The sequence below is a fragment of the Burkholderia sp. E168m22 genome (assembly GCF_001319805.1).
In the GTDB taxonomy this organism is placed as follows: Bacteria; Pseudomonadota; Gammaproteobacteria; order Burkholderiales; family Burkholderiaceae; genus Burkholderia; species Burkholderia orbicola.
The window spans coordinates 1-57,671 of sequence record NZ_BBSK01000101.1; the positions used below are offsets into that span (position 1 = coordinate 1).

Annotated in this window: 44 protein-coding genes and 1 tRNA gene (1 of these 45 running past the window's edge); 20 read left to right on the forward strand and 25 right to left on the reverse strand. The window is 66.8% G+C overall.

From position 1 onward, the window contains the following. Positions 1–100: 100 nt before the first annotated feature. The 4 genes from AP428_RS22605 to AP428_RS22620 all read right to left on the reverse strand — a co-directional run bounded on the left by AP428_RS22605 (position 101) and on the right by AP428_RS22620 (position 4,692). Positions 101–1,195, reverse strand: a complete 1,095-nt coding sequence (locus AP428_RS22605) for a triacylglycerol lipase (RefSeq protein WP_012338488.1) — start codon at positions 1,193–1,195, stop codon at positions 101–103. Positions 1,196–1,414: 219 nt separating this feature from the next. Then, positions 1,415–3,547, reverse strand: a complete 2,133-nt coding sequence (locus AP428_RS22610; RefSeq protein WP_011548120.1) for a TonB-dependent copper receptor — start codon at positions 3,545–3,547, stop codon at positions 1,415–1,417. Between the two features lie 84 nt (positions 3,548–3,631). Next, entirely contained in the window at positions 3,632–4,000 is a 369-nt protein-coding gene (locus AP428_RS22615) for a DUF2946 domain-containing protein (RefSeq protein WP_011548121.1), read from the reverse strand. A 155-nt stretch (positions 4,001–4,155) separates the two neighbouring features. Further along, the gene (locus AP428_RS22620) at positions 4,156–4,692 is read right to left on the reverse strand and encodes a cytochrome b (RefSeq protein WP_006479377.1); all 537 of its coding nucleotides are present in this window, start codon (positions 4,690–4,692) and stop codon (positions 4,156–4,158) included. 226 nt (positions 4,693–4,918) lie between these two features. Here AP428_RS22620 and AP428_RS22625 point away from each other — a divergent pair, with 226 nt between their 5' ends. Beyond that, positions 4,919–5,557, forward strand: a complete 639-nt coding sequence (locus tag AP428_RS22625) for a Pr6Pr family membrane protein (protein WP_041489490.1) — start codon at positions 4,919–4,921, stop codon at positions 5,555–5,557. Positions 5,558–5,622: 65 nt separating this feature from the next. Here the strand turns inward: AP428_RS22625 and AP428_RS22630 are convergent, their stop codons facing one another. Next, positions 5,623–6,357, reverse strand: a complete 735-nt coding sequence (locus AP428_RS22630; RefSeq protein ID WP_011548123.1) for a peptidoglycan DD-metalloendopeptidase family protein — start codon at positions 6,355–6,357, stop codon at positions 5,623–5,625. A gap of 410 nt (positions 6,358–6,767) precedes the next feature. Between AP428_RS22630 and AP428_RS22635 the strand changes: the two genes are divergently transcribed. Beyond that, the gene (locus tag AP428_RS22635; protein WP_011694691.1) at positions 6,768–7,088 is read left to right on the forward strand and encodes a hypothetical protein; all 321 of its coding nucleotides are present in this window, start codon (positions 6,768–6,770) and stop codon (positions 7,086–7,088) included. A gap of 109 nt (positions 7,089–7,197) precedes the next feature. On the opposite strand, the gene AP428_RS22640 is transcribed toward AP428_RS22635, so the two are convergent. From AP428_RS22640 to AP428_RS22655, 4 genes are all read right to left on the reverse strand, one after another. Further along, positions 7,198–7,542, reverse strand: a complete 345-nt coding sequence (locus tag AP428_RS22640) for a DUF4148 domain-containing protein (protein WP_011548125.1) — start codon at positions 7,540–7,542, stop codon at positions 7,198–7,200. Positions 7,543–7,742: 200 nt separating this feature from the next. Next, on the reverse strand, positions 7,743–9,155 hold the full coding sequence (gene gndA, locus AP428_RS22645; protein ID WP_006479382.1) for an NADP-dependent phosphogluconate dehydrogenase: 1,413 nt from the start codon (positions 9,153–9,155) through the stop codon (positions 7,743–7,745). 97 nt (positions 9,156–9,252) lie between these two features. Further along, on the reverse strand, positions 9,253–9,894 hold the full coding sequence (locus tag AP428_RS22650; RefSeq protein ID WP_006479383.1) for a DUF938 domain-containing protein: 642 nt from the start codon (positions 9,892–9,894) through the stop codon (positions 9,253–9,255). Further along, positions 9,891–10,805 carry an NAD-dependent protein deacetylase gene (locus AP428_RS22655; protein ID WP_012338489.1) on the reverse strand — a complete coding sequence of 305 codons (915 nt, stop codon included), beginning with the start codon at positions 10,803–10,805 and terminating at the stop codon, positions 9,891–9,893. Before AP428_RS22655 ends, AP428_RS22650 begins: the two co-directional genes overlap by 4 nt. Positions 10,806–12,023: 1,218 nt before the next feature. On the opposite strand from AP428_RS22655, the gene AP428_RS22660 reads away from it, so the two are divergent. Both AP428_RS22660 and AP428_RS22665 read left to right on the forward strand, forming a co-directional pair. Further along, positions 12,024–12,983: an LLM class oxidoreductase gene (locus AP428_RS22660; RefSeq protein WP_011548127.1), complete on the forward strand. Its 960-nt coding sequence runs from the start codon at positions 12,024–12,026 to the stop codon at positions 12,981–12,983. Positions 12,984–13,253: 270 nt separating this feature from the next. Further along, positions 13,254–15,722: a mechanosensitive ion channel family protein gene (locus AP428_RS22665; RefSeq protein WP_011548128.1), complete on the forward strand. Its 2,469-nt coding sequence runs from the start codon at positions 13,254–13,256 to the stop codon at positions 15,720–15,722. A gap of 27 nt (positions 15,723–15,749) precedes the next feature. Here AP428_RS22665 and AP428_RS22670 read toward each other — a convergent pair whose 3' ends face one another. Further along, entirely contained in the window at positions 15,750–16,586 is an 837-nt protein-coding gene (locus AP428_RS22670) for a CerR family C-terminal domain-containing protein (protein WP_011548129.1), read from the reverse strand. A gap of 91 nt (positions 16,587–16,677) precedes the next feature. Between AP428_RS22670 and AP428_RS22675 the strand changes: the two genes are divergently transcribed. The 12 genes from AP428_RS22675 to AP428_RS22730 all read left to right on the forward strand — a co-directional run bounded on the left by AP428_RS22675 (position 16,678) and on the right by AP428_RS22730 (position 35,523). Further along, positions 16,678–17,802: an HlyD family secretion protein gene (locus AP428_RS22675; RefSeq protein WP_011548130.1), complete on the forward strand. Its 1,125-nt coding sequence runs from the start codon at positions 16,678–16,680 to the stop codon at positions 17,800–17,802. Then, positions 17,795–19,381 (forward strand): MDR family MFS transporter, encoded by a 1,587-nt coding sequence (locus AP428_RS22680; RefSeq protein ID WP_011548131.1) that lies wholly within the window; start codon positions 17,795–17,797, stop codon positions 19,379–19,381. Before AP428_RS22675 ends, AP428_RS22680 begins: the two co-directional genes overlap by 8 nt. Positions 19,382–19,394: 13 nt before the next feature. Further along, positions 19,395–20,882 (forward strand): efflux transporter outer membrane subunit, encoded by a 1,488-nt coding sequence (locus AP428_RS22685; RefSeq protein WP_011548132.1) that lies wholly within the window; start codon positions 19,395–19,397, stop codon positions 20,880–20,882. Between the two features lie 235 nt (positions 20,883–21,117). Continuing rightward, positions 21,118–22,653 carry a catalase gene (locus tag AP428_RS22690; RefSeq protein WP_011548133.1) on the forward strand — a complete coding sequence of 512 codons (1,536 nt, stop codon included), beginning with the start codon at positions 21,118–21,120 and terminating at the stop codon, positions 22,651–22,653. Between the two features lie 79 nt (positions 22,654–22,732). Further along, entirely contained in the window at positions 22,733–23,344 is a 612-nt protein-coding gene (locus tag AP428_RS22695) for an ankyrin repeat domain-containing protein (protein WP_011548134.1), read from the forward strand. A gap of 404 nt (positions 23,345–23,748) precedes the next feature. Beyond that, entirely contained in the window at positions 23,749–24,909 is a 1,161-nt protein-coding gene (locus AP428_RS22700) for an efflux RND transporter periplasmic adaptor subunit (protein ID WP_011548135.1), read from the forward strand. 20 nt (positions 24,910–24,929) lie between these two features. Then, on the forward strand, positions 24,930–28,073 hold the full coding sequence (locus AP428_RS22705; RefSeq protein WP_011694690.1) for an efflux RND transporter permease subunit: 3,144 nt from the start codon (positions 24,930–24,932) through the stop codon (positions 28,071–28,073). Between the two features lie 4 nt (positions 28,074–28,077). After that, on the forward strand, positions 28,078–29,508 hold the full coding sequence (locus tag AP428_RS22710; protein WP_011548137.1) for an efflux transporter outer membrane subunit: 1,431 nt from the start codon (positions 28,078–28,080) through the stop codon (positions 29,506–29,508). 101 nt (positions 29,509–29,609) lie between these two features. Beyond that, a complete protein-coding gene (locus tag AP428_RS22715) occupies positions 29,610–30,302 on the forward strand; it encodes a response regulator (protein ID WP_011548138.1) in 693 nt (230 codons plus the stop codon). A 119-nt stretch (positions 30,303–30,421) separates the two neighbouring features. Continuing rightward, a complete protein-coding gene (locus tag AP428_RS22720; RefSeq protein ID WP_226292253.1) occupies positions 30,422–30,925 on the forward strand; it encodes a histidine kinase in 504 nt (167 codons plus the stop codon). Between the two features lie 630 nt (positions 30,926–31,555). Beyond that, positions 31,556–33,388, forward strand: coding sequence for a protease pro-enzyme activation domain-containing protein (locus AP428_RS22725; RefSeq protein ID WP_011548140.1), 1,833 nt, complete (start codon positions 31,556–31,558; stop codon positions 33,386–33,388). 452 nt (positions 33,389–33,840) lie between these two features. After that, the gene (locus AP428_RS22730) at positions 33,841–35,523 is read left to right on the forward strand and encodes a DUF3300 domain-containing protein (RefSeq protein WP_011548141.1); all 1,683 of its coding nucleotides are present in this window, start codon (positions 33,841–33,843) and stop codon (positions 35,521–35,523) included. Between the two features lie 69 nt (positions 35,524–35,592). On the opposite strand, the gene AP428_RS22735 is transcribed toward AP428_RS22730, so the two are convergent. Then, complete coding sequence (locus AP428_RS22735) at positions 35,593–36,243, reverse strand: pyridoxamine 5'-phosphate oxidase family protein (protein WP_011694689.1); 651 nt, start codon at positions 36,241–36,243, stop codon at positions 35,593–35,595. 234 nt (positions 36,244–36,477) lie between these two features. Between AP428_RS22735 and AP428_RS22740 the strand changes: the two genes are divergently transcribed. Continuing rightward, the gene (locus AP428_RS22740) at positions 36,478–37,944 is read left to right on the forward strand and encodes a PLP-dependent aminotransferase family protein (protein ID WP_011548143.1); all 1,467 of its coding nucleotides are present in this window, start codon (positions 36,478–36,480) and stop codon (positions 37,942–37,944) included. Between the two features lie 7 nt (positions 37,945–37,951). Here the strand turns inward: AP428_RS22740 and AP428_RS22745 are convergent, their stop codons facing one another. The 7 genes from AP428_RS22745 to AP428_RS22775 form a co-directional block, all read right to left on the reverse strand. After that, positions 37,952–39,502, reverse strand: a complete 1,551-nt coding sequence (locus AP428_RS22745; RefSeq protein ID WP_011548144.1) for a phospholipase D family protein — start codon at positions 39,500–39,502, stop codon at positions 37,952–37,954. Between the two features lie 257 nt (positions 39,503–39,759). Then, positions 39,760–39,838, reverse strand: a tRNA-Ile gene (locus AP428_RS22750). Between the two features lie 138 nt (positions 39,839–39,976). After that, positions 39,977–42,394 (reverse strand): RNA polymerase sigma factor RpoD, encoded by a 2,418-nt coding sequence (gene rpoD, locus AP428_RS22755; RefSeq protein WP_011694687.1) that lies wholly within the window; start codon positions 42,392–42,394, stop codon positions 39,977–39,979. An 88-nt stretch (positions 42,395–42,482) separates the two neighbouring features. Continuing rightward, positions 42,483–44,360 carry a DNA primase gene (dnaG, locus tag AP428_RS22760; RefSeq protein WP_011694686.1) on the reverse strand — a complete coding sequence of 626 codons (1,878 nt, stop codon included), beginning with the start codon at positions 44,358–44,360 and terminating at the stop codon, positions 42,483–42,485. Between the two features lie 71 nt (positions 44,361–44,431). Continuing rightward, positions 44,432–44,878, reverse strand: coding sequence for a GatB/YqeY domain-containing protein (locus tag AP428_RS22765; protein WP_006479409.1), 447 nt, complete (start codon positions 44,876–44,878; stop codon positions 44,432–44,434). Positions 44,879–45,072: 194 nt separating this feature from the next. Beyond that, positions 45,073–45,285: a 30S ribosomal protein S21 gene (gene rpsU, locus AP428_RS22770; RefSeq protein ID WP_006479415.1), complete on the reverse strand. Its 213-nt coding sequence runs from the start codon at positions 45,283–45,285 to the stop codon at positions 45,073–45,075. Between the two features lie 104 nt (positions 45,286–45,389). After that, on the reverse strand, positions 45,390–46,610 hold the full coding sequence (locus tag AP428_RS22775; RefSeq protein ID WP_006479417.1) for an NAD(P)/FAD-dependent oxidoreductase: 1,221 nt from the start codon (positions 46,608–46,610) through the stop codon (positions 45,390–45,392). A gap of 130 nt (positions 46,611–46,740) precedes the next feature. Here AP428_RS22775 and tsaD point away from each other — a divergent pair, with 130 nt between their 5' ends. Then, the gene (gene tsaD / locus AP428_RS22780) at positions 46,741–47,781 is read left to right on the forward strand and encodes a tRNA (adenosine(37)-N6)-threonylcarbamoyltransferase complex transferase subunit TsaD (protein WP_011548147.1); all 1,041 of its coding nucleotides are present in this window, start codon (positions 46,741–46,743) and stop codon (positions 47,779–47,781) included. A 94-nt stretch (positions 47,782–47,875) separates the two neighbouring features. On the opposite strand, the gene folE2 is transcribed toward tsaD, so the two are convergent. The 4 genes from folE2 to AP428_RS22800 form a co-directional block, all read right to left on the reverse strand. Further along, positions 47,876–48,685 (reverse strand): GTP cyclohydrolase FolE2, encoded by an 810-nt coding sequence (folE2, locus tag AP428_RS22785; protein WP_011548148.1) that lies wholly within the window; start codon positions 48,683–48,685, stop codon positions 47,876–47,878. A 154-nt stretch (positions 48,686–48,839) separates the two neighbouring features. Further along, positions 48,840–50,744 (reverse strand): 1-deoxy-D-xylulose-5-phosphate synthase, encoded by a 1,905-nt coding sequence (gene dxs / locus AP428_RS22790; protein WP_012338492.1) that lies wholly within the window; start codon positions 50,742–50,744, stop codon positions 48,840–48,842. Positions 50,745–50,825: 81 nt separating this feature from the next. After that, entirely contained in the window at positions 50,826–51,710 is an 885-nt protein-coding gene (locus AP428_RS22795; RefSeq protein WP_011548150.1) for a polyprenyl synthetase family protein, read from the reverse strand. After that, a complete protein-coding gene (locus AP428_RS22800) occupies positions 51,707–52,000 on the reverse strand; it encodes an exodeoxyribonuclease VII small subunit (RefSeq protein ID WP_006479428.1) in 294 nt (97 codons plus the stop codon). Before AP428_RS22800 ends, AP428_RS22795 begins: the two co-directional genes overlap by 4 nt. Positions 52,001–52,269: 269 nt before the next feature. Between AP428_RS22800 and AP428_RS22805 the strand changes: the two genes are divergently transcribed. Then, positions 52,270–53,376 (forward strand): aromatic ring-hydroxylating dioxygenase subunit alpha, encoded by a 1,107-nt coding sequence (locus AP428_RS22805; protein WP_011548151.1) that lies wholly within the window; start codon positions 52,270–52,272, stop codon positions 53,374–53,376. A 117-nt stretch (positions 53,377–53,493) separates the two neighbouring features. Next, the gene (locus tag AP428_RS22810; protein WP_011548152.1) at positions 53,494–54,363 is read left to right on the forward strand and encodes a sulfurtransferase; all 870 of its coding nucleotides are present in this window, start codon (positions 53,494–53,496) and stop codon (positions 54,361–54,363) included. 84 nt (positions 54,364–54,447) lie between these two features. Here AP428_RS22810 and AP428_RS22815 read toward each other — a convergent pair whose 3' ends face one another. The 3 genes from AP428_RS22815 to polA form a co-directional block, all read right to left on the reverse strand. Then, on the reverse strand, positions 54,448–55,323 hold the full coding sequence (locus AP428_RS22815) for a dienelactone hydrolase family protein (protein WP_011548153.1): 876 nt from the start codon (positions 55,321–55,323) through the stop codon (positions 54,448–54,450). A 371-nt stretch (positions 55,324–55,694) separates the two neighbouring features. Then, positions 55,695–57,029 carry an NAD(P)/FAD-dependent oxidoreductase gene (locus AP428_RS22820; protein WP_011548154.1) on the reverse strand — a complete coding sequence of 445 codons (1,335 nt, stop codon included), beginning with the start codon at positions 57,027–57,029 and terminating at the stop codon, positions 55,695–55,697. Between the two features lie 277 nt (positions 57,030–57,306). Continuing rightward, positions 57,307–57,671, reverse strand: partial view of a DNA polymerase I gene (polA, locus tag AP428_RS22825; RefSeq protein WP_011548155.1) — the 3' end only. 2,389 nt of this gene lie beyond the right edge of the window; the window shows 365 of its 2,754 coding nt (coding positions 2,390–2,754); the start codon falls outside the window, past its right edge — the gene reads right to left on this strand; its stop codon occupies positions 57,307–57,309.

The following is a 57,671-nucleotide window of genomic DNA, read 5'->3' on the forward strand; positions in this document are numbered from 1 at the left end:
CGCTCCACATCGCGACGCCGGCGATCGCCGCCAGCCCCACGACACCATAGATCGCAGCGCGCCGCGCCAGCGGCGCGCGTCCCTCACGTGCCGCCATCGATCACACGCCCGCGAGTTTCAACCGGTTCGCATGCGTGCGGATCACCGCGACCGGATCTTCCGCATAGGCGCCGCGCACACCGAGCAACTGGTTGATCTCGTCGATATGGTTCCACTTGTAGCTCGTGCTCAGCACCTTGCCGTACAGCGCGCTGCACTTCGACACGAGCCCGTCGTTCTGGCCCGAGGCGCGATTGATCATCACCGTGCCCGTGCCGAGCAGCGCGAGTGTCGACAGGTCGAGCACGTTCGCCGGATCGACGAGCGGAATCGTGCTCGTGTCCGTCGCGCCCGTCACGCCGAGCACGGAAAACGTCGGCTGGATCGCCGTGCCGGCCCATGAATACAGCAGATGCGTGTTGCCGCCGACGGTTTCCGTCGGCGCGCCGGTCTGGCAGCTTCCGGGGGCGCCGAGGCCCGCGCTCGGATAGTTCTGGTTGTAGGTGGCGGCCTGCCCGGTCGTCAACGTCTTCAGTGCGGCGAGGGCGTCCTGGTTCGTGTTGTGGCTGCTGCTCGTCAGGATACCGAACACATTGACGAAAGCGGCGATCACCGTCGACGACAATCCGGTCGGATCGTATGCGAGCACGCCCTGCACGAAGTCGGCAAACTCGGAGCCGCGATGCGGCGTGCCGATCGTCGTCACCGACGCGACGAGATCGGGCGCGACGGCCGCGACATAGCGCGACGTCAGCCCGCCCTGGCTGTGACCGACGAGATTGACCTTGGTCGCACCGGTCGCGGCGAGCACCGTCTTCACGTAGGCCAGCAGCTGTTCGCCGCGCCCGTTCGGGCCGTCGTCGCTCTGGAAGCCCGACAGATTCGCGACGTAGACGGTCGCGCCATGCTGCTGCAGGTTTTCCTGGATGCCGTACCAGTACTCGAGTACGCCCGCGTACTTGTCGGTGCCGGTCAGCCCGTGCACGAGAATGATCGGATAGCGCGTCGCCGCATAGTTGTCGGCGGGCGCGGTTGCCGCCATCGCCGTGTGCGTCGTCGCGAGCGTCATCAGCGCGGTCGTCCCCGCGAACGGCGCGACGCTCATCGCGCATGCCACTGCCCCTGCCATTACCCTGGAACGCATCGATCTGGCCATGCATGTCTCCTGATTATTGTGCAGCCGGCGCGAATGACACCGGATCGACACGCACGCCGCATCGTGCACACGGTGGGTGTCGAAGCGGGAGTGAAGCACGACTCTCGAACGTTTGCGCCCCGACTAGACACGGTTCTCTAATCGGTTGACGCGCGCCGCCCGTTCGGGCGGTGCGGCGTTCAGGCGTGCGCATGCTGCGATGCACACGCGCGCTGCGGGCTACAGCTTCGCGCTCACGCGCACCCACGCGGTACGCCCCGGCTCCATCACCGGCGCGTTCGCCGGATAGCCGAAACCCGCGTTGCCGGCGAGGTTCAGATGCTCGGTGTAGGCCTTGTTCAGTACGTTGTCGACGCCGACCGAGATTTGCACGGTCTTGCTGACGTTGTATTGCGTATGCAGCGACAGCACGCCGAATCCGGCGCTCGGGCCGAAGTCCTTGCCGACCACGTTGCCCTCGTTCAGCGCGTAGCGATGCTGCGGCGCAACGATGCGCCACAGGCCGCCCGCCGACCACGCGCCGCGCGTGTATTCGAGGCCGATGCGCGCCTCGAGCGGCGGCATCTGCGGCAGCGGATCGCCGCTCGCCACGTTGCGCCCCCACGCATACGCGAGCGACGTCTCGACGCGCAGCGGCGCGACCGGCCGCCACGACACGCCGGCTTCGCCGCCCATGATCTGCGCGTTGACGTTGGTTGCCTGCGTGATCGGGCCCATCATGCCGGCCGCATAGTTGAACAGGATGAAGTCCTGGACGTAGCCCGCGTACGCCGACACCCATGCATCGAACCGGTCGCTCTTGTATTGCGCGCCGATATCGAGCTGCGTGGTCTTCTCCGGCTGCACCGCCGAGAACGCGTTGATCGAACCGGCCGGCCCGCGCGTCGCGGAGAACAGTTCCCAGTAGTCCGGATAACGCTCCGCGTGGCCGATCCCCGCGTACCACGTGACGGGTAGCGACGCGAGATCGCGCTCGTAGCGCACGAAGCCGCTCGGCAGCACCTTCGTCCGATCGTCGTCGAAAGTCGGGTTCGGCTTGCTCATCATCATGCCGCTCTTCATCGCGCGCTTGTCGCGTGCGCTCGCATAGTCGACGCGCGCGCCGCCGATCACACGCGAGACGTCGCTCGCATACCACGTCAGCTCGCTGAACACGCCCGCGCTCCACATGGTCGCCTGGGCATCCCACGGCTGGTCGCGGTAGTTCTGCTGCCCCATCGACGCACGCGAATCGAGCCGGTTCGATTGCGCATCGACGCCCGTGACGAGCTTGAAATCGTCGCCGAAGCGGAACGTCGCGGCGGCACGCGCGCCGACCGTGCGGCGCCGCACGTCCGCGGCCATGCGCATCGGCATGCTGCTCGTCGGGTCGGGCTGCCGCAACGTGTAGTTGTCCATCACGTGATCGGCTTCGTTGTAGTACACGCGCGCCTCGATCCGGTCGAGCACGTCGCCGAGATGCCGCTTGTCGAACGACAGGCCGAACGTCTCGCGGCGGAAATGCGCGCCATCCATCCCGCGGCCCGCGTAGCGCGCATAGCCGTCGCCGGTGCCGGCGGTCAGCTCGAGTCGCGTATGGTCGTCGGGCGTCCAGCCGAGCGCTGCATCGGCGTTCCATTTGTCCCACTGCGACGGCACGGTGTTGCCGTTGCCGTCCTTGTAGTCCTGCGAATGCGCGTGGTTCGCGGTCACGCGGCCATAGATGTCCGGCGTGCCTGCGGTCAGGTCGATGTTCTGGTCGTTGCGGCCGAACGACCCGCCGACGAGACTGCCGTCGAAGCGCATGCCGGGGCGCTCGAAACGCGGCGTCACGCGCTCGAACAGCACGGTGCCGGCCGACGCACCCGGACCGTACAGCACGGTCTGCGGCCCCTTCACGACGGTGACCTTGTCATAGCTTTCCGGCGCGATGTACGAGGTCGGCGCATCCATCCGGTTCGGGCACGCGCCGAGCGTCGGCATTCCGTTCGCCAGGATGTTCAGCCGCGAACCGAACATCCCGCGCAGCACGGGGTCGCCGTTCGTACCGCCGCTACGGATCGACGTGAAGCCGGGAATCGTCTTCAGGTAATCGGCGCCGTCGCTGGCGGGCAGCGGCTGGCGCGGCGCCTTCGGATCGGTGACGACGACGAGCGGCGTCGACAGCGGCGACGCGACGACTTCGACGGGCGGCAACAGCATCGCCGCATCGCCCGACGGCGCACCGGCCGCCGGCGTGGTTTCGGCTGCGGCAGCGCTCGCGGCCAGCGCGCCGACAGCCAGCGCAGGAACGGTGAGTTTCAGTACGCGCGGCAGAGGCCGCGCACCGGCATTGCGTGGCGCCCGCGGCGCACGCAACAGGAAATTGGTCATGATCGAAAGCCCGAGTGACGCCCTCCACGCGGCCTCGACGGACCGCACGGATATCGGCGGAAAATAGGAACGGCGGGAAACGCGTCAGGCGCGCTCGGGCGGTGCGCGCGGATAGGCGCGCGGATAGCGGTCGCCGCGCGCCGCGACGGCAGGCGACGCGACGGCGGAAACGAAAACGACGGGAATGAAGGCGACCGACGTGGCGGCAGGCGCGCCGATGGCCGGGCTATGAGCGAAGAAGCCGCAGTAGCCGCACGCGTCGAGATGCAGCGCATGATCGTGCATGCCGCCCACATCCGACGAGCGATGCGCACCATGCTCGGTACTGCAGACGATCGCCTCGGGCACGGCCGCCTGCGCGATACGCCACTGCGACACCAGCGGCGCCGCGATCGCGATCCAGATCGCGAGCAGGCCAAGCCAGGCAGTCAGGTGACGATGTCGGTGCAGCATGTGCGGCGACGAGTAAGCGGAATGTAAAAACAGCCGAGATGTTACAGAATGTTCAACGCGATGGCCAGCTTGGACGAAGGTAAACGAAGCGAGGGCGCATGGTTGTCAACACAACCATGCGCCCTCGCCTTCCGTGCGCGTCCGGAGCCGGACGATCAGGGCGCCATGCGCCGCAGCACGTCGTCGCGCCGGATGAAGTGATGGTAAAGCGCGGCCAGCGCATGCAGGCCGATCACGAAATAGAACGCGTTGCCGATCAGCTCGTGCGCTTCCTTGATCGTCGGCCGCAGCGCCTTGTCGGGGCCGAACAGCGTGAACGACACGCCGAGCCAGTCGAGCGACACCGGCTTGCCGCCCATGTTGACCATCATGATGCCGAGCAGCGGCTGCGCGATGATGAACACGTAGAGCGCGACATGCGCGAGCTTCGACAGCCAGCGCAGCAGCGTGGCCTGCGGAATCGCTTCCGGCACGCGGCTGACGACCCGCCACAGCACGCGCAGCACCGACAGCACGAGGACGAACGTCCCGGCCATCAGATGCACGTTCATCCAGAACGCCCGGCTGTCGCTACCCTTCGGTCCGCGGATCTCGATGGCCAGGTAGGCCAGCGCAACCAGCAGGAAGATGGCCCAGTGGAAGAAGATCGCGGGCGAGCTGTAGCGCGTCTGTTTCGCGAGGATGTTTTTCATGCTTCGTCTCGTGTTGTATGCGGGGAGGGGCGCCAGCTGCAACCGGCCTGCGCCCGGAAAGGCTGTGACGATTGTAGCCGCAGGGGCGGCCGGTTTTGCACGGCGCGATCAAATATCCGACGAATCGTCGACACGCGCCGCACGCGGCCCGCCTATGGAAAATCCGCATCGCGCGCCCGAGCGGCTGTGGCACGATGAAGCTTTGGTGCGACGGCGCGCGGGCATCATGAGCAAAGCGTTCTTCGTTGCAGCCTACCGGCTGATCGCCGCATTGCTCGCGGTGTCCACCACGCTGCACAGCGTCGCCGACTACTGGCGCCTGCCGACCTTCCATCTCGGCAACTACCTCAGCTACTTCACGCAACTGAGCAGCCTCTACGCGGCCGCGATGCTGGCCGCTGGGCTGTGGCGCATCGCGCGCCCCGGCTCGGCCCGCTACGAATCGATGCGCGGCGCGGCGGTGCTGTACGTGCTGATCACCGCGATCGTCTACGAACTCCTGCTCGCGCGGCTCGATGCGCTGCGCCACGTCACGCCGGCGTTCAACAACTGGGTACTGCACCGGATCGTGCCGCTCGTGATGCTGTGCGACTGGCTGTACGTCGAACCGCGCTCGCCGATTCCGCGCCGCAGTGCGTTCGCGTGGCTCGGCTTTCCGGTCGTCTATCTCGGCTATACGCTGGTGCGCGGCGCGGTGGAGGACTGGTATCCCTACCCGTTCGTCGATCCGCGTCCGCACGGCTACCTGCCCGTCGCGATCCAGTGTTCGCTGATCGCGCTCGGCGCGGCGGCGCTCGCACTGGGCATTCGCTGGCTCGGCAATCATGCGAGACAGTCTGGCAGCGCGACGCTTAAGGAAGGATGAAGGTGGAAAAATGAAGTGGGCGGGAACGTGTGCGCCGCCCGGCGCACACGTGGCGCTGGCAACAATCAGCCGCCGTTGCGCGGCAGGAAGTTCATCGGATCGACGACCTTGCCGTTCTGGCGGACTTCGAACTCGAACGTCGAACGACCGCTCGCGTCGGTGCCCATTTCGGCGACCGGCTGGCCCTGGCGCACCGCGTCGCCTTCATTGACGAGCAGCTTGCCGTTGTGCCCGTAGGCCGTGATGAGCCCGTTGTCGTGCTTCAGGATCACGAGCGGACCGTACGCCTTGACGCCGGAGCCCGCGTACACCACCCGCCCGTTTGCCGCGGCCCGCACCGAATGGTCGGGCCCGGATGCGGCGATCACGAGGCCGCGCGTCTTGCCGGCCGAGAACGGTGTCGCCACGACGCCCGTGGCCGGCCATGCGAGCGAACCCGGCTGGGCGGCTGCCGCGGGCGGCTGCCCGTACGAGGTCGCTGCCGGCGGCGGCGCGACCCGCAGTACCTGGCCCGGCGACACGGCGTCCGTGGGCGCCATGTGGTTCCAGCTGGCCACGTCCTGCACGCGCTGCCCGTAGGCGTTCGCGATGCCCGCCAGCGTATCGCCCGGGTTCACGCGGTAATAGCCGGCAATCACGCCCGGCGTCGCGGCCGACGTGGGTGCCGATTGGCGCGCGGGTTGCCAGCTGTCGGTCCACGGCGTCATCGTGCAGCCCGTCAGCGCGATGGCCGCGGCAACGAGCGCCGCCTGCGGCAGCCAGCGCGTGAGCGTGTCGTGGATGGGAATAGTTTCTCTCAAGGGTCCTCCCGGATTTGCGTCGTCGCGCCGCCCACCGCCCCCCGGCGCGCGACGCACGATGTCCGGCCCGACGGCCGGATCAACCAGTATCCGACCGCTCGCGCGGCCGTCAGTTTCCACAGCGGAACGTGGGCGCGAATGAGCTCACCGGCCCCTTTTTCGCGTCGTTCCGATCGGCAAAGATACCATTTGTCGCGGTCAAGGCCCCGACAGTTGCCCGGGCCGGAAACAATCTTGCGGCGTCGCCTGGGCACGCCAATCGCCGGCGAGCCGTGCCAGGCGGGCGCTTTGGGGAGTTCGCGGGCGCGGCCGCCACGCCTGCCGTATCGGCCCCGTCATATTGTCCGCTTCGATCGCCGCCTATACTCGGTGATGCGCAGCGCGATCCAACGACAACGAGGAGCATGACAATGAATAACGCGACGTTTCTCTCCGTGCAGCTCGACGCCGACGATTTCGCCGGTTCCAGCGGTCTGGTCGAATTGCTCAACCGGCACCTGTTGTTCGCGACCGACGTCGCCGAAGCGGCCGACGCGCTCGTTCAGCTGGCGAGCGTCACGCACCTGACCGGCGCCACGCGCCACAGCGTCGAGCTGCCGGTCCTCGCGATCGAACGGCTGCGCGACGCGCTCGACACGCTGAGCGGTTACGACGAAACGTGGCTGCAGGTACTGGAGCCGGCCGAAGCGCTGTTCCGCGATATCGGGCGCGGCCGACGCCCGCTGCACTGAACGCCGGCGCTTGGCGCGCCGCCAATGAAAAAGCCCGTTGTTCCGCATAGCGGAACAACGGGCTTCGTACTACAGGGGGTCGGATGCGGTCGCCAGCGCGGCCGTACCATTAACGACCCTTGTAGACCGGTGCGCCGTCCGAGACGCGCTTGACTTGCCAGCCGGTCTTGGCCGCAGCCGGGGCGCCCGATTCCTGGCCGGCGGCCGGTTGCGCACCGTAGCCGGTCGTATCGGCAGCGGCGACGTTCTGTTGCGGGTTCACGCGAGCTTCAGCAGCCTGGATGCCTTCCGGGTAGTTGGTCCGGTCGCTGCCCAGCTTGTAGCCAGCCTGTTGCAGCTGGACCAGTTCGGCCTTCACCTGGGCACGGGTGACGGGCGCGTTCTGTTGGGCGAACGAGACGGCGGGGACAGCGAGGACAGCAGCAGCAGCGAACGTTGCGATCAGCGATTTCATGATTACCTCCGGGATTTTTTTGCTTCGCCGCACACACCATGTCTGCAGCGATGGAACAGAGTTTAGTCCCGGCAGCACCTAGGGAAAACCATGAAAGAACGAAAACACTGTTTCCCCGGAGCCAACAATGTCGGCATCCGGGATAGAAAAACCCTATTCAAAGAATAGATTTTCGCAACAATGCCGCCTCGCCCAGCCGGTTACGACCAGTTCGCGTGGAAGCTGCCCGGCTTGTCGGTGCGCTCGAACGTGTGCGCGCCGAAGAAGTCGCGCTGCGCCTGCACGAGGTTCGCCGGCAGCCGCTCGGAACGGTAGCTGTCGAAGTACGCGACCGCCGATGCGAACGCCGGGACCGGCACGCCGGCCTTCACCGCGGCCACCACCACATCGCGCAGCGCCGTCTGGTAGTTCGCGGCGATGTCCTTGAAGTACGGGTCGAGCAGCAGGTTCGCGAGCGCCGGATCCTTCGCATACGCGTCGGTGATCTTCTGCAGGAAGCGCGCGCGGATGATGCAGCCCGCGCGGAAGATCTTCGCGATCGTCCCGAGATCGAGGTTCCAGCCGTATTCTTCCGACGCCGTGCGCAGTTGCGCGAAGCCCTGCGCGTACGAGATCACCTTGCTCAGGTACAGCGCGCGGCGCACCGCTTCGACGAACGCGGCGCGATCGCCGTCGAACGGCGCGGCGGCCGGGCCCGACAGGATCTTGCTGGCCGCGACGCGCTCCGTCTTCAGCGACGACAGCACGCGGGCGAACACCGACTCCGTGATCAGCGGCAGCGGCACGCCGAGATCCAGCGCGTTCTGGCTCGTCCACTTGCCGGTGCCCTTCTGCGCGGCGCGATCGAGGATCACGTCGACGAGGTGCTTGCCGGTTTCTTCGTCCTTCTTGCCGAAGATCTTCGACGTGATCTCGATCAGGTAGCTGTCGAGCTCGCCCTGGTTCCATTCGGTGTACACCGCGCCGAGTTCGTCGTTGGTCAGGCCCGCGACGTCCTTCAGCACCGAATAGCTCTCGGCGATCAGCTGCATGTCGCCGTATTCGATGCCGTTGTGGACCATCTTCACGTAGTGGCCCGCACCGTCCGGACCCATGTACGCGACGCACGGCTCGCCGTCCGACGGCGCCTTCGCGGCGATCTGCTTGAGGATCGGCTCGACGAGATCGTACGCGTCGCGCTGGCCGCCAGGCATGATCGACGGGCCACGCAGTGCGCCCTCTTCGCCGCCCGACACGCCGGTGCCGATGAAATGCAGGCCCGACTGCGCGAGTTCCTGGTTGCGGCGGATCGTGTCGGTGAAATGCGTGTTGCCGCCGTCGATCAGCACGTCGCCCTTCTCGAGCAGCGGCTTGAGCGAGGCGATCGTCGCATCGGTCGCTTCCCCGGCCTTCACCATCATCAGGATCCGGCGCGGCGTTTCGAGCGACGCGACGAATTCCTCGAGCGTATAGGTCGGCACGAGATTGCGGCCGGGGAATTCGGCGATCAGTTCGTCGGTTTTCTCGCGACTGCGGTTGAACACCGACACCGCGTAACCGCGGCTCTCGATATTGAGTGCGAGATTGCGGCCCATCACCGCGAGCCCGATCACACCGATTGCTTGTTTGCCCATTAGTCAATTCTCCGGAAAAAACGGGGCGCGACCCGAGCCGGGCCGCGCGCACAGGCGAAAGGATAGAGGAAACCCGGCCGCGCTGCCCGCTTGCGTGTCATTGCTCCGCGTGCGGCAGGCGCCGGAACACGACGCTCAGGTTGTTCGCCGGCATCTCGACGACCTCGCTGCAGTCGAGGCCGAGGTCGAGCCCGAGCGCGACCACGGTCTCGAGATCGCGCACGCCCCACGACGGGTCGCGGCTGCGCAACTGCCGGTCGAACGCTTCGTTCGACGGCGCCGTATGCCGGCCTTCGCGACGGTACGGACCGTACAGGAACAGCACGCCGCCCGGACGCAGCACGCGCGACGCGCCCGCGAACAGCGCGTCGGTACAGGCCCACGGCGAGATATGGATCATGTTGATGCAGACGATCGCGTCGAGCGCCGCGACCGGCCACGGCGCGTCGCGCACGTCGAACGCCAGCGGCCCGGCGACGTTCGCGAGGCCCGCATGCGCGACCCACGCGGCGATCGAACGCCGCGCCTGCGCATCGGGATCACTCGGCTGCCAGTGCAGGCCCGGCAACGCTTGCGCGAAGTGAACGACGTGCTGCCCGGTGCCGCTCGCGATTTCGAGCACGCTGCCGCTCGCCGGCAGCACACGGCGCAGCACGTCGAGGATCGGCCCGCGATTGCGTTCGGCCGCCGGCGCGGACAGCCGCTCGGACGGATCGGGCGAAGCAGCGGCGCCGGTCACGATGCATGCTCCGTCGTGTCGCTGGTGCTGGCGCTGTTGCGCCCGAGCCCCAGCCGCGCCACGAGTGCGTCGAGCGCGGGCGCGCAGTGCGCCTCGACCTTCAGCGTCAGCATCGGGTCGGCGCGCGTATGGCCGAGATTGAGTGCGGCAACCGGCTTGTGCTGCGCCTGCGCCCACACGCAGAAGCGGTAGCCGGAATACACCATCAGCGACGAGCCGACGACGAGCAGCGCGTCGGCCGCATCGAGCGCCTGCGACGCCAGCGCCACGCGCTCGCGCGGCACGTTCTCGCCGAAGAACACCACCGCAGGCTTCAGCAAGCCGCCGCACGCGGGGCACGCCGGAACGCGGAACGTATCGAGCGCGGCCCATTCCAGATGCGCGTCGCCGTCCGCGGCGGGCTCGGCCTGCGCGCCCAGCAGTTCGGGATTGTCGGCTTCGAGCACGGTCTGAATCGTCGCTCGCGCGTGATGCGCGCCGCATTCGAGGCAGGTCACGCCGTTGATGCCGCCGTGCAGTTCGATCACGTCGTCGCTGCCCGCGCGCTGATGCAGGCCGTCGACGTTCTGCGTGACGAGGCGCTCGATTCGCCCTGCGTCGCCGAGCCGCGCCAGCGCGACATGCGACCCGTTCGGCCGCGCGCGGCCGACGACCGGCCAGCCGATCATGCTGCGCGCCCAGTAGCGGCGCCGCGCGGCATCGGAACCGAGGAATTCCTGGAGTTGGATCGGCGGCGAGCGCATCCATTGGCCGTTGCGGTCGCGATAACCGGGAATGCCGGAATCGGTGCTGATGCCCGCGCCGGTCAGCACGAGCAGGCGCGGATGACGCTCGACGAAGGTCTGCAGCGCATCGAGCGCGGCCGGATCGGCGTCGGCGAGGGAGGAATCGGGCAAGGCTTTGTCGTTCATGTTGGCAACGTGATCGGTCGCGCCGGCAGGCCGTGCGCCCGCACGGGCAGCCAGGCACGCCAGCACATGATACAGAACGCCGTGCGATCGGGCGGGCCGCCGCCACGACGAGCCGTCGCACGCAAAAAGACGCCCGTCGCCGCTCGGCGACGGGCGCTTCAACAATTGATCCATCGGGGTAGTGGATCAACTGACAGCACAATATTGCGACGTCCGTCATGCCGCGATCGACGGACGCTCCCCGGACTCCACGTGTTCCTCGCTGCCGCGCACATCGGCGCGTCACCGGCTGTCCCGGCCCGGTCCTGTGCCGCTGGCTCGTCACGCCGACACGATGCGCGGCATGCAAACGCATTCGCCGCGCGGCGCCATGCGTTGCGCCATGGCATGACGATTCCGGGATCCAGGCCAGGGGCCATCCGCCTGCGTTCGTGGTGCATCCCCGACGGCCGACCGGCACGGGTCGGCCTCGTGCGTCACGGCTGCACGTCGTCGTTCAGAACGAACCTGATTGCTCGGATGGAACGGAAAGCCGCTCGCTCACGTCGCCGCAATCAATGGCGAAGCGAATACCCGGGCAGGTCGGCGATTCATGTTTGCAACACGCTGCGTTGCGTTTCGGTCTTTTTTCATTCTCTTGTCCCCGTCTCCGATACATCCGACCCACTGAAGCGATTGCCGGGTCGACAACACCCGCGATCGCGCTCACGGCCCATATAACCATGCAAGGAGCGCACCATGCTTCACGCCGCAAGGCCTCGCGGGCACATGCCGGGCCGCGGGTAGCCATCGCACCCCGTCAGAAAGCGCGAACGTTTCGAAACTGAAACGCGCCGCCAGACCAATTGGCATCGTCGCGTCGGCTCTGCGTGGGACGGGCAGTCGCCTTACAATCGCCTCACAGCTGGCGACGCGCCTCGACCGGATGCGTGCGCCGGCCTTGCCCTTTCCCGCGGCTCGCCGCCGCCCGCCCCGAACCCACCCTCGCCGTGATCACACTCGCCGTCGCTTCGCACACGCATGCCGTTCTACGGCACCGACCGCGACCACCGCGCATCGCGACGCGTGGCGTCACGCGGGGGGCTCGTGTTGCGTGGCACGACGCCGCAGGTCGTTTAGCGCAGCGCGGCGCCGTCCCGCTCGGGCATCGCGCAAACACGCTAGCATTCGGACACGGAACACTGTGCGTTCGCCCTGCCTCGCCTTCAAGGATTCGCCATGCCCCCAACCGTTCCCGCCCGCCCCGACGTCGCGCAGCGTGTCTTTGCTGACGGGCGGCTGTCGATCGGCCTCACGCTTCCGTTGCTTCGCAGCGGCCACATCGTCGCGGACTTCGACGAACAACTCGAACTCGCGGCGCTGGCCGATTCACTCGGCTTTCGCGCGCTGTGGATTCGCGACGTGCCGCTGAACAGCGCCGACTATCCGGACCCGGTCGGCCATCTCGACCCGTGGGTGCTGCTCGGCGCACTGGCGTCGCGCACCCGCCGGATCGCGCTCGCCAGCGGCGCGATCGTATTGCCGCTGCGCCATCCGCTGCATATCGCGAAAGGTGCGCTGTCGGTCGCGACGCTGTCGGGCGGACGCTTCATCCTCGGGCTCGGCTCCGGCGACCGGCCGCCCGAATATGCGGCGTTCGGCGTCGACGCGGAAACCCGGCGCGACCGCTATCGCGCGCACTGGGACGTCGTCGCGGCCGCGCTCGGCGCGCCGTCGCGCGTGCTGCCCGACCAGGCGCCGCCCGATGCGCCCGAATTCACGCTGCTGCCGCGCGACGGCGACGCGGTGCCGATGCTTGCGGTCGGCTCGGGCGGACAGAGCGTCGACTGGATTGCCCGCCATTCGATCGGCTGGATGACCTATCACCGCGATCCGGATACGCAGCGCGCCCGCTATTCGATGTGGCGCGCGGCGGTCGACCGGCTCGCGTCGCCGCAATTTCGCGCGTTCGGCGTATCGATGCGGCTCGACCTCGCCGCACATCCCGATACGCCCGCCACCGCGCTGCCGCTCGGTTATGCAACCGGGCGCCATGCGTTGGCCGATATCCTGCGGGACATGCGCACGGCGGGAACGCACCATGTCACGCTGAACCCCGGATCGGACCGGCCCGTGCGCGACGTCATCGAAGAAATCGCGGCGCACGTCTTGCCGGCATTTCACGACGATCCGGCCTGATTCATAGGAATCCGAATTCACCTGACGTGATGCCAGCGTGGAACGAGACCGGACGAACGCTCATCGGGTGACGCTTCGCCCATCGGCATCGGAAAGCACGCGTTACAGACGCCTTACGATCGGGAACGCAGGACACCCGCGTCGCGCCGCTCATGCCCGATCCGAATAGCCGGCGACGGAACTATTCGGTCGCGATCGCAATCATGTTAACTTCCGTCCATCATTCAGCCTCGCGGGCCGCGTGACGAGACGCACCCGCATGCCCACTCCATGCGACATATCCTCCTCGGCTGGCTGCTCGCCGCCGTCGTGTCGGCCGCCCACGCGGCCGCTCCCGCTCCGGCCGCCGCGTCGGCCGCCTCCGGCGCCGCGCCCGCACTGACGCCACAAGAGGCGCGGCAGGCACTGAACGTGCTCGAAAACCCGCGCGATCGCGCGCAGGTCGAAACGACGCTGCGCGCGATCGCGGCCGTCGGCGCGTTGAGCGCGCCCGCCGTGCCGGCCAGCGCGGCGCCTGCCACCAGCGGCGCCTCGGCTGCCGCGGCGCCGGCCGCGCTCACGTCGAACGGGCTCGCCTCGATGCTCGTCCGCCAGGGATCGCGCTGGGCCACGCAGATCGGCAACGCGCTGCAGGAATCGCTGCGCTCGCTGCTCGATATCGGTTCGGTGGGAAGCTGGTGGCACGACAAGCTCGTCAGCGCCGACCAGCGCGCGGATCTCACTCGCACGCTCGGCATCCTCGTCGCGGTACTGCTGCCTGCGCTCATCGTCGAATGGCTCGCGAAGCGGCTGCTGCGACGCGCGCTGGCCACGGTGGCCGCGCGCCGCGCCGACACGTTGCGCCACACCGCATCCGATTCCGCCGCGTCGGACGAAGTCCACGCGCCGCCGCCCGATACGTCCACCCCACCCGACACCGCAGCCGCAGACACCGCAGGCGCCACCCCCGCATCCTCGCAAAGCCGAGGCCACGCCCGCCGGCACACCACGCTGCTGCAGCGGATGCCGCGCGCACTCGTCAGTCTCGCGCTGCGCGCGGTGCCGCTGCTCGTGTTCGTCGGCGTCGCGAGCCTGACGATGTCGGTGCTCGTCGAAGCAGACACGCCGATCGAAGCCGCGCTCGAAGCGTTGATCGACACCTACGTGATCTGCCGACTCATCACGATCGTCAGCCGGCTGTTCTTCCAGCCCGATGCGCGGCAGTTGCGGCTGCTGCATATCAGCGACGCATGGGCCGATTTCGTGCAACGCTCGATCGCACGGATCGTGATCGTGGTCGGCGCGTGCACGGCGGCCGTCGAGATTGCCGCGAACTTCGGCCTGAGCGAAGCCGGCCATGTCGCGCTGCTGAAGGCCGTCGCCCTCGTCGGGCACGTGATGATCTCGGTGCTGATCCTGCAGTGTCGCCGGCCGGTCGCGGCACGGATTCGTGCCGCCGGCGCGGATCGTCCGGCCTTCACGGTCGTCGGCAACGCGCTCGCGGACGCGTGGGCGCCCGTGTCGGTCTTCATCGTGATGGCACTGTGGTTCGTGTGGGCGCTCGACGTCCACAACGGCTATCGCGTGCTGATCACGCTCGGCGGCCGCTCGATCGCCGTGATGATCGCGATGCGGATGGTGTCGATCGTCGTGTTCGGCGCGCTCGCGCGGCTGTTCCAGCGCCGCGACGACGACCGTACGCTCGTTCATCTGCACGCGTACCGCTACTACCCGCTGCTGCGCCAGATCGTGTCGGGGGCGATCGGCATCGTGACCGTCGTGCTGCTGCTGCAGATCTGGGGCGTGCCGATCTTCCGCGCGTTCGAGACGGGCACGATCGGCCACCGGCTCGCGTCCGCGCTGGTGACGATCGCGATCGCGGCGATCGTCGCGCTCGTCGTGTGGGAGGCGGCCAACATCGCGATCGAGCGCCGGCTGCAGCGCTGGACGCGCGAAGGCAACCTGGTGCGCGCCGCGCGGCTGCGCACGCTGCTGCCGATGCTGCGCTCGCTGCTGTTCGTGATGATCGCGCTCGTCGTCGTGCTGACGGGCCTCAGCGAGCTCGGCGTCAACGTCGGCCCGCTGCTGGCCGGCGCCAGCATCTTCGGCGTCGCGCTCGGTTTCGGGTCGCAGAAGCTCGTGCAGGATTTCATCACCGGGATCTTCCTGCTGATGGAAAACGCGATGCAGGTCGGCGACTGGGTCACGCTCGCCGGCGTGTCGGGCACGGTCGAATACCTGTCGATCCGCACGGTGCGGCTGCGCGCCGGCGACGGGTCGCTGTACACGATCCCGTTCAGCTCGGTGACGACCGTCAACAACACGAATCGCGGGCTCGGCAACGCGGCCGTCAAGGTGAGCATCGCGTACGGCGAGGACATCGACCGCGCGATCGCGACGCTGAAGGAAATCGGCGCCGCGTTGCGCGACGATCCGAAATACCACGACGGCATCCTGTCGGACTTCAGCTACTGGGGTATCGATCAGGTCGACGGCGCGGCGCTCGCGCTGGCCGGGCAGATGCAATGTACGGACTCGGCACGCTGGGGCGTGCAGCGCGAATTCAACCGGCGGATCGCGGAAACGTTCCGCGAACGCGGAATCCGGATCGCCAATCCGCAGCGCAGCGTCGTCGCCTATGCGGACGGATCGCGGCCGGTCGGCAGCGAGGAAAACGACCCGCGCCCCGACACGCGGAATGCCGCCGAGACGGCAGCGCCGTCGCCATCGCCCGACGGAGCGGAGCGCAAGCCAGGCTGATCGCCCCCAGCCGGTGACCCGCCGCGCTCAACGCGCGGCAGGCTTCTTCACGCGCGTCGTGCTTTTCGCGGCGGGCGGAACCGCCCCCGGCTTCGCCGCACGTCGTTTCGCCGCGGCACCCTGCGCCCGCTTTGCAGCGGATTCCGCGCTGGAGGCATGCGCATCGCGCTGCGCATGCCATTGCTCGAGCAGCACGCGCGTCTGGTCGGCAATCGTGTCGGTCACCAGCGCCGCGCGCTCGCCCTCGAACGCCTCCCATTCGAGCAACTGCAGCGCCGAACGCTGCGCGATGTGGAACACCGTGATCTGTCCGAACAGGCTCAGCGCGCGCAACCGCGTGACGGGATCGTCGGCCGGCCGCCCCGTGATGCGGCCGATCAATTCCGCGCTCACGTCGTTCAGCGGCTTGCGCATGCGCGTCATCAGGATCTCGCTCGCGCTCGCCGGCTCCTGGCCGCCCTGCTCGCGCGCGAAGAACATCCGCTGGTTCATCGTCTTCGGCGCGGTGAACATCCGGTCCGACAGCGCACGCAGCAGCCCGATGAACGCATCGATCAGCGCATCGACGCTCGCATGGCCGTCGAGCATCGCCCGCGCATGGCCGACCGCCGGCGCGAACACTTGCCAGCCGTGCTCGGCGATCGTCTCGACGCACGCGCGGTACACGCCTTCCTTGTTCTCGAAGTAGTACTGGAGCGCCGGCGCGTTCACGCCCGCCATCGCGGCGATCTCGCGCGTCGACGCGCCCGCGAACCCGCGTTCGCCGAACAGTTCGATCGCCGCCTCGATGATCCGCTGGCGCGTCTCGTCGCCGCGCGCGTAGCCGCCCGCCGACGTGCGGCGCAGCTTCTTCGCTTCGTTCATGCCTTCCTCGTCATTCGATCGATCCACATTCTACTTGACACAATTTTATCAACTGGAATAATTCTTCCACTTGGAATAATTTGGATCACGCATGTCGACGCCACAAGACCCGCCACAGAAAGCAGATCGTCAGGAAAACAAAACAACGCCGCGCAACGGCAACGGCGGAACGAGGCGGCGCATCCTGCTCGTGGTCGCCGTGCTCGCGGCCGTCGGCGGCGCGGTCTGGCTCGGCCGCTGGTGGACGGTCGGCCGCTTCATCGAAAGCACCAACGACGCGTACCTGCAGGCGGACAGCATGACCGCCGCACCGAAGGTCGCCGGCTACGTGACCGACGTCTACGTGCGCGACAACCAGCCCGTGAAGGCCGGCGATCCGCTCGTGCGGCTCGATGTCCGCCAGTACCAGGTGGCGCTCGCGCAAGCGCAGGCGACCGTCGACGCCCGCCGCGCCGATATCGCGCGCGCCGAAGCCGACATCAGCCAGCAGCGCGCGAATCTCGAGCAGGCCGACGCGCAGGCGAAGGTGTCGCGCATCAACGCGCAGCACGCAAGCGACGAGTACACGCGCTATGCGCCGCTCGCGGCGACCGGCGCCGAAACGCACGAACGCGTGGCCGATCTGAAAAGCACGCGCGACCAGGCGGCGGCGACACTCGCCGCGAACAACGCGTCGATCGCCGCCGCACGCACGCAGATCGCGTCGTTCACCGCGCAGCTCCAGCAGGCGCGCGCGCAGCTCGAGGCCGCGCAGGCCAGCGCCGCGCAGGCGCAGCTCGACCTCGACAATACGATCGTGCGCAGCACGCTCGCGGGCCGCGTCGGCGATCGCACGGTGCGCGTCGGGCAATACGTGCAGCCCGGCACGCGCCTGCTGACCGTCGTGCCGGTCGATTCGATCTACCTCGTCGCGAACTTCAAGGAAACGCAGATCGGCAACATGCGCATCGGCCAGCCCGTCGAGCTGCACGTCGATGCGCTGCCGGACGGCCCGCTGTCCGGCGTCGTCGACAGCTTCGCGCCCGGCACCGGCGCGCAGTTCGCGCTGCTGCCGCCCGAGAACGCGACCGGCAACTTCACGAAGATCGTCCAGCGCGTGCCGGTGCGCATCCGTCTCGCCGCGAACGCCCGCGCGCAACGCATGCTGCTGCCCGGGCTGTCGGTGACGGTCGACGTCGATACGCGCTCGGCCCGCGACGAGCAGCATCATGGCTGATACGCCCGCCACGATCCCCCTGCCGCCGCATGAAGGCCGCGCGAGCGTGACCGACTGGATCGCGGTCGCGGCCGGCGCGCTCGGCGCGCTGATGGCAACGCTCGACATCTCGATCACGAATTCTGCGCTGCCGCAGATCCAGGGCGAAATCGGCGCGACCGGCACCGAAGGCACGTGGATCTCGACCGGCTACCTGATGTCGGAAATCGTGATGATCCCGCTCGCCGCCTGGCTCACGCGCGTGTTCGGGCTGCGCAATTTCCTGCTGACGAACTCCGCGCTGTTCATCGCATTCTCGATGATGTGCGGCTGGTCGCATTCGCTGCCGATGATGATCGCGGGCCGGATCGGCCAGGGCTTCACCGGCGGCGCGCTGATTCCGACCGCGCAGACGATCATCCGCACGCGATTGCCGCTGTCGCAGTTGCCGGTCGGGATGACGCTGTTCGGCCTGATCGTGCTGCTCGGGCCGCTGTTCGGCCCCGTGCTCGGCGGCTGGCTCGCGGAAAACGTGAACTGGAGCTGGTGCTTCTTCCTGAACCTGCCGGTGTGCCTGCTGCTGATGGCCCTGCTGGTGTTCGGCCTGCCGTCGGACCGCCCGCAATGGAGCGCATTCTTCAACGCGGACTGGCTCGGCATCCTCGGCCTCGCGATCGGCCTCAGCTCGCTGACCGTCGTGCTCGAGGAAGGCCAGCGCGAACGCTGGTTCGAATCGCAGATGATCGTCACGCTGAGCATCGTGTCGTTCATCGGGATGGTCCTGATCGCGCTGTCGCAGCGCTTCGCGAAGCGGCCGATCATGCGGCTGTCGCTGATGCGCAACCCGCGCTACGCGAGCGTCATCGTGATCGTGTCCGCGGTCGGCGCCGGGCTGTACGGCGTGTCTTACCTGCTGCCGCAGTTCCTCGCGATCGTCGCCGGCTACAACGCGGAACAGGCTGGCGCGATCATGCTGCTGTCGGGGTTGCCGGCCTTTCTCGTGATGCCGATCCTGCCGCGCCTGCTCGGCAAGGTCGATTTCCGCATCCTCGTGATCACGGGGCTGCTGCTGTTCTGCCTGAGCTGCATGCTCGACATCAGCCTGACCGCACAGAGCGTGGGCCACGATTTCGTATGGTCGCAACTGATCCGCGGCCTCGCGCAGATGCTCGCGATGATGCCGCTCAACCAGGCGTCGATGGCGGCCGTCGCGCGCGAAGACTCGGGCGATGCGGCCGGGCTCTACAACATGGCGCGCAACCTCGGCGGCTCGATCGGGCTCGCGATCATCGGCACCGTGATCGACCGGCGCACGACTTTCCATACGGCCGCGCTGCGTGAATCGGTGACCGCGAACTCGCTGATCGGGCAGGATCGCCTGTCGGCCTATGCGGCCAACTGGTTCGCGCACACCGGCGATCTCGCGTATTCGAACCTGCGCGCCCTCGGTCAGCTGGCGCAGCAGATCCAGATCCAGGCCGTCGTGATGACCTATTCCGAAACCTTCTATCTGCTGGGCCTCGCGCTGCTCGCCTGCGTGCCGCTCGCGCTGCTGCTGAGAACGCCGCGCGGGCCGCAACCGATGTCGTCCGGCCATTGACCCGTCATACGCGATGAAACCCTTCTCCCTGCCCCGCCGCCCCGCGCTCACCCTGTGTGCGGCCGCGTGCCTGCTCGCCGGCTGCACGGTCGGCCCCGACTACCACGGCGCGCCCGCCGCACCGGATGCATCGACCTTCGTGCGTGCGCCGGCCACTGGCGTCGACACCGCGTCGCCCGCACCGAGCGCGTGGTGGCATGCACTGAACGATCGCCAGCTCGACGCGCTGATCGTCGCCGCGCTCGTGTACAACCCCGATCTGCACGCCGCGCAGGCCCGCTTGCGCGCGGCACGCGCACAGCTCTCGCAACAGCGCGCCGCGCAGATGCCGAAATCGTCGGCCACCGTCGCGGCCATCCGCATGCGCGAGCCGGACGTCAGCGCGCTCGGCTCGCTGCTGCCGTCGAACGGCTCGGAGCAATCGGGCGGCACGTCGCCGTCGCTCGGCGGCTCGGGGCCGCTGCAACTCTATTCGGCGGGCTTCGACGCGACGTGGGAAATCGACCTGTTCGGCGGCACGCGCCGCGCGGTCGAAGCCGCATCCGCCCAGGCCGAAGCGGTCGATGCCGATCTCGCCGACACGCAGGTGTCGATCGCGGCCGAAGTCGCGAATGCGTATGTCGACCTGCGCGACCAGCAGCAACGACTTGCGTTGTCGAAGCGCACCGCGCAACTGCAACAGCAGATGCTCGAACTGACGCAGCAGCGCCGCGCGCGCGGCGTCGCGGCCGATGCCGACATCGAGCGACTGACGACGCAGGTCGAGAACACGCGCGCGTCGCTGATCCCGCTCGACGCCCAGGTGACCGAATCGCTCGACCGGCTCGCGATCCTGACGGGCCGCGCGCCGGGCGCGCTCGACGCCGCGCTGTCGACCCCGGACGCGGCATTGCCGACGCTGCCCGGCAGCGTCGCGATCGGCGATCCGGCCACGCTGCTGAAACAGCGCCCCGATATTCGCGCGGCCGAACGCCGGCTTGCGTCCAGCAATGCGCAGATCGGCGAGCATGTCGCCGACTATTTTCCGAAGGTGACGTTGCTCGGCGATCTCGGCTTCAGCGCGACGGACCCGGGCCATCTGTTCCGCAAGCAGAATTTCACGTGGGTCGGTGCGCCGTACCTGCAATGGAACATTCTCGACTTCGGACGCACGCGTGGCGCGGTACGCGCGGCAGAAGCATCGCGCGATGAAGCGGAGGCGAATTATCAGAAGGCCGTGCTCGGTGCATTACAGGATGCCAACACCGCGTTGCAGCGTTACGGGCATCAGCGCGAGCACGTCGTCGCATTGACGAAGGTGCAGACGTCGGCCGTTCATTCGCGCGCGCTGATGGACCAGCGCTATCGCGCGGGCGTCGCGTCGATGATCGACCTGCTCGATACGCAACGTGAAGCGTTCGCCGCGCAGCAGAACGTGATCGCCGGGCAGGCCGAACTGATCAAGAACTACGTGTCGGTGCAGAAGAGCCTCGGGCTCGGCTGGCAGACGAGCGCCGGTTGACGCACCGCCGCAAATCATGCACGACCAATGCATCATGCTCGTTGAAACAATCCAGCAATAACTCATTGCGCGCGCAACAATCCCGCTTCGTTTCTTGCGCAACGAACGAGCTCGCGCCGCATCGACCCCACGGCTATCGAAAACATATCGAATATCAATTAGCCAATCGTCTGACGATCTCTTCTAATTCAGTCGGCTTCCCCACCACCGATCGGATTCAAGGAGTTCCATCGTCATGTCCTCATCTTCCCATCGCGTGCTGCGGCACGCAGTCGCCGCAATCTGCGTGGCACTCTCCGCCTCTCCGTACGCCGCCGAACTCACGCGCGACACCGGCGCGCCCGTCGGCGACAACCAGAATTCGCAGACGGCCGGCCCCGCCGGCCCGGTGCTGCTGCAGGATTCCGCGCTCATCGAGAAACTGCAGCGCTTCGATCGCGAACGCATTCCCGAGCGCGTCGTGCATGCGCGCGGCACCGGCGCATTCGGCGAGTTCGTGCCGAGCGCCGACATCTCCGACCTGACGAAAGCGAAAGTCTTCACGCCGGGCACCCGCACCCCCGTATTCGTGCGCTTCTCCACCGTGATGGGCTATCGCGGCTCGCCCGAGCAGGCGCGCGACCCGCGCGGCTTCGCGGTGAAGTTCTATACGCAGCAGGGCAACTGGGACATGGTCGGCATCAACTGGCCGGTGTTCTTCATTCGCGACGGCATCAAGTTCCCCGACTTCGTGCACGCGAACAAGCCGAGCGCCGTGACCGGCGTGCAGGACCCGAACCTCGCGTTCGACTTCTTCGCGCACACGCCCGAAGCGACCCACATGCTGACGCGGCTGTACACGGACGAGGGCATGCCCGATTCGTATCGCCGCATGGACGGCTTCGCGGTGCATGCGTTCAAGTTCGTCAATGCGCAAGGCGACGTGCACTACGTGAAGTTCCACTGGAAGAGCCAGCAAGGCGTGCACGGCCTGCGCCCGCAAGAAATCCCCGCGTCGATCGGCCGCGACTGGAACCTGATGACGAACGACCTGTACGGCGCGCTCAAACAGGGCGATTTCCCGAAGTGGGACCTGTACGTGCAGGTGCTCACGCCGAAGGATCTGAACCGCTTCGACTTCGATGCGCTCGACGATACGAAGGTGTGGACCGGCGTGCCTGAACGCAAGATCGGCACGATGACGCTCAATCGCGTGCCCGACAACTACTTCCAGTCGACCGAGGAATCGGCCTTCGCACCGTCGCGCCTCGTGCCGGGGATCGAGCCGTCCGAGGACCGGATGCTGCAGGATCGCCTGTTCGCGTACGCCGACACGCAGATGTACCGGCTCGGCGCGAACTACATGGATTTGCCGATCAATCGCCCCGTTGTGCCGGTCGTCAACAACAACCAGGACGGCAAGATGAACGCCGGCGACCGCAAGGGCGAGGTGAATTACGAACCGTCGACGCTGAACGAACTCGCGCAGGACCCGCAGTACAAGTCGGTCCGCATGACGCTCAGCGGCACGACGCAGCAGGAAGCGATCCGCAAGAAGCTGCCGTTCCGTCAGGCGGGCGAGTACTACCGTAGCCTGTCGCAGCAGGACAAGGACGACCTCGTCACCGCGTTGTCCGGCGACCTCGGCCAGGTGAAGAATGCGCAGAACCAGTACGCGATGCTGTCGTACTTCTACAAGGCCGACGCAGACTACGGTACGCGTCTCGCACAGGCCGTTCACGCGAACGTCCAGCAAGTGCAATCGCTCGCGGCGAAGCTGAGCGACAACTGATCCCCGCGACTCCGGTCGCTGCCGACGTGTGCGACACGCGCCGCGCACGTCGGCCCGGCCACTTCATCAGGACACCCTCATGCGATCCGAACGCTTCCCCCACACGATCCGTGCGGCCGTGGCAGCGCTCGCGCTGGCCGCGCTCGCCGGCTGCGCGCACCTGCCCGACCAGCCGACGTACGGCAAGGCCGACCCTGCCGCGCTGCGCCGCTATGACGGCGACTGGTTCGACGCCGCGCGCGTCGGCCGCGTCGATATCCTGCGCGCGTTGCACGATGCCGGCTATCCGGTCGACGCCACCGACAGCCACGGCTATACGGCCGTGATTCTCGCGTCGTACGACGGCCAGCCCGCGGCGCTCGACTACCTGTTGTCGGTCGGCGCCGATGCGTGCGTCGGCGATCGTCACGGCAACACGGCGCTGATGGGCGCCCTCTTCCGGAACGAGCCCGACATCGCGCGACGCCTGATCGACACGCGCTGCCCGATCGACCAGACGAACGGCGCCGGCGAAACCGCGCTGGGGTTCGCGACGCTGTTCAACCGCTTCGAGCTGATTCCGCTGCTCGTCGCGCATGGCGCGAATCCGAACCATGTCGACCGGCGCGGCCAGTCGCTGCTTCAACTCGCGCTGACGCACGACAACACGTATGCGGCGGACGCCCTGCGAAATGCCGGCGCCAAACCGTAGCGCGCCCGCGCGTCAAATGGCGCGCCCCATTCGCTGACCCGATCCACGTCGCCATCGCGCGATGCCGGCGCCATGTCGTGCACGTGTGCGCCCAGCGGCCCCGTCATGGCCAGCCAGCTGCAGACGCACCGCGCCTCGTCGTGCAGTTCCCCCGGTCCCCCTGCCGGCTCGATCTTTAACCACCAGCGCGAGCCGACACGCGCATCGAGCCGAAACACCGCGCGCCCGACACCGCGCCGCACCCTGTTCGTCCGAGCATTCCGCTTCGGCTCATCCCCTCCTTTCGGCGCCTTTCGCCGCCTCCATCGAATCTCCATCTTTCCGCATCAAAGCCCCCAACTAATCCAAGCACACTCCGCCCCGTCAAAGCAGGCAGTGGGCTGCCTGCGCTTCCTGGAGTCGCTATGAAGAATCAGAAACGATGCTGCCACGGTGCCGTATGCGCGCTGGTGGCGGCAATGCTGGCGGGGTGCGGACCGTCCGAGCAGCAGGCCGCCGCCCCGGCCACCCCGGTCGCGGCCATGACGGTGGCCGCCACGCGCGTCGACGTGACCGAAGACCTGCCGGGCCGCGTCGCGGCCGTGCGGGTGGCCGAGATCCGGCCGCAGGTGAGCGGCATCGTGCAACGCCGGCTGTTCGAACAAGGCACCGAAGTGCGCGCCGGCCAGCCGCTGTTCCAGATCAATCCGGCGCCGTTCAAGGCGGAGATGGACACGGCTGCCGCCTCGCTGCAGCGTGCGCAGGCCGCGCTCGAGCGCGCGAAGGTGCAGACGGCGCGCTTCAAGCCGCTCGTCGAGGCCGACGCGATCAGCCGCCAGGTGTACGACGACGCCGTATCGCAACGCGACCAGGCCGCGGCCGACGTCGCGCAGGCCCGCGCGACGCTCGCGCGCCGCCAGCTCGACCTGAAGTTCGCGACCGTGGAAGCGCCGATCGCCGGCCGCATCGACCAGGCGCTCGTGACCGAAGGCGCGCTGGTGTCGAGCAGCGACAGCCAGCCGATGGCGCGCATCCAGCAGATCGACCAGGTCTACGTGGACGTGCGGCAACCGGCCGCCTCGCTCGAGGCGCTGCGCGACGCGCTCGCGTCGCAGCCGCAAGCGTCGGACGGCAACGGCCTGCCGGTCGACGTGCTGCGCGACGACGACACGCGTTACGACGTGCGCGGCCGCATGCTGTTCTCGGGCGTCAACGTCGATCCGGGCACCGGCGACGTGCTGCTGCGCGTGCTGGTCGACAACCCGAAACGCCAGTTGCTGCCGGGCATGTACGTGCGTGCCCGGATTCCGCGCGCGCACTACGCCAACGCCGTGATGGTGCCGCAACAGGCCATCGTGCGCGCCGGCGGCAAGCCGCAGGTGTGGGTGCTCGACGCGAAAGGTACCGCTCGTCTGAAAGCGGTCGAGGTCGGCGAACTGACGAACCGCAGCTATCGGATCAAATCGGGCCTGCAGGCCGGTCAGAAGATCGTCGTCGAAGGCATGGAGCGCCTGACCGACGGCGCACCGGCTGCCGCAACCGACTGGAAGTCGCCTGACGCGGTCGCCACCGCGTCCGCGCACTGAGTCACGAGGAGCCTCCAGCCATGGCTGAATTCTTTATCCGACGCCCGGTGTTTGCGTGGGTGATCGCGCTCTTCATCATCCTGACGGGGCTGATCGCGATCCCGCAACTGCCGGTCGCGCGCTACCCGTCGGTCGCGCCGCCGTCTGTCACGATCACCGCGAGCTACCCGGGCGCCACGCCGCAGACGATGAACGACGGCGTGCTGAGCCTCATCGAGCGCGAATTATCCGGCGTCAAGAACCTGCTGTACTTCGAATCGTCGGCCGATACCTCGGGCCAGGCACAGATCACCGTGACGTTCAAGCCCGGCACTAATCCGGAGATGGCGCAGGTCGACGTGCAGAACAAGATCAAGTCGGTCGAGCCGCGCCTGCCCGCCGCCGTGCGTCAGAACGGACTAATCGTCGAATCCGCGTCGTCAGGGTTCCTGATGATCGTCAGCCTGCGCTCCGACAACGGCCGCTTCGACGAAGGCGCGCTCGCCGACTACATGGCGCGCAGCGTCTCCGAGGAACTGCGGCGCATCGACGGCGTCGGCCGTGTGCTGCAGTTCGGTTCGGAGCGCGCGATGCGCATCTGGGTCGATCCGCAGAAGCTGATCAATTTCGGCCTGTCGATGAGCGACCTGACGACCGCGATCGGGCAGCAGAACGTGCAGATCGCACCGGGCAGCCTCGGTGCGCTGCCCGCGCTGCCGGGCCAGCGCGTGACCGTGCCGCTCACCGCGCAAGGTCAGCTCACCACACCGGAAGCGTTCGCGAAGGTCGTGCTGCGCGCGAATGCGGACGGCTCGAAGGTCGTGCTCGGCGACGTCGCCCGCGTCGAACTCGGCTCGCAGAACTACACGTTCGTGAGCCGCGAGAACAACAAGCCGGCCACCCTCGCCGGCGTGCAACTCGCGCCGGGTGCCAACGCGGTGAAGACCGCGGACGCGATCCGCGCCCGCATGGCCGAACTGAGCAAGTCGATGCCGTCGGGCATGAGCTACTCGATCCCGCTCGACACGTCGCCGTTCGTGAAGATCTCGATCGAGAAAGTGCTGCACACGCTGCTCGAGGCGATGGTGCTCGTGTTCCTCGTGATGTACCTGTTCCTGCAGAACGTGCGCTATACGCTGATCCCGGCCATCGTCGCGCCGGTCGCGATGCTCGGCACGTTCACGGTGATGCTGCTGACCGGCTTCTCGATCAACGTGCTGACGATGTTCGGCATGGTGCTCGCGATCGGCATCATCGTCGACGATGCGATCGTCGTCGTCGAGAACGTCGAACGCCTGATGGCCGAGGAAGGACTGTCGCCGAAGGACGCGACGTCGAAGGCGATGAAGGAGATCACCGGCGCGATCATCGGCGTCACGCTGGTGCTGACCGCGGTGTTCCTGCCGATGGCGATGGCGAGCGGCTCGGTCGGCGTGATCTACAAGCAGTTCACGCTGTCGATGGCCGTGTCGATCCTGTTCTCCGCGCTGCTCGCGCTGACGCTCACGCCGGCCCTGTGCGCGACGATGCTCAAGCCGATCGCAGCGGGTCATCACGAGAAGCGCGGCTTCTTCGGCTGGTTCAACCGCCGCTTCGATCGCCTGACGAAATGGTACGAGACGCGCGTCGGCCGCCTCGTCGGTCGCACGGGCCGCGTGATGCTGGTGTTCGTCGCGATTTCGGGTGCACTGGTGCTCGGTTTCCGCAGCCTGCCGTCGTCGTTCCTGCCGGACGAAGACCAGGGCTACTTCATCACCAGCTTTCTGTTGCCCGCCGACGCTACCGCCGAGCGTACGCACGACGTGGTCAAGACGCTGGAGAAGCATCTTGCTTCGCGTCCGGCAATCCAGTCGAGCATTTCCGTGATCGGCTACGGCTTCTCGGGCCAGGGCTCGAACGCGGCGATCAACTGGTCGGTGATGAAGGACTGGAAAAACCGTGGCGGCGCGTCGACGATCGAGGAAGGCATGCTCGCGCAGCAGGCGATGGCCGGCGTGACCGAAGGCACGGTGATGAGCCTGCTGCCGCCGGCGATCGACGAACTCGGCAACAGCTCGGGCTTCTCGATGCGTCTGGAAGACCGCGCCAACCAGGGCGCGGCGGCGCTCAAGGCAGCGGAAGTCAAGCTGCTCGAACTCGCCGCGCAAAGCAAGGTCGTGACCGGCGTGTACCCCGACAGCCTGCCGGCCGGCACCAGCATCCGCCTCGAGATCGATCGCGCGAAGGCGCAGGCGCTCGGCGTGTCGTTCACGACGCTCAGCGACACGCTGTCGACCGCGATGGGTTCGACCTACGTGAACGACTTCCCGAACGCAGGCCGCATGCAGCAGGTGATCATCCAGGCCGACGCGCCGGCACGCATGCAGATCGACAACGTGATGAAGCTGTACGTGCGCAACGCGGCCGGCGGCATGGTGCCGCTGTCCGAGGTGGTGCGCCCCGTGTGGACCGACACGCCGCTGCAGATGGTGCGCTTCAAGGGCTATCCGTCCGCGCGTATCGCCGGCAACGCGGCGCCCGGCCAGTCGAGCGGCGCGGCGATGGCCGAGATGGAACGGCTCGCCGCGCAACTGCCGCCGGGCTTCGCGGTCGAGTGGACCGGCCAGTCGCTACAGGAACGCCAGTCGGCGTCGCAGGCGCCGATGCTGATGGTGCTGTCGATGATCGTCGTGTTCCTGGTGCTCGCCGCGCTGTACGAAAGCTGGTCGATCCCGCTGTCGGTGATGCTCGTGGTGCCGCTCGGCCTGATCGGCGCGATCGGTGCGGTGCTGTTGCGCGGGATGCCGAACGACGTGTTCTTCAAGGTCGGGATGATCACCGTGATCGGCCTGTCCGCGAAGAACGCGATCCTGATCGTCGAGTTCGCGAAGCAGTTGCGCGAGGAAGGCAAGGGCTTGATCGAAGCGGCCGTGCAGGCGTCGAAGCTGCGCCTGCGCCCGATCCTGATGACCTCGCTCGCGTTCGGCCTCGGCGTCGTGCCGCTGATGATCGCGACCGGCGCCAGCGCCGAAACGCAGCACGCGATCGGCACTGGCGTGTTCGGCGGCATGGTGACCGCCACGGTGCTGGCCATTTTCTTCGTCCCTGTTTTCTTTGTGTTCGTGATGAGTATCCAGGAGCGTATCGGCGCATGGCGGGCTTCCCGCAAGCAGCCGGCTTCCCCGACTCACGAACAGGAAGGTTGATGCCATGCGATTGCTTATTCTTCCCCTCGTCCTCGCGCTGTCGGCCTGCTCGCTGGCGCCCACGCTGGTCAAACCGTCGATGCCGGTGCCGACGGCCTACACCGCCGCCGCTGCCGCCAATCCCGACGCGAACGCCGCCGACCTCGGCTGGCGCACGATGTTCGGCGACCGCCGCCTGCAACGCCTGATCGAGCTCGCGCTCGAGCACAACCGCGACCTGCGCGTGGCCGCGCTGAACGTCGAGGCCGCCGAAGCGCAGTACGGCATCCAGCGTGCCGCGCGCCTGCCGTCGATCGGCGCCGGCGCGAGCTTCACGCGTCAGCGTACGTCGGACGACACGCAGTCGAATCCGCCGCTGTTCGGCGCGACGCAGAACCAGTACGGCGTCAACGTCGGCATCAGCGCGTTCGAGATCGACCTGTTCGGCCGCGTGAAATCGATGTCGGATGCGGCGTTCGCGCGCTACCTCGCGACCGATCACGGCCGCCGCGCGGTGCAGATCTCGCTCGTCGGCGGCGTGGCGGACGCGTACTTCGCGGAACGCCTCGCGCACGAGCAACGCCAGTTGTCCGAACGCACGCTCGCCGACTGGCAGCAGTCGCTCGATCTCGCACGCCGCCTGAAGGAAGCGCATCAGGCGAGCGGCGTCGACATCGCGCAGGCCGAAGGCCAGGTCGCGAGCGCGACGGCCGATCTCGAAGCGCGCACGCGCGCCGTCGAGCAGGCACGCAATGCATTGCGCCTGCTGATCGGCACCGAGCTGCCGAAGGATCTGCCCGAGCCGCTGCCGCTTCAGCAGCAACCGGTGATGACGCAACTGCCGGCCGGCTTGCCGTCCGAACTGCTGTTCCGTCGCCCGGATATCCAGCAGGCCGAACAAAATCTCGTCGCCGCGAATGCGGACATCGGCGCCGCGCGCGCCGCGTTCTTCCCGCGCCTGTCGCTGACGTCGTCGATCGGCTTCCTCAGCCCCGCGATGGGCAGCCTGTTCGACGGCGGCCAGCGCGCATGGAGCTTCGCGCCGCAGGTCACGGTGCCGATCTTCCAGGGCGGGCGGCTGCGTGCCGAGCTGCGTCTCGCGGAAGTGCGCAAGTCCAGCGCGGTCGCCGAGTACGAACGCGCGATCCAGGCCGCGTTCCGCGAAGTGGCCGACGGCATCGCCGGACGTGAAACCTTCGGCCGTCAGATCGAAGCCCAAACGCGCGTGGTCGGCTCGGCCGAACGCCGCGCCGACCTGTCGAACCTGCGTTATCGCGCGGGTGTCGAGGGGCGGCTGGAGCTGCTCGATTCGCAGCGGCAGCTCTATGCGGCACGACAGGCGCTGCTCGATCTGCGCCGCAGCGAGCTCGGCAATGCCGTCGCGCTGTACAAGGCGCTCGGCGGCGGCCTGACGGACCAGGACGTCGCACCGTCGAAGCGCGTGATGCAGAACTGAACGAACGGCGCCGTTCCGTCCCGCGCGGCAGCGTGGCGAAACGGTGCGCTCCGGCCCGGCAACGAGCCGCCCCGCTTGTTCGACACAGCACGGCACACTCCATGACGAATTCCCTGATACTGATTGCAGAAGACGAGCCCGACATCTCGGACATCCTCGATGCGTACCTGAAACACGACGGCTTTCGCACCTACCGCGTCGCCGACGGGCAAGCGGTGCTCGACATGCAGCCGCACCTGAAGCCCGACCTGATCCTGCTCGACGTGAAAATGCCGCGGAAGAACGGCTGGGACGTGCTCGCCGAACTGCGACGGCGCGACAACACGCCCGTCGTCGTCCTCACCGCGTTCGATCGCGATCTCGACCGGCTGCAGGCACTGCACGCCGGCGCGGACGACTACATCGTCAAGCCGTTCAACCCGGCCGAGGTCGTCGCGCGGTTGCGCGCGATCCTGCGCCGGTCCGCCGCGCCGCCGACCCTGCGCATGCTGCGCGTCGGCGACCTCGAGATCGACACCGACAGCTATCTGGCCCGCGTGCGCACAGCGGGCACCGAGGTGCCGATCACACTGACGCTGACGGAGTTCCGGCTGCTCGCGCACATGGCGAGATCGCCGAGCCGCGTGTTCACGCGCGGCGAATTGCTCGACGCGTGCATGGCCGACGTCAGCGCGCTGGAACGCACGGTCGACAGCCACATCTGCCGGCTGCGCAAGAAACTCGAACAGGCCGGCGCACCGGGCATGCCCGAAGTGATGCGCGGCGTCGGCTACCGGCTGCGGGGCGTGCAGTGACGCCGCCGGTCAGGCCCGGTCGGCAAATCGGGCAGACGATCGGCCTCGCCGCGATCGTCGTCGTGTTGCTCGCCGGCACCGTTGCGTTCGTCGTCCATGCACTGCATGCGCCGGCCGCGTTGCCGCACGACGCGAGCGCCGACGCGATGCTCCGCAGTGCGTCCACTTACCTGGTGCTGGCGACGGCGCTGTTCGTCTGCCTGCTGGCCGCCGCGTTCGACCTGTTCAGGCTGCTCCGCCGCATGCTCGCGACGCTCGACGCGATGGCGGACACCGCCGGCCGGATCGTGGCCGGCGATCCGTCGGCGCGCACGGTTTCCCGCGACGGCTGCCCGGCCGACCTCGCGCGCTTCATCGACCACTTCAATGCGATGACTCACTCGATGAAATCCACGAATCCTTCCGATGCGACGGCCACCGTCGCCAGCAGCAGTCGCGTCACGCTCACCCACCTCGCCGAACTCGAAACGCGGCTCGACGCCATCAAGGCGCTCGCCACCGATGATGCGGACGCTTCCTCGCGCGACGCGCTGCTTCAGCATGTCGACGCGCTGTTCCGGTGTGTCGAAGACCTTCAGGTAACCGAACGACAGGCGCCGGCGATTCGAACATTTCCTCGATAACGAACAGCCGTTTCAATACGCATCGGAAAGGATCGGCGAAGTCGCTTTCGGTATTACCTGCGTTACCGGTTTCGAACATTACAAAAAGCCACCGATCTTTTCAAAATCATTGCGGTTTATCCGATTTAATTTTATTTCATATAATCAAAAAAAGTTTGACACCGCGCTTTCGTTCTTGATACCGTCCGATGCAAGCAATCCGACGGATTGCCCGCCACGCAAACGATTCCGCTCCACGTTTTTTCGCTTCCGCTGCACCGAAGTACGCGCCGCCGAATGATGCGTTCGCCCGCCGGCGCGTGCAGTATCCCGATGCATTTCAATGGACGGCTGCCATCCGGCAGCGGGCCGAAGGATCGAATCAAATGAGCAGGACAACGAAGCTGTTGCTCTAGCAATCCCGCCCGCGCCGACTCCGGCGCGACTGCCCCGCCCTGCGGCGCAGCTTTCCCGTTACCGCGTTTTCCGTATTTCGCCTCCGGAGAAAAACCGCTTTCCGGATCGGGCGAAAGGCCCTGTCGCGTCCGTGCCATCCGCCCGCATGCGACAGAAAGCGGCGGTGCATGACCCGCACCGCTGTCGACCGTTGTTGTTCGTGCCGTTCGTTGTTCAACCGGAGGGGTAATTCAAATGAATCAGGTTGCAAACAAGAATCAAAAGCACATTCGCGTCGTCAAACTCGCATTCGCCGCAGCAGCAGCCGCGACGTTCGGCATGGCGACCGCCCATGCCGCGCCCGCGGCCGGCTGGACGGAAACGCACACCAAGGGCTTCCTGCCGCTCGTGCAGCAGAACGAAGCCGGTACGGCCGGCGCGCCCGCGGCGAGCACGGCAGCCGCTGCCGCCTCCGCGATCGACATGGCGCCCGGCGAATCGGTGGACATCGTGCTCGGGCTGAACCTGCGCAACGAAGCCCAGCTCGACCAGTACCTGCGCGACCTGCATACGCCCGGCTCGCCGCACTACCGGCAGTTCCTCACGCCGGCGCAATTCGCCGCGCAATATGCGCCGACCGACCAGCAGGTCGCCTCCGTCGTCGCCCACCTGCGCAAGGCCGGCTTCGTGAATATCGTGGTCGCGCCGAACCGGCTGCTGGTCTCCGCGTCCGGCACCGCGGGCACCGTCCAGTCCGCGTTCCGCACGACCCTCAAGCGCTTCACGCGCAACGGCCGCAGCGTCTATGCGAACACCGACGCCGCGCAAGTGCCGAACGCGATCGGCAACGTCGTCGGCTCGGTGCTCGGCCTGCAGAACGTCGAGCTCGTGCATACGGGCGCGGGCAGCAAGCCGCAAGGCAACACCAGCAACCTGACGATCCCGGCCGGCGCGTCGGCGGTGCCGCACAATCCGACCGAGTTCTCGTCGATCTACGGCGGCGACGGCACGCCCACGGCCTCGCAGACCACGGTCGGCATCATCTCCGAAGGCGACCTGTCGCAGACGGTGAGCGACCTCAATACGTTCGCCGCGAACAACGGCCTCGGCACGATCAGCAGCAGCATCGTGAAGACGGGCCCGGCCGGCAGTTCGTACACCGACACCGACGGCACCGTCGAATGGAACCTCGACAGCCAGTCGATCGTCGGCGCGGCCGGCGGCAGCGTGAAGCAGGTCGTGTTCTACGTCGCGCCGTCGATGACGCTCACCGCGATCACGGCCGCGTACAACAAGGCCGTGACCGACAACGTCGCGAAGGTGATCAACGTGTCGCTCGGCGTGTGCGAATCGTCCGCGAACAGCACCGGCTCGCAGGCAACCGACGACACCATCTTCAAGCAGGCGGTCGCGCAAGGGCAAACCTTCTCCGTTTCCGCCGGCGACCACGGCGCGTACGAATGCGCGAGCGGTACGCCGTCGCGCTCGACCTACACGGTGAGCGAGCCGGCCACGTCGCCGTACGTGATCGCGGTGGGCGGCACGACGCTGTTCACCAATACGTCGACCAATGCGTACAACAGCGAGATCGTCTGGAACGATCCGAGCTGGCAGCCGGGCACCGTGTGGTCGACGGGCGGCGGGTACAGCAAGTACGAGGCCGCGCCGACGTGGCAATCGTCGACCCTCACCGGCTCGACCAAGCGCGCGCTGCCCGACGTCGGCTTCGACGCCGACCTGCGCACGGGTGCGATTCTCGTCGTGAACGGCCAGACGTCGGACACGCTGTGGGGTTCGGGATACCTGAACAACGAAGGCGGCACGAGCCTCGCCGCGCCGATCTTCACCGGCATCTGGGCGCGGCTGCAGTCGGCCAACAACAACGCGCTCGGGTTCCCCGCGTCGAGCATCTACAAGTACTTCCCGACCAACGCGGCGCTGCTGCACGACGTCACGTCCGGCAACAACGGCAGCGGCACTTACGGCTACAAGGCGAAGGCCGGCTGGGATGCGACGACGGGCTTCGGCAGCGTGAACATCTCGAAGCTGAATACGTTCATCCAGAGCACGTCGGATTTCGCGCGCTGATGGGCCGTTGACCGAACCGGGTACGGTTGCGCAACGCATCACGTGCGCCGCAGCCGTACTCAACCGCGTTGAAGAAACCCGCGAAGGCCTCGCAACCTTCGCGGGTTTTTTGCATGCCGTGCCCACTCACCTCGCGCAGCAAGCATCACGCCTGCCCCCAACCTTGCAATCGTTGCGCAAACAACTTTCACGTCGGTTACCGCGCGCCCGCCTGTTCGCTTACGGACTGCAAGGCACACACACTGTTACACAACACCGCGACAACTTCCGTGCATGTCGTGCGTTTAACTGAAGGTATCGATTCGTCGCGGGACAACCGCCATGCGAACACGATCCAGCCGCCCGCTCCGGCCGATGCCACCGGAACCTGCGCGGACGGTCGCGACATGGTGTTCGAGCCGATCGCCCGGCCCGCGTGCCTGCCAACGCTGTCACCACATCGAACGAACAACATGAACCATGCCCGTGCACACCGCCCCGTCAGGACGCTGATCGCGTCGTCCGTCATCGTGTCGCTGCTCGGCCTGTCGGCCTGCAACAAGCGCGACGAAAGCAGCGCCGCCGCGCCGGCCAGCGATGCGAGCGCCGCCTCGGCGGCACAGCCCGCGTCGACGCCCGTCGCGTACACGCCGCCGAGTGCCGACCAGCTCTATCAGATGGTCGCGCCGATCGCGCTGTTCCCCGACAAGCTGGTCGCATTGGTGCTCGCGGGCGCAACGTATCCGGACCAGATAGCGGCCGCCAATACATGGGTGACGCAAAATCCGTCGTTGAAGGGCCAGGCGCTCGCGAGCGCCGCCGATGCGCAGCCGTGGGACCCGTCCGTCAAGGCGCTGACCGCGTTCCCCGCGGTGCTGTCGCAAATGGCGTCGAACCCGGCCTGGACCACCTCGCTCGGACAGGCGTACTACAACGATCCGACCGACGTGATGAATGCGATCCAGGTGATGCGCCAGCGCGCGCAGAAATCCGGCCATCTGCGCTCGAGCGGCCAGATGCGGGTCACGCAAGTCGCGCAAGCCGCGCCGGCGGGGTACACGCCGGCCACCGACGCGCCGGTGGTCTACAGCGGGCCGGCGATCGTGCCGCCGCCCGAGCAGGCGATCGAGATCGAACCCGCGCAGCCCGATGTCGTGTACGTACCGTCGTACAACCCGACCGTCGTCTACGGCGAGCCGGTTTCGTCCTACCCAGGCTATGTGTATCGGCCACCCGTCTACAGCACCGGCGAAGTCGTCACGGCCGGCGTGATCACGTTTGGCATCGGCATCGCCGTCGGCGCGGCGATCTTCGGGCATCACGACTGGGGCTGGCACGCATGGGGCGTGAACTGGGGCGCACCGCGCCCCGAAGGCCCGGCGTGGCACGGCGGCTGGCAGCGTCCGGCCGTGGTGTACAACCACACCACCTACGTGACGAAGTCGACCACGGTGATCAACAACATCACGAACATCCGCAACACACGCATCACGAACAACTACGGCGGCAACGTCACCAACAACAACACGACGATCGAGCGCAACACGGTCCGGCCGGGCGCGGAGCCGATGCGCGGCCAGGCCCTGGAGCAGCGCCCGGGTGCCGCGCCGATGACGATCCCGCATTTCGGTGCAAACGACGCGCGCCCCGGTGCACGACCCGCGCCCGAAGCATTCGCGCAGCATCGCGCGAATGCGCCGCATGCCGAGGTGCCTGTGCCGCATCCGCCCGGTGCGACGCACGACACGCGGCAGCAGGCGATGCAGCGCGAACATGCCGCGCAGGAGACTCGCGCGGCGGCGCAGCAACAGCAGCAACAACGCGCGGAAATGCAGCGACACGACGCGGCCCAGCAGCGCGAAGCGCTGCAGCAACGCAATGCCGCCCAACAGCAGGAACACGCTCAGGCGCAGCAGCGCGACGAAGCGCAACAGCAGCAACGCGTGGAAGCGCAGCAACGTGACGAGGCCCGGCAACAGCAGCGGAGCGAGGCAGCACAACAGCAACAACGCAAGGAGATGCAGCCGCACCCCGAAGCGCCGCCACGCGAACACGCGGCACCGCAGCCTCGGCAAGCAGCGCCCGAGCATGCGCACGCGCCGCATCCGGCCGAGTCGCACCCGCCGCACGAATCGCGCGAACATCGGCCGGGGTAAAAGCACGACACGCCGACATCTTGGCCAGGCGGGCGCTACGGCCCGCCACGCCACGCGCCGCCGCGCCCTTCAATCGGCCCAGTTCCGGACGTAGTCCGGCACCACCACGTTGCCGTCTGCATGGACCGGCGCGCCGCGTGTCGTCTTCAGTGGCAGGATCCCGGCCCACACCGCCAGCCCGAGATCTTCCTCTTTGTCGGACGGCAGCGAATCGCTGATTTTCACGGCCGCTTCCGCCATCGAAATCCGCAGCACGCTGGTCGCATTGATTTCCTTCGAATTGCCCGGCCGCGCTTCATGCTTGCGGCCCGGCGCGATCTTGTCCATCAATGCATCCAGCGCGGCGAGTTTTTCCGCGCTGCCTTCGATCACGTCGAACTGCCCGTAGATCACCGCGGATCGATAATTCATCGAATGATTGAAGGCGGATCTCGCCAGCACGAGGCCGTCCAGCAGCGTCATCGCAACGCAAGCCTGCGCGCCGGCCGACAATGCCTTGACCATGCGGCTGCCGTTCGACCCGTGGATATAGAGCGCGTCGCCCCTTCTCCAGTGCGCGGTCGGAATGCAGTGCGTGTTCTGCCCGTCGCCGAACGCGATGTGACAGACATACGCTTCGTCCACGATGCGGTGGAGCATCGTGCGATCGTGGCTCGCCAGTTCAGGCAGGCGGCGAATGGTCGTACGCGGCGTGGAAGAGAGATCGGTCTTTTCGTTCATCTATCTGTACTGCGAAATGAATGGTATCGGCATCGTGCCGTACCCGTGCATGAGCGCGCGACTACCCCGCCCATCGACAGTCGCTCGTCGAATCGAGCAAAATACGCGCATCCCGCCAGTCGCGCCGATCGCTGAAAATGCGCGTTGCCGGCCTGCCCCGCGAGAACGTGAACGATACGATGCGCGCGGCCTCTTCGAAAGAACCAGCATAACGAAAATTTCTGGAACCAGCCCATGGATCTCGCGCTGCTCATCTCGTCGCTTGCCAGACAGGACGGCGCGACAACGCATAGTCGGCAGGAAGCCCTCTACCGGAGCCTGCGCAACATGCTGCTGGACGGGCACCTCCCGCCCGGCACGCGGCTCGCGTCGACGCGCGTGCTCGCGGCCGAGCTGGGCATCGCGCGCAATTCCGCGGTCTATGCGTACGAGCGTCTTGCCGAGGAAGGCTTCGTGGCGGCCACGCGCAACGGCACGATCACGCTATGGGACGGATGCGACCGCTCGAACGTCGCAAAGGAAGACGGCCCCGCGCCAGTTCACTTGTCGGCGCGCGTGCACGGGCTGGAGAACGCCGACCCCGAGCCCGAACGCATGCTGCCGTTCGTTCCCGGCCTGCCGTCCCTCGACGAATTCCCGGTTGCCCAGTGGCGTCGTTGCATCGAGCGCGCATGGAAGACCATCACGCCCGCCCGGCTGGCGTACGGCCCGGTCGAAGGGCTGCCCGAACTGCGGCGCGCGGTCGCCGCATACATCCGCGTGTCGCGCGGTGTGCGCTGCGACACGGGCCAGGTGTTCATCACCGACGGCACGCAGAGCAGCCTCGAACTCTGCGCGCGCATGCTGGCGAATCCCGGGGAATACGGCTGGCTCGAGAACCCTTGCTACAACGGCGCGAGAACCGCGTTCCGGTCGACCGGCCTGAATCCCGTGCCGATCGAGGTCGATCGCGAGGGCATGGCGCCGACCCACGCGCAGTGGCGCACCCACCCGCCCCGGCTGATCTATACGACACCGTCGCACCAGTACCCGCTCGGCGCGCTGATGAGCCCGCGGCGCCGCGCGGCGCTCGTCGAGCATGCCCGTGCATGCGGCGCGTGGATCATCGAGGACGACTACGACAGCGAGTTCCGTCACGGTGGCCAGCCGCTGCCCGCGATCCAGGGCCTGCATGCGGATGCACCGGTATGCTATCTCGGCACGTTCAGCAAGACGATGTTTCCGGCCCTGCGGCTCGGCTTCATGGTGGTGCCGCCGGTGCTGGTCGACCGCTTCACGCGCACGCTGCGCGAACTCGTCCATCGCGGCCACTCGGCCGACCAGTTGGCGATGGCAGAATTCATCGATACCGGCCTGTTTGCGCGGCACCTGCGGAAGATGCGGGCGCTCTATGCCGAGCGGCGCGGCGGCCTCGAAGCGGCGCTCGCCCGCCATCTCGGCACATCGCTGAGCGTGCGGGAAAGCCCCGGCGGCATGCATCTTTCCGCGGATCTCGCGGCGCCGCTGCACGATACCGACGTCGCGCGCACGGCCGCCGCCCGCGGCTTGCTGCTGCAACCGCTGAGCAGCTATTGCATCGGCGACGGCCGCCGCTACAACGGCTTCGTGCTCGGCTATTCAGGGCTGAGCGATGCGACGATCGAGACAGCGGCGATGCAGTTTGCCGACGTCATCGAGCAGCACCGCCGCGCGCGGCACTGAGTGCCGCTCACAGTTGCGATTCGATCGGAAACAGCCCGAGAAACCACACTTCCATCCGCCGCGGCGCCGACACTTCCGGTTCGTGATCGATCTCGGTGACCTTCCCGTCTGCATCCGTCTGAACCCACTTGAGGCGCCCGCTGCCGGCCGGATCGGTTCTCGCCTCGACACGCCACGCGATCTGGTCGAGCCGCGCCTCCAGATCGTCGGCCACCTGCGATGCAATCGCCGGGCTCTCGCAGTAAACGCCGATCTCCGTATTGAGGTTCAGCGAGCGCGGATCGAGATTCATCGACCCGATGAAGATGCTCGTGTGATCGAATACGTAGGTCTTCGCATGCAGCGATGCGCGCGACGAGCCGATGATCACCTGCTTCGAAATGCTCTTGTCGCCCGAGGGCCGGCGCTCGTAAAGCCGCACGCCGGCATTCACCAGATCGCTTCGATAGCGGCGGTAGCCGGCATGCACGGCCGCCACATCGGTCGATGCGAGCGAATTGGTCAGCACCGTCACGCGCACGCCGCGCGCCGTGAGCGCGCGCAGCCGCTCGACCACTTCCTTGCCGGGCACGAAATACGGCGACACGATCAGCAGGTCGTGCCGGGGCTGCAACGCAAGCGCACGCAACTGCGGCATCAGGTGGCCGTCGCGGTCCTTCGGCGGATGCGCGATCTTCGACGGATCGTCGTACAGCACCGTCGCATGCCCCCACGACAGCTCCGTGCCCTGCCCGTGGACGATCCGGTCGAGCCGCTGGCGGGCCTCGAGCACGTACGGATTGTCCTCCATGGCCCTCAGGTAGTCGCGCAACCGTTCTCGCTCGCGCTCGAGGCCGCCCGGCGCCGCATCGTGCCCGACCAGCGTATCGACCGGATACGCGTACGGCGAATTCCAGAACGTATCGAATTCCGTCGAGATGTCTTTCACGACCGGCCCGTGAACGACGACATCGAGATCGCCAAACTCCAGCATCGACGATGCGCCGAAGTATTCGTCGCCGATATTGCGCCCGCCGACGATCGCCGCCTGGTTGTCCGCGATCATCGCCTTGTTGTGCATGCGCCGGTTGACGCGCGAGAACTCGAACAGGGTGCCGAGCTTCTTGAACCGGCGCGACGCCACCGGATTGAACAGCCGGATCTCGATGTTCGGATGCGCGCTGATCTCGAGCAGCTTGCGGTCGTCGGCGTTGGTGCCGAGATCGTCGAGCAGCGCGCGCACGCGCACGCCGCGGTCGGCCGCACGCATGACGGCGTCGGCCAGTTCGTGGCCGGTCAGGTCGTCGTGCCAGATGTAGTACTGAAGGTCCAGCGAACGCTCGGCGCGGTCGGCGAGCAGCACGCGCGCGTCCAGTGCGTCGACCGGATCGGTCAGCAAATGAAATGCGTCCTGCCCCGGATGGGCGGCAGCCTGCTGGCGAAATGCCACGCCGAGGCGCGTATCGTCGGTATCGGTGAATGCATGCGTCGGCGCGCGGTCGGCCTGCGGCGGCAGGCTCGCGCACGCGGCAAGCATCAGCAACGACAGAATCGCACCCCACGAACGCAGCCTGATCATGATCGCCGTCCCCGCTCCCGGGTGAAATCCGTTTGTTCTGGCCGCCGAATGGAGGCGGCATTGATCGGCGGTCCTGACGTGCGCGCGTATCGCGCCGTGGCCGGCCGCGCCACAGCATACTTCGATTGCCATCGGCGCGGCAGCCCCTCGTTGTTTTCCTGATTGCACCGCGCGGCCGCCCAAAGAAAAACCCGCGACGCATGACGCGATCGCGGGTTTTCGGCATGCCGCGATACTGCGCGGCGCGGCATGAAATCTGGTGGGCCCCCCGGGAGTCGAACCCGGCACCAACGAATTATGAGTTCGCTGCTCTAACCAAGCATGAGCTAGGGGCCCAGACGAGAAGCAAAGCGTGCTACACGCCCCCCCGGCAACGAAGCCGGGCCGGCATTGTAACAACAAAGACGACAGAGGGAACGAACGCCACCGGCATCATGCGGATACCGGCGGCGTTCGTAAGAGAGACGCTGGAAATCAGTTCCCTTCGAGGAACGACTTCAGCTTGTCGGAACGGCTCGGGTGACGCAGCTTGCGCAGCGCCTTGGCCTCGATCTGACGGATCCGCTCGCGCGTGACGTCGAACTGCTTGCCGACTTCCTCGAGCGTGTGATCGGTGCTCATCTCGATACCGAAACGCATCCGCAGCACCTTCGCCTCGCGCGGCGTCAGCGAATCGAGCACGTCCTTCACGACGTCGCGCATGCTGGCATGCAGCGCGGCATCCGCCGGCGCGACCGTGTTGGTGTCCTCGATGAAGTCGCCGAGATGGGAATCGTCGTCGTCACCGATCGGCGTTTCCATCGAGATCGGCTCCTTCGCGATCTTCATGATCTTGCGGATCTTGTCTTCCGGCATCTCCATCTTCTCGGCGAGCGTTGCCGGGTCCGGCTCGAGACCGGTTTCCTGCAGGATCTGCCGCGAGATGCGGTTCATCTTGTTGATCGTTTCGATCATGTGAACCGGAATACGGATCGTGCGCGCCTGGTCGGCGATCGAACGCGTGATGGCCTGACGGATCCACCACGTCGCATAGGTCGAGAACTTGTAGCCGCGACGGTATTCGAACTTGTCCACCGCCTTCATCAGGCCGATGTTGCCTTCCTGGATCAGGTCGAGGAACTGCAGGCCGCGGTTCGTGTACTTCTTCGCGATCGAGATCACGAGACGCAGGTTGGCCTCGGTCATTTCGCGCTTCGCCTGACGCGCCTTCAGTTCGCCGGCCGCCATCTGGCGGTTGGTTTCCTTCAGGTCCTTCAGCGGCAGCACGACGCGCGCCTGCAGGTCGAGCAGGCGCTGCTGCTGTTCGCGGATCGCCGGGACGTTACGCGACAGCACCGCGCTGTACGGATGGCCTTCCGCGGTGATCTTCTCGGCCCAGTCGAGATCCGTCTCGCTGCCCGGGAAGCGCGCGATGAATTCCGAGCGCGGCATGCCGCACTTGTCGACGACGATGTGCAGGATCTGACGCTCGACCTGACGCACTTCGTCCACCTGCGCGCGCAGCGTGTCGCACAGGCGTTCGACGGTACGCGCGGTGAAGCGGATCGTCATCAGTTCGCTCTGGATCGTTTCCTGCGCCTTCAGGTAGGCCTTCGACTTGTAGCCTTCCTTCTCGAACGCGCGGCGCATCTTGTCGAACCACTCGCTGATCTGCGAGAACTTCTCGAGCGATGCGCGCTTGAGGGCTTCGAGCTGGGCGGCGTTCGCCGATGCCTGCGCGGCACCGTCGTCTTCCTCCTCTTCCTCTTCTTCCTCTTCCTCTTCGGCTTCCTCGTCCTCGTTCTCGATGGCTTCCGCTTCCTTCGCGGAGAAGCCGTCCGTATCGGCGGAGTCCGAAGCATTCGGATCGAGCAGGCCGTCGACGAGCTCGTCGACGCGGATCTCTTCGTTCGCGACGCGTTCGGCCATCGCGAGGATGTCGGCGATCGTCGTCGGGCACGCGGAGATGGCCATCACCATGTGGCGCAGGCCGTCCTCGATCCGCTTCGCGATCTCGATTTCGCCTTCGCGCGTGAGCAGCTCGACCGTGCCCATCTCGCGCATGTACATCCGGACCGGATCGGTCGTGCGGCCGAATTCCGAATCGACGGTGGACAGCGCGACTTCCGCTTCCTCCTCGACTTCATCGTCCGACGACGCGGCGGGCGCGTTGTCGTTCAGGAGCAGCGTTTCCGCGTCCGGCGCCTGCTCGTAAACCGCCACGCCCATGTCGTTGAACGTGCCGATGATGCCCTCGAGGGCTTCCGTCTCGGTGAAGTTGTCCGGCAGGTGGTCGTTGATTTCGGCGTACGTGAGGAAGCCGCGCTCCTTGCCGAGCTTGATCAGCGCGCGCAGTTTCACGCGGCGCTCTTCGAGCTCCTCGGCCGTGCCCGGCGTGCTCGTCGCGAACGCTTCCTTCAGCAGCGCCTTTTCCTTGGCGCGACGATCGCGCACCTTGGACTTGCCCGGTGCAGCCGCGGCTGCGGGCTGCTCGTCGCTCTGATTTGCGTCGTCTTCGACGGATACTTCGTTCAGCTTTTTGGTCATGGAGTTCGCCGTACCGGCTATATCGACTCGCGGCTGCTGGACGACAGCCGGTTGAACCGTGGGTGCATGAGTAGTACGTACTGCCGTTTCGTCCGCGTCGGCAGTCGTGTCCCTTGCGCTTTTCGCACTTGCCCGCTTCGCCGCCGGCTTGGCCGGCCCGGAGTCGGGTCTGGCGGCAGCCCGTGTTCTGGCTGCCGGCGCCGGCGCAGCCTGAGCAGTGCCGGCCGCGGTTTTCTTTCCTGCAGGGGCTGACGTGGCTGAAGACGTTGTCCTGGTGGAAGAAGCAGACTTGGCCGCTGTGACCTTCTTGGTCGGCTCCGTCGAGCCCTTGCCTGTTGCTTTCTTTCCGCCTGTCGTCTTTGCCATCGCGATTCTCGCCTCTGCTTGGAAAACAAACCGCTGGAAACCTTATATTATAGCACGCTGGGGAGCCCTCTCTAAGCGCCCCAGCCGCCTACAGCCCGAGCCGACGCTTCATGTCGGTTCGCTGCTGGTTCAATTCCGTCAATTCGGCCAGTTCCTCGGGGGTGAAGGTGGATTGCCGCGCCAGCCTGTCCAGCCGGTCGCAGCAGGCGTCATAGCGCATCTTGAGCACCGCTGCCTGCAGCTCCTCCCCCGCGATCCTCTCCTGCTCACGCTGCCGCTCGGGCACCGTCTCGTCTTCCGGATTCTGTAACAGCAAATCGCGGACGTTTTCATCATAGTCCAGAATTTCGCGGAAGATTTCCTCGTAAGTCGCCCCGTTCGAGGACGTCCTGAGGACATCCGACAGCAGCCGGAACTCCGCGCCGTCGCCCAGCGCGCGCGCATGATCGACGACTTCCGCGAACAGCTCGCCGATGCGCGGCAGCGCGCGCAGGGTCGCAATCTGTTCGTCGTCAAGCTGCGATGCGATGCGCGGATGCATCACCAGCGTACGCAACGCGCGCTTTTCGCTGTCCGTCACGCGGCGCCGCTCGCTGCGCGCGGGCGCCTGGCGCGGCGGCGTCGCGATGCGCGTATCGACGTCCGACAGCGCCGCGACCTCTTCGAACGGGATGTCGAGACGGTCGGCGAACATGTGCATGATCTGCGCGCGCAACGCGTTCGCGGGCAGCGCCTGCAACAGCGGCTTCGCATCGAAGAGCGCCTTCGCGCGGCCTTCCGGCTGATCGAGCGCCTTGCCGGCAATCGCTTCGTTCAACAGAAATTGCGACAGCGGCATCGCGCGTTCGACCTGCTCGGAGAACGCCTCCGCGCCGAATTCGCGCACGTAGCTGTCCGGATCGTGCTCGGTCGGCAGAAAAAGGAACCGGATCGTGCGGTTGTCGCCCGCATGCGGCAGGCAGGCCTCGAGCGCGCGCCGGGCCGCGCGCCGCCCGGCCGAATCGCCGTCGAAACTGAAAATGACCGTGTCGGTCTGGCGCAGCAGCTTCTGCACGTGAATCGGCGTGCATGCGGTGCCGAGCGTCGCGACCGCGTTCGGAAACCCGAGCTGCGCGAGCGCGACGACGTCCATGTAGCCTTCGACGACCAGCACGTACTTGCGCTCGCGAATCGCGAGCCGCGCCTCGAACAGCCCGTACAGCTCGCTGCCCTTGTTGAACAACGGCGTTTCAGGCGAATTCAGGTACTTCGGTTCGCCGCTGCCGAGCACGCGGCCGCCGAAACCGATCACCTGCCCCTTCACGTTGCGGATCGGGAACATGATCCGCTCGCGGAACCGGTCGTAGCGGCGCGCGACGCCCTGGGCGTCGGTTTTCTCGCTGACGATCACGAGCCCCGCCTCGACGAGCGACTCGTCGCGATAGTCCGGGAACGCGGCCTCGAGGTTCTGCCAGCCGTCCGGCGCATAGCCAAGACCGAAGCGTGCGGCGATCTCGCCGGTCAGGCCCCGGTTCTTCAGGTACTGGATCGCGACGGTCGCGCCGCGCAACTGCTTGCGGTAGTAGTCGCAGGCCGCCGTCATCGCATCGGACAGCGCGGTCGCCACCGATTTCGACACGGGCGCCGGATAGTCGCCGCCACCGCCTCCGCCCCCACCGCCGCCGCGCATCGACGGTTCGTGCGGCACGGTCAGCCCGACGGATTGCGCGAGTTCCTGCACGGCTTCGGGGAACGTGAGCCCCGCATGCTCCATCAGGAAGCCGATCGCGGTGCCGTGCGCGCCGCAACCGAAGCAGTGATAGAACTGCTTGGTCGGGCTCACGGTAAACGACGGGCTCTTCTCGTTATGGAACGGGCACAGCCCCATGAAGTTGGCGCCGCCCTTCTTGAGCTGCACGTACCGGCCCACCACGTCGACGATATCGACGCGGTTCAGCAAATCCTGCAGGAACGAATGCGGAATCACCGTGGGATCGAGCGAAAAAAGACAATACGACGCCCGGCGCACGCATCGCTGGGCGCGCCGGGAACGGGTTTTTACTTCGTGAGCGCGGCCTTGACTTGCGCGGAAACGGCCGTCATGTCGGCACGGCCGGCGAGCTTGCCCTTCAGCACGCCCATCACCTTGCCCATGTCCTGCGGGCCGGCCGCGCCGGTTTGCGCGACGGCCGCCTGCACCTCGGCCGCCACTTCGGCGTCCGACAGTTGCGCGGGCATGTAGCCGCCCAGCACGGTCAGCTCGGCTTGCTCCTTCGCGACCAGATCGTCGCGACCGGCGGCCTGGAACTGGCTGATCGAATCCTTGCGCTGCTTGATCATCTTGTCGATCACGGCCGTGATGCCCGCGTCGTCGAGCGTGACCCGATCGTCGACTTCGCGCTGCTTGATCGCGGCCATCAGCAGGCGAATCGTTGCCAGGCGCTCGCTTTCCTTCGCGCGCATCGCGGCCTTCATGTCTTCGCTGATCTGCTCTTTCAAACTCATCTTTCACCCGGGATGGAAACGTGAATCCGACGCCCGCGAATGGGCGTCAACACAAAAACCCGCTTGGGACAGTGTCTCAAGCGGGTTGCTCGAATCCGGCATCGGCGACTCGCCGCCTGATCGGCTGCGCGATCGCATTCGATCGCACGGAGTCCCCGGTGCGCCGCTCAGCGAACCGCGCGGCGCCCAATCGTTCAGTACAGCTTCTTCGGCAGCGTCTGGCTGCGAATCCGCTTGTAATGACGCTTCACCGCAGCGGCCTTCTTACGCTTGCGTTCTGCGGTCGGCTTCTCGTAAAACTCGCGCGCACGAAGCTCGGTCAGCAGACCGTTCTTCTCGATCGTGCGCTTGAAGCGACGCATTGCAACTTCGAACGGCTCGTTCTCTTTAACGCGAATGATCGTCATGATCCGACACGAATAAAGGTTTGCAAGGAAAGATTACTGAGTATAGCAGAGCGATTGTTCAAAGGCACGGACCCCAACCCGCCGGAACGGCGCCGGCCGGCGCGTCAGGCGCCTCGCGCATACTCGGCCGCGGCCTGCCCGGCCGCCGTGCCGGACGCCCATGCCCACTGGAAGTTGTAGCCGCCGAGCCAGCCCGTCACGTCCACCGCCTCGCCGACGAAGAACAGCCCCGGCACGCGCGCGCTCATCATCGTCGCCGACGACAGCTCGCGCGTATCGACCCCGCCCTTCGTCACCTCGGCCTTCTTGTAGCCTTCGGTGCCGTTCGGCGTCAGCGTCCAGCCGGACAGCGCGTCACCGATCTGGCGCAGCGTCTTGTCGGGCAGATCCGCGAGCCGCGCGTCGGCCGCGACGCGATGCGTGTCGAGCCACGCATGCGCGAGGCGCGACGGCACCCAGTCGGCGAGCAGTGAGCCGATCTGGCGCTTCGACGTGCGTTTCGCGTCGAGCAGATCGGCCACCGTGTCGCGCTGCGGCAGCAGGTCGACGCGGATCGGGTCGCCGGGCTGCCAGTAGCTCGAGATCTGCAGGATGCCTGGACCGGACAGCCCGCGATGGGTCAGCAGCAGGTCCTCGACGAATTCGCCGCCGCGCTTCTTGTCGCCGGTCGATACGCGCACCTCGAGCGATACGCCGGACAGCGGCGCGAACGGCGCCCAGTCCTGCGGCGCGAACGTCAGCGGCACGAGCGCGGGCCGCGTATCGACGAGCTTGTGGCCGAACTGCTTCGCGAGCCGGTAGCCGAAATCGGTCGCACCGATCTTCGGAATCGACAGCCCGCCGGTCGCGACGATCAATGCGCGCGCCCCGATCGGGCCGGCCTGCTGCGTGTCGAGCGTGAAGCCGTCGGACGGCGCATGGCGCACCGCGTCGACGACGACGGGCCGGCGCCACGCGATGCCGCCCGCGTCGCACTCGTGCTTCAGCACGTCGATGATCGCGTCGCTGCCGTGGTCGCAAAAGAGCTGGCCCTTGTGCTTTTCGTGCCAGGTCACGTGATGGCGCTTGAGCAGTCCGAGAAAGTCGCGCGGCGTATAGCGCGCGAGCGCCGAGCGCGCGAAATGCGGATTCGACGACAGGTAGTTGTCGGGCCCGGCGTACAGGTTCGTGAAGTTGCAGCGGCCGCCGCCCGAGATGCGGATTTTCTCGGCGAGCCGCGGTGCGTGATCGATCAGCACGACGCGGCGGCCGAGCTGGCCGGCGACCGCGGCGCTCATCATGCCGGCGGCGCCCGCGCCGATCACGGCGATGTCATAAGTTTCCATGGCGCGGATTGTACCCGCCCGGCCTCGGGCTCGGGCCGCCCGCAGGGGCCGTGAGCCCCCGCCTGCTATAATTTCGGGTTACGTTGACCTACCTGCGGCGCGCCCGAAACGGCGTGCCCCGCCCGCACCCATGCTCGTTCTCGGCATCGAAAGCTCCTGCGACGAAACCGGCCTCGCGCTCTACGACACGCAGCGCGGCCTGCTCGCGCACGCGCTCCATTCGCAGATCGCGATGCATCGCGACTACGGCGGCGTCGTACCCGAGCTCGCATCGCGCGACCATATCCGCCGCGCGCTGCCGCTGCTCGAGGAAGTGATGGCGCAAAGCGGCACGCGCCGCGACGACATCGACGCGATCGCGTTCACGCAGGGCCCCGGCCTCGCCGGCGCGCTGCTGGTCGGCGCGAGCATCGCGAATGCACTCGCGCTCGCGTGGAACAAGCCGACCGTCGGCATCCATCACCTCGAAGGCCACCTGCTGTCGCCGTTGCTGGTCGACGAGCCGCCGCCGTTCCCGTTCGTCGCGCTGCTGGTTTCCGGCGGCCACACGCAACTGATGCGCGTGACCGACGTCGGCGTGTACGAGACGCTCGGCGAAACGCTCGACGACGCGGCCGGCGAAGCGTTCGACAAGACGGCGAAACTGATCGGCCTCGGTTACCCGGGCGGCCCCGAAGTATCGAAGCTGGCCGAAACGGGCACGCCGGGCGCGGTCGTGCTGCCGCGCCCGATGCTGCATTCGGGCGATCTCGACTTCAGCTTCAGCGGCCTGAAGACGGCCGTGCTTACGCAGATGAAGAAATTCGAGGCGGCGAAGCTCGACGGCGAAGCCCTCGAACGCGCGAAGGCCGACCTGGCACGCGGCTTCGTCGATGCGGCCGTCGACGTACTCGTCGCGAAGTCGCTCGCAGCGCTGAAGAAGACGAAGCTCAAGCGCCTCGTGGTCGCGGGCGGCGTCGGCGCGAACCGCCAGTTGCGCGCGGCACTGTCGGCGGCCGCGGCCAAGCGCGGCTTCGACGTGCACTACCCCGATCTCGCGCTCTGCACCGACAACGGCGCGATGATCGCCCTCGCGGGCGCGCTGCGGCTCGGCCGCTGGCCGGAACAGGCGAATGCCGACTACGCGTTCACGGTGAAGCCGCGCTGGGATCTCGCGTCGCTCGCGGGCTGAATCGCGCCGCACGACACTGCCCGCCGGAAAACGAAAAAGCCGCTCGTTCGAGCGGCTTTTCTCATTGGCAGGACAAAATGCCGCAGTCGCGGCGTTATGCAGCCTGCCGCTTGTCGCGTTCGATCAACGCATACGCGCTGTGATTGTGGATCGATTCGAAGTTCTCGGCTTCGAGCACGTAAGCAACCACCCGCTCGTCCGCATCAAGACGTTGTGCGACGTCGCGCACCAGATCCTCGACGAACTTCGGGTTCTCGTATGCGCGCTCGGTGACGAACTTCTCGTCCGGACGCTTCAACAGCCCCCACAGTTCGCACGACGCCTCTTCTTCCGCGATGCGGATCAGCGCCTCGACCGGCAGATCGGCGGCCAGCTCGGCATCGATCGTCACGTGCGAGCGCTGGTTGTGCGCGCCGTACTGCGAGATCTTCTTCGAGCACGGGCACAGGCTCGTCACCGGCACGAGCACCTTCAGGAACAGGCGCGTGTCGCCGTTGCGGCTTTCGCCGGCGAGCGTCACTTCATAGTCGAGCAGGCTCTGCACGCCGGACACCGGCGCGGTCTTGTTCACGAAATACGGGAACGTGACTTCGATGCGGCCGGCCTCGGCTTCGAGCTTCACGAGCATCGACGCGAGCATCGCGCGGAAGCGCTCGACCGTCAGCGGCGCGCGGTTCTCCTCGAGCAGCGCGACGAAGCGCGACATGTGCGTGCCCTTCTGATCGGCCGGCAGACGGACGTCGAGATTCCAGACACCGACGGTCGGTTGCACGTCGCCGCTTTCGGTACACACCGTCAACGGATGCCGGACCGCCTTCACGCCCACGCGCTGAATCGGGATCTGACGGGTATCCACCGTGCTCTGCACGTCGGGCATCACGAAGGCGGGATTCATCTGGTTCATCTTGTTCAATCCTTGTAAGCCGCGCGTTCGACGACGCGCACGCCGCATCATGCGGCAGCCGGAAAAGCAACATGGGCCCGCAGGCCCATGTTTTCCGCATCAATGAAGACCGGTTGCGCCAGTCGCACCGACGCCGCCCGCAGGCGGCGCCAGCTTATGCGACGCGCTTCGCGTGGCCGGCGACATCGGCCGCCGGGCTCAGGAAGCGTTCGCGAATCGACTTCGCGATGCCCGCGCCGTCGAGGCCGCATTGCGCCAGCAGCTTCGCGTGGTCGCCGTGGTCGACGAACTGGTCAGGGAGGCCCAATTGTAGTACGGGTCGGATAACCCCACTCTCCATCAGGGCTTCCACGCAGGCCGAGCCCGCGCCACCCATCACGCAGCCTTCCTCGACCGTGACGAGGTAGTCGTGCGTTTCGGCCAGCTCGCGCACGAGCGCCGCATCGACCGGCTTCACGAAGCGCATGTTCGCGACCGTTGCATCGAGTTCCTCGGCAGCGGCGAGCGACGGTGCAACCATCGTGCCGAACGCGAGGATCGCGACGCGCTTGCCTTCCGGCTGCGACGTGCGGCGACGCACTTCACCCTTGCCGAGCGGGATCTCGGTGAATTCCTTCACCGTCGCCACGCCCGTGCCCGCGCCGCGCGGATAACGCACCGCAGTCGGGTTCGGCTGCTGCAGCGCCGTGTGCAGCATCTGGCGGCATTCGTTCTCGTCGGACGCGGCCATGATCGTCATGTTCGGGATGCAGCGCATGAACGCGAGATCGTATGCGCCCGCATGCGTCGCGCCGTCCGCGCCGACGAGGCCCGCGCGATCGATCGCGAACACGACCGGCAGGTTCTGCAGCGCGACGTCGTGGATCAACTGGTCGTACGCACGTTGCAGGAACGTCGAGTAGATCGCGACGACGGGCTTCAGCCCCTCGGTCGCGAGACCGCCCGCGAACGTCACCGCGTGCTGCTCGGCGATGCCCACGTCGTAGTAGCGATCCTTGAAGCGCTTCTCGAACTCGACCATGCCCGAACCTTCGCGCATCGCGGGCGTGATGCCGACCACGCGCGTATCGCGCTCGGCTTCGTCGCACAGCCACTCGCCGAACACCTGCGTGTAAGTCTTCTTCGCGGGCGTCGTCGACGGCTTGATGCCTTCGGCCGGGTTGAACTTGCCGGGGCCGTGATAGAGCACCGGATCGGCTTCGGCGAGCTTGTAGCCCTGGCCTTTCTTCGTCACCACGTGCAGGAACTGCGGGCCGCGCAGTTCGCGGATGTTCTGCAGCGTCGGGATCAGCGAATCGAGATCGTGACCATCGATCGGGCCGATGTAGTTGAAGCCGAACTCCTCGAACAGCGTGGCCGGCACGACCATGCCCTTCGCATGCTCCTCGAGCTTGCGCGCGAGTTCGAGCACCGGCGGCGCCACGCTCAGCACGCGCTCGACGCCCGCGCGCGCAGCCGCATAGAAGCGGCCCGACATCAGGCGGGCGAGATGGCGATTCAGCGCGCCGACCGGCGGCGAGATCGACATGTCGTTGTCGTTGAGGATCACGAGCAGCTTCGCATCTTCCGACACGCCCGCGTTGTTCATCGCCTCGAACGCCATGCCGGCCGTCATCGCGCCGTCGCCGATCACCGCGATCGAGAAGCGGTCGTCGCCGTTCAGCTGGCTGCCGATCGCCATGCCGAGCGCCGCCGAGATCGACGTGCTCGAGTGCGCGGTGCCGAACGTGTCGTATTCCGACTCGCTGCGGCGCGGGAAGCCCGAGATGCCGTCGTACTGACGCAGCGAATGCATCTGGTCGCGGCGGCCCGTCAGGATCTTGTGGGGGTAGGTCTGGTGACCCACGTCCCAGACGATGCGATCGTTCGGCGTGTTGAACACGTAGTGCAACGCGATCGTCAGCTCGACCGTCCCGAGGTTGGACGACAAATGGCCGCCCGTCTTCGACACGCTGTCGAGCACGAACGCGCGCAGTTCATCCGCGAGCGGTTGCAGTTGGCGACGATCGAGGCGGCGCAAATCCGCCGGGTCGTCGATGGTTTTCAGCAAGTCGTACATCGTCGTTCCATTGTAGGAAATCAAACGCGCCCGCATTCTTTTGCACGCACCGTAGCGTGTGCGCGGCGGCGGGCTTTCGCGTCAGCTGACCCGGTTCACTACCAGGTCGGCAAGTTCGGCCAGACGCTGTGCGCGTGCGCCGAACGGTTTCAGCGCGTCGTGCGCTTCGGCGCGCAGCTGCGCTGCCAGCTCGCGCGACGCCTCGAGACCGAGGATCGATACATAGGTCGGCTTGTCGTTCGCCGCGTCCTTGCCGGCCGTCTTGCCGAGCGTCGCCGAATCGGTCGTGACGTCGAGAATGTCGTCGACGACCTGGAAGGCCAGACCCACGGCCCCCGCGTAAACATCCAGCGCGGCCATCGTTTCCGCCGACGGCGTCTCGCCGGCCAGCGCGCCCATCCGCACGGCCGCGCGCAGCAATGCGCCCGTCTTCATCCGGTGCATCGTTTCGAGCTGTTCGCGCGTCAGCTTCAGGCCGACGCTCGCCAGGTCGATCGCCTGCCCGCCAGCCATGCCGATCGAGCCGCTCGCCAGCGCCAGCTCGCGCACGAGCGCCGCCTGCTGCACCGGCGACAGCGCCTCGGCATCGGTCAACGCCACGAACGCCTGCGACTGCAGCGCGTCACCGACCAGCAGCGCCGTCGGTTCGTCGTACTGCACGTGCACGGTCGGCTTGCCGCGACGCAGCGCGTCGTCGTCCATGCACGGCATGTCGTCGTGCACGAGCGAGTAGACGTGGATCATCTCCAGCGCCGCCGCCGCGGCGTTGCGTGCCGCCTCCGTCGCACCGGTCAGCTCGCCTGCCGCATGGCACAGCAGCGGGCGAACGCGCTTGCCGCCACCGAGGACCGCGTAGCGCATCGCCTCGTGAAGTTTCGCGGGCATCGCGGTTTCAGCCGGCAGATAGTGGCCGAGTGCGTCCTCGACACGGTCAAGCACGGACCGCATCCATTGTTCGAATGTCATAGATCGTCGTCTTCGCCGTCCGTGGCGGCCGTTCCGGACGAAAGCGGCTTCAGCGTCGCGCCGTCGAGCACGCGAACCTGCTGCTCCACTTTCTCGAGCTGCTGTTGGCAAAACGCAACGAGGGTCGCACCGCGGCGATACGCCGCCAGTGAATCCTCGAGGCTCAACGCGCCGCCTTCCATCCGGGCAACCAGCGTCTCGAGTTCCGCGAGCGCCATCTCGTAATTGTCCGGCAACGGTTCGGTGCCATTGCCGGGCGGCGTGGCGCCTGGGGATGCGGTTTTCGCCATGGACGAGGTGTCAAATTTCAAAACAAGTCGGACATTCTACGGCAAAAGAGAATTTTCCGACCTGCCGTCTTGGGCGCCCGCGCACAATTCCGGCCCCATCTCCAGCGCACAGTGTGCGCCTTTCGAGGGCAGCCCGACAAAAAATTGACACAAATCAGGCACTTAATCCTAGCCTTGCGAGGCGAACCGGGTATAATTCTCCGTTTCCCTAAATCGATTTTTCGATGGTTGGGTTGTTCACTGCTTTCACGCTAACACCGGGAGTGGGAATGTCCAATCTGAGCGATGCGCTTCAGTTGAAGTCGGCCCACAGCCAGCTTCCAGTCACTGCATATTTCGATGAGGCGCTACTCGAGCGCGAGATCGAAACCCTCTTCAAGAAAGGACCTCGTTACGTCGGGCACGAGTTGATGGTGCCCGAGGCGGGGGATTATTTCGCGCTGCCGTCCGAGCAGGAAGGCCGCGTGCTGGTCCGTAACCAGACGAACCAGATCGAGCTGCTGTCGAACGTGTGCCGCCACCGGCAGGCGATCATGCTCAACGGGCGCGGCCGCACGCAGAACATCGTGTGCCCGCTGCACCGCTGGACGTACGACCTCGAAGGCGAGCTGCTCGGCGCACCGCACTTCCCCGACAAACCGTGCCTGAACCTCGGCAAGAGCCCGCTGCAGAACTGGCAGGGGCTGCTGTTCGAGGCCGAGGGCCGCAACGTCGCGCGCGACCTCGCCAACCTCGGTACGAAGCATCACTTCGACTTCTCCGAGTACCAGTTCGATCACGTCGAAGTGCACGAGTGCGATTACAACTGGAAGACGTTCATCGAGGTCTACCTCGAGGATTATCACGTCGTCCCGTTCCACCCGGGCCTCGGCAGCTTCGTGTCGTGCGACGATCTCAAATGGGAGTTCGGCGACTGGTACAGCGTGCAGACGGTCGGCGTGCACAACGCCCTCGCGAAGCCGGGCAGCGCGACTTACCAGAAATGGCACGAGCAGGTGCTGAAATTCCGCAACGGCGTGCCGCCGGAGTTCGGCGCGATCTGGATGGTCTACTACCCGGGCCTGATGATCGAGTGGTATCCGCACGTGCTGGTCGTGTCGTGGCTGATCCCGCGCGGGCCGCAGAAGACGACCAACATCGTCGAGTTCTATTACCCCGAGGAAATCGCGCTGTTCGAGCGCGAATTCGTCGAGGCCGAGCGCGCCGCCTATATGGAAACGGCCGTCGAGGACGACGAGATCGCGATGCGGATGGACGCAGGCCGCCGTGCGCTGATGGCGCGCGGCGAGTCGCAGGTCGGCCCGTATCAGAGCCCGATGGAAGACGGGATGCAGCACTTCCACGAGTTCCTGCGCCGCCACCTCGGCGACCTCTGACGGCGGATGCGGCGCTTTGACGCCGCCCGGCCTCCGGCAAACGAAAAGACGGGCTTCGGCCCGTCTTTTTTTGTTTAGACTTGGAGTGTCAGGCCATTTGCACTCGAGGGAGCCGTCATGCCACACACTCATTACACCACGCTCATTTCCGCCGCCAATCTCGCCGAGCGCCTGGCCGCGGCGCCCGGCAGCGTGGCATTGTTCGACTGCCGCTTCGATCTCGCCGATCCCGGCGCCGGCGAAGCCGCGTACGCGGCCGGCCACCTCCCCGGCGCGCAATATCTTCATCTCGACCGCGACCTGTCGGGCCGCAAGACGGGCACCAACGGCCGCCATCCGCTACCGACCCGCGACGCGCTCGCGACGCTGCTCGCCAGCCGCGGCCTCAAGCAGGGCCAGCAGGTCGTCGCGTACGACGCGCAAGGCGGCGCCTATGCGGCACGCCTGTGGTGGCTGTTGCGCTGGCTCGGTCACGATTCGGTTGCGGTGCTCGACGGCGGCCTGCAGGCCTGGGAAGCGGCCGGCCAGCCGCTGACGACCGACGTGCCGCAACCGGTCGCCGGCGACTTCCGCTCGGCCACGCCGCTCGAATCGACGGTCGATGCAGCGGCCGTGCTCGCGAACGTGTCGTCGCCTGCGCGCGTCGTGATCGATGCACGCGCACCGGACCGCTATCGCGGCGAGAATGAAACGATCGATCGGGTGGGCGGCCACATTCCCGGTGCGCGCAACCGCTTCTTCAAGGACAACCTGGCTGCCGACGGCCGCTTCAAGACCGGCCATGAATTGCGCGAGGCATTCGCCACCGTGCTGGCCGGCACCGAGCCGAATCGCGTGATCCTGCAATGCGGCTCCGGCGTCACCGCCTGCCACAACGCGCTGGCGCTGGAAGTGGCGGGCCTGCACGGCGCGTCGCTGTACCCCGGCTCGTGGAGCGAATGGAGCGCCGATCCGTCGCGACCGATCGCGACCGGCCCGAATCCTTGAGCACCCGCGCGGCGCGACGACGATGAAACGGCGGCCGACGCCGCGGCGGCCGGTGCCACTGCGGTAGTTGCCGCCGCCCGTCGTTTACATCACGCCGTACTTGTGGAACCACTCGATCGCGCGCTTCCAGCCGTCCTCGGCATCGCCTTTCACGTAACTCGGCCGGTAGTCGGCAAAGAACGCGTGGCCGGCATCCGGATACACGACGATTTCCGATTCGCGCGCGAGCTTCGAATCGCTCGTCTGGATCGCCTTGCGCATGTCCGCGAGCGACGCCTGCGTGATGTTCTGATCCTTCTCGCCGTACAGCCCGAGCACGGGCACCTTCAACGACGATGCATGATCGACCGGGTTGAACGGCGTCATCTCGTCGGTCTTGCCTTCGACGAACCCGTACCACGCCACGGCGGCCCGCACGTGCGGATTGTGCTCCGCATACAGCCACGCCTGGCGACCGCCCCAGCAGAACCCGGTCACGCCGAGGCGCGTCAGGTCGCCGCCATTCTTGCCGGCCCAGGCCACGGTCGCATCGAGATCCTCGGTGACCTGGCGGTCCGGCACCTTGCTGATGATGTGGTCGTACAGTTCCTTCATCGTCGGATACTTCGCCGCGTTGCCCTGCCGGGCGAACAGGTCGGGCGCGATCGCGAGATAGCCGAGCTTCGCGAAGCGCCGGCAGACATCCGCGATATGCGCGTGCACGCCGAAGATCTCGTGAATCACGATGACGACCGGCAGGTTCGTCTTGTCGACCGGCTGGGCGCGATAAGCCGGCACGCTTGCATCGCCGGAGCGGATCTCGATGGTATCGACGTCCAGCCCGGTGCTGTCGGTCGTGACCGTCTGCGCCGACACGGGCAGCACGGCCGCCGCGAAGGTGCCGCCCAGCGCGGCCTGCATGAACTTGCGGCGCGAGAACGGGACATGGGGGACCAGGCTGTCGACTTCGGGTTTCAACATGAATGCACTCCTCGATTGGGCGCCGCCGTCACGCTCGCGGATACGGCATGACGGGGCATCGCACCGGCGGGCGGTGCGGATGTCGCGGCGGTTGGCACCCCGCCGCAAGCGAAAACCCGGACAAGATGCCCAATAATCCGTTGTCGCGTCAACTGTCAGATGTGTAAGACTCGATTACGACGCGTGGCGGCGATCGAATCGATCATCGCGCGACAGCGCGCGGGCCGCCCCTGCCGAATCACCGTGCGGTGGCGCGTATCGAGAATCGTCGCGCGACCGAATCGTTGCGAACCGAAAAGAAAAACGGGCGGCGAACACGCACGACATGCGCATTCCCCGCCCGCGCCACACGCGAGTATGCAAGTACGCGATCAGTGCAGCTTGACGCGCGGCAGCGTCGTGCGCCGCAGCCAGTGCGCGACCGTGTCGAGCATCATCCGCGGATAACCGTGCAGCGCCGCGATGTGCAGCCGGTACAGCGACATGTACATGAAGCGCGCGAACAACCCTTCGATCAGCATGTTGCCGCCGATCAGCCCGCCCATCAGGTTGCCGACCGCGCTGAAGTGGCCGAGCGACACGAGCGAACCGAAATCGCGATACGTGAACTCGGGCAGCGGGCGCCCTTCGAGCCGGCAGCTGATCGCTTTCAGCAGGAAACTCGCCTGCTGATGCGCCGCCTGTGCGCGCGGCGGCACGTTGCGTTCGTTGCCCGGCCATGCGCAGGCCGCGCAATCGCCGAGTGCGAACACGTTGTCGTCGGTGAAGGTCTGCAGCGTGCGACGCACGTCGAGCTGACCGAGCTTGTTGACCTGGAGGCCGTCGAGATGCGAGAGCACGGACGGCGCCTTGATGCCGGCCGCCCAGACCGTCAGGTCGGCGCGCACTGCCTTGCCGCTCGCGGTATGCACGAACCCGGGCGCCACCTCGGTCACACGTTCGTTGAGCATCAACCGCACGCCGAGCTTCTCGAGCAGTTCGGCCGTCGCCGCCGACACGCGCTCCTGCAGTGCCGGCAGTATCCGCGGCCCTGATTCGATCAGCACGATGCCGACGTCATGGCGGGGATCGAGCTTGTGCAGCCCGTACACGGACAGCACCTGCGCGGTATTGCGCAGTTCCGCGGACAACTCGACGCCCGTCGCGCCGCCGCCGACGATCACGACCTGGATGCGCGGCTCGGCCGACTCGCCCGGCGCACTCGGCGCCGGCGCCTGGTGCTCCGCGCGCATGCATGCCGCGATCAAGCGCTTGCGGAAGCGTTCGGCCTCCCCGACCGTATCGAGCGCGATCGCGTTTTCCGGTGCGCCCTGCACGCCGAAGAAGTGCGTCGTGCTGCCGATCGCGATCACGAGCGTGTCGTATTCCAGCTCGCGCGCCGGCAGCAGCTCCGCGCCGTCGCTGTCGTTGAGGGGCGACAGCGTGACGCGCTTCGCCGCACGGTCGAGCCCGGTCAGCTCGCCCTGCTGGAACTCGAAGCCGTGCCAGCGCGCCTGCGCCGCATATTCGAGCTCCTGCGTGAACGGGTCCATGCTGCCGGCCGCGACCTCGTGCAGCAACGGTTTCCAGATGTGCGTCGGATTGCGGTCGACGAGCGTGACGAGCGCACGCGCGGGACGATTGCCGCGCGCGCCGTAACGGTCGCCGAGCCGCGTCGCCAGTTCCAGGCCGCCGGCACCTCCGCCTACGATGATGATCCGATGCATCTGATTCCCCCTTTGCGATTCGAAACTGCTGCCGCCGGATGAAGCAAACGCGATGCACCCGCGCTGCCCGGTGGATTAACCGGTTCGGACATCATCGATGTGCAGTTCGAAGCACTTCGATGTGGCCGATCCGGAACGCGGGGTGCGCGCCCCGCGTCAATGACATGACTGACATGCATTGTCCGGGAGCTTGCGCGTTGACCACAAGCAAACCATCTCGATATTCAGCATCCCTGCAACAATATGCCGCGGGAACGGGGAACTGGCCGGGGGTGCGTCAGTGTGCCTCTTCCCAGTTCGCGCCGGCACCCACTTCGGCGACCAGCGGCACCTTCAGCTTCGCGACGCCGCACATCATTTCCGGCAGTTTCTCGCGCACGAGCGATAGCTCGCCTTCGGGCACCTCGAGCACCAGTTCATCGTGCACCTGCATGATCATTCGCGATGCGAGCTGGTCGCGCGTGAGCCAGCCGTCCACCGCGATCATCGACAGCTTGATCAGGTCGGCCGCCGTGCCCTGCATCGGTGCATTGATGGCCGCACGCTCGGCCGCCTGGCGGCGCGGGCCGTTACCGCCGTTGATCTCTGGCAGCCAGAGACGGCGGCCGAAAACGGTTTCGACGTAGCCCTTCTCCTTCGCCG

What these genes read in the sequence shown, in the direction of transcription:
- tsaD (WP_011548147.1), top strand. Translation starts at nt 46,741, where the DNA reads ATGCTCGTTCTCGGCATCGAAAGCTCCTGCGACGAAACCGGCCTCGCG.
- AP428_RS22705 (WP_011694690.1), top strand. Translation starts at nt 24,930, where the DNA reads ATGGCTGAATTCTTTATCCGACGCCCGGTGTTTGCGTGGGTGATCGCG.
- AP428_RS22670 (WP_011548129.1), bottom strand. Translation starts at nt 16,586, where the DNA reads ATGAACGAAGCGAAGAAGCTGCGCCGCACGTCGGCGGGCGGCTACGCG.
- AP428_RS22815 (WP_011548153.1), bottom strand. Translation starts at nt 55,323, where the DNA reads ATGTTGAAACCCGAAGTCGACAGCCTGGTCCCCCATGTCCCGTTCTCG.
- AP428_RS22725 (WP_011548140.1), top strand. Translation starts at nt 31,556, where the DNA reads ATGAATCAGGTTGCAAACAAGAATCAAAAGCACATTCGCGTCGTCAAA.
- AP428_RS22685 (WP_011548132.1), top strand. Translation starts at nt 19,395, where the DNA reads ATGAAACCCTTCTCCCTGCCCCGCCGCCCCGCGCTCACCCTGTGTGCG.
- AP428_RS22775 (WP_006479417.1), bottom strand. Translation starts at nt 46,610, where the DNA reads ATGGAAACTTATGACATCGCCGTGATCGGCGCGGGCGCCGCCGGCATG.
- AP428_RS22660 (WP_011548127.1), top strand. Translation starts at nt 12,024, where the DNA reads ATGCCCCCAACCGTTCCCGCCCGCCCCGACGTCGCGCAGCGTGTCTTT.
- AP428_RS22820 (WP_011548154.1), bottom strand. Translation starts at nt 57,029, where the DNA reads ATGCATCGGATCATCATCGTAGGCGGAGGTGCCGGCGGCCTGGAACTG.
- AP428_RS22680 (WP_011548131.1), top strand. Translation starts at nt 17,795, where the DNA reads ATGGCTGATACGCCCGCCACGATCCCCCTGCCGCCGCATGAAGGCCGC.
- AP428_RS22795 (WP_011548150.1), bottom strand. Translation starts at nt 51,710, where the DNA reads ATGACATTCGAACAATGGATGCGGTCCGTGCTTGACCGTGTCGAGGAC.
- AP428_RS22695 (WP_011548134.1), top strand. Translation starts at nt 22,733, where the DNA reads ATGCGATCCGAACGCTTCCCCCACACGATCCGTGCGGCCGTGGCAGCG.
- AP428_RS22710 (WP_011548137.1), top strand. Translation starts at nt 28,078, where the DNA reads ATGCGATTGCTTATTCTTCCCCTCGTCCTCGCGCTGTCGGCCTGCTCG.
- AP428_RS22635 (WP_011694691.1), top strand. Translation starts at nt 6,768, where the DNA reads ATGAATAACGCGACGTTTCTCTCCGTGCAGCTCGACGCCGACGATTTC.
- AP428_RS22800 (WP_006479428.1), bottom strand. Translation starts at nt 52,000, where the DNA reads ATGGCGAAAACCGCATCCCCAGGCGCCACGCCGCCCGGCAATGGCACC.
- AP428_RS22740 (WP_011548143.1), top strand. Translation starts at nt 36,478, where the DNA reads ATGGATCTCGCGCTGCTCATCTCGTCGCTTGCCAGACAGGACGGCGCG.
- gndA (WP_006479382.1), bottom strand. Translation starts at nt 9,155, where the DNA reads ATGGGCAAACAAGCAATCGGTGTGATCGGGCTCGCGGTGATGGGCCGC.
- rpoD (WP_011694687.1), bottom strand. Translation starts at nt 42,394, where the DNA reads ATGGCAAAGACGACAGGCGGAAAGAAAGCAACAGGCAAGGGCTCGACG.
- AP428_RS22605 (WP_012338488.1), bottom strand. Translation starts at nt 1,195, where the DNA reads ATGGCCAGATCGATGCGTTCCAGGGTAATGGCAGGGGCAGTGGCATGC.
- folE2 (WP_011548148.1), bottom strand. Translation starts at nt 48,685, where the DNA reads ATGAACCAGATGAATCCCGCCTTCGTGATGCCCGACGTGCAGAGCACG.
- AP428_RS22700 (WP_011548135.1), top strand. Translation starts at nt 23,749, where the DNA reads ATGAAGAATCAGAAACGATGCTGCCACGGTGCCGTATGCGCGCTGGTG.
- AP428_RS22665 (WP_011548128.1), top strand. Translation starts at nt 13,254, where the DNA reads ATGCGACATATCCTCCTCGGCTGGCTGCTCGCCGCCGTCGTGTCGGCC.
- AP428_RS22730 (WP_011548141.1), top strand. Translation starts at nt 33,841, where the DNA reads ATGAACCATGCCCGTGCACACCGCCCCGTCAGGACGCTGATCGCGTCG.
- AP428_RS22735 (WP_011694689.1), bottom strand. Translation starts at nt 36,243, where the DNA reads ATGAACGAAAAGACCGATCTCTCTTCCACGCCGCGTACGACCATTCGC.
- AP428_RS22805 (WP_011548151.1), top strand. Translation starts at nt 52,270, where the DNA reads ATGTCCAATCTGAGCGATGCGCTTCAGTTGAAGTCGGCCCACAGCCAG.
- AP428_RS22620 (WP_006479377.1), bottom strand. Translation starts at nt 4,692, where the DNA reads ATGAAAAACATCCTCGCGAAACAGACGCGCTACAGCTCGCCCGCGATC.
- AP428_RS22690 (WP_011548133.1), top strand. Translation starts at nt 21,118, where the DNA reads ATGTCCTCATCTTCCCATCGCGTGCTGCGGCACGCAGTCGCCGCAATC.
- AP428_RS22715 (WP_011548138.1), top strand. Translation starts at nt 29,610, where the DNA reads ATGACGAATTCCCTGATACTGATTGCAGAAGACGAGCCCGACATCTCG.
- AP428_RS22625 (WP_041489490.1), top strand. Translation starts at nt 4,919, where the DNA reads ATGAGCAAAGCGTTCTTCGTTGCAGCCTACCGGCTGATCGCCGCATTG.
- AP428_RS22765 (WP_006479409.1), bottom strand. Translation starts at nt 44,878, where the DNA reads ATGAGTTTGAAAGAGCAGATCAGCGAAGACATGAAGGCCGCGATGCGC.
- AP428_RS22610 (WP_011548120.1), bottom strand. Translation starts at nt 3,547, where the DNA reads ATGACCAATTTCCTGTTGCGTGCGCCGCGGGCGCCACGCAATGCCGGT.
- AP428_RS22655 (WP_012338489.1), bottom strand. Translation starts at nt 10,805, where the DNA reads ATGAACGACAAAGCCTTGCCCGATTCCTCCCTCGCCGACGCCGATCCG.
- AP428_RS22745 (WP_011548144.1), bottom strand. Translation starts at nt 39,502, where the DNA reads ATGATCAGGCTGCGTTCGTGGGGTGCGATTCTGTCGTTGCTGATGCTT.
- AP428_RS22810 (WP_011548152.1), top strand. Translation starts at nt 53,494, where the DNA reads ATGCCACACACTCATTACACCACGCTCATTTCCGCCGCCAATCTCGCC.
- dxs (WP_012338492.1), bottom strand. Translation starts at nt 50,744, where the DNA reads ATGTACGACTTGCTGAAAACCATCGACGACCCGGCGGATTTGCGCCGC.
- AP428_RS22640 (WP_011548125.1), bottom strand. Translation starts at nt 7,542, where the DNA reads ATGAAATCGCTGATCGCAACGTTCGCTGCTGCTGCTGTCCTCGCTGTC.
- AP428_RS22675 (WP_011548130.1), top strand. Translation starts at nt 16,678, where the DNA reads ATGTCGACGCCACAAGACCCGCCACAGAAAGCAGATCGTCAGGAAAAC.
- AP428_RS22615 (WP_011548121.1), bottom strand. Translation starts at nt 4,000, where the DNA reads ATGCTGCACCGACATCGTCACCTGACTGCCTGGCTTGGCCTGCTCGCG.
- rpsU (WP_006479415.1), bottom strand. Translation starts at nt 45,285, where the DNA reads ATGACGATCATTCGCGTTAAAGAGAACGAGCCGTTCGAAGTTGCAATG.